Origin of the sequence: Cycloclasticus sp. P1 (genome assembly GCF_000299965.1) — a bacterium.
Classification (GTDB): Bacteria; Pseudomonadota; Gammaproteobacteria; order Methylococcales; family Cycloclasticaceae; genus Cycloclasticus; species Cycloclasticus pugetii.
The window spans coordinates 2306063-2363215 of record NC_018697.1; the positions used below are offsets into that span (position 1 = coordinate 2306063).

The 57153-nt window shown below is 40.6% G+C and carries 57 protein-coding genes (1 of these 57 running past the window's edge); 16 read left to right on the top strand and 41 right to left on the bottom strand.

The annotated features are described in order from the left end of the window. From Q91_RS11110 to mnmG, 16 genes are all read right to left on the bottom strand, one after another. Positions 1–64, bottom strand: the 5' portion of a protein-coding gene (locus Q91_RS11110) for a DUF1302 domain-containing protein (protein ID WP_015007002.1). The gene continues 1637 nt to the left of window position 1, outside the view; only the first 64 of its 1701 coding nucleotides appear in the window; the start codon lies at positions 62–64; its stop codon lies beyond the left edge, outside the window. A 150-nt stretch (positions 65–214) separates the two neighbouring features. Beyond that, positions 215–2044 (bottom strand): glutamine--fructose-6-phosphate transaminase (isomerizing), encoded by a 1830-nt coding sequence (gene glmS, locus Q91_RS11115; protein WP_015007003.1) that lies wholly within the window; start codon positions 2042–2044, stop codon positions 215–217. Between the two features lie 10 nt (positions 2045–2054). Further along, positions 2055–3413 (bottom strand): bifunctional UDP-N-acetylglucosamine diphosphorylase/glucosamine-1-phosphate N-acetyltransferase GlmU, encoded by a 1359-nt coding sequence (glmU, locus tag Q91_RS11120; RefSeq protein ID WP_015007004.1) that lies wholly within the window; start codon positions 3411–3413, stop codon positions 2055–2057. 133 nt (positions 3414–3546) lie between these two features. Beyond that, entirely contained in the window at positions 3547–3963 is a 417-nt protein-coding gene (locus Q91_RS11125) for a F0F1 ATP synthase subunit epsilon (protein WP_015007005.1), read from the bottom strand. 14 nt (positions 3964–3977) lie between these two features. After that, positions 3978–5360, bottom strand: a complete 1383-nt coding sequence (gene atpD, locus Q91_RS11130) for a F0F1 ATP synthase subunit beta (protein ID WP_015007006.1) — start codon at positions 5358–5360, stop codon at positions 3978–3980. Between the two features lie 33 nt (positions 5361–5393). Beyond that, positions 5394–6257, bottom strand: a complete 864-nt coding sequence (gene atpG, locus Q91_RS11135) for a F0F1 ATP synthase subunit gamma (protein ID WP_015007007.1) — start codon at positions 6255–6257, stop codon at positions 5394–5396. A 12-nt stretch (positions 6258–6269) separates the two neighbouring features. Beyond that, positions 6270–7811, bottom strand: coding sequence for a F0F1 ATP synthase subunit alpha (gene atpA / locus Q91_RS11140; protein ID WP_015007008.1), 1542 nt, complete (start codon positions 7809–7811; stop codon positions 6270–6272). A gap of 14 nt (positions 7812–7825) precedes the next feature. After that, on the bottom strand, positions 7826–8359 hold the full coding sequence (locus Q91_RS11145) for a F0F1 ATP synthase subunit delta (RefSeq protein ID WP_015007009.1): 534 nt from the start codon (positions 8357–8359) through the stop codon (positions 7826–7828). Beyond that, a complete protein-coding gene (locus Q91_RS11150) occupies positions 8359–8838 on the bottom strand; it encodes a F0F1 ATP synthase subunit B (RefSeq protein ID WP_015007010.1) in 480 nt (159 codons plus the stop codon). The genes Q91_RS11145 and Q91_RS11150 overlap by 1 nt, the downstream gene beginning before the upstream one ends. 36 nt (positions 8839–8874) lie before the next feature. Then, complete coding sequence (atpE, locus tag Q91_RS11155; protein ID WP_015007011.1) at positions 8875–9111, bottom strand: F0F1 ATP synthase subunit C; 237 nt, start codon at positions 9109–9111, stop codon at positions 8875–8877. Between the two features lie 38 nt (positions 9112–9149). After that, positions 9150–9974, bottom strand: coding sequence for a F0F1 ATP synthase subunit A (atpB, locus tag Q91_RS11160; protein ID WP_015007012.1), 825 nt, complete (start codon positions 9972–9974; stop codon positions 9150–9152). Between the two features lie 10 nt (positions 9975–9984). Beyond that, positions 9985–10347 carry an ATP synthase subunit I gene (locus Q91_RS11165; protein WP_015007013.1) on the bottom strand — a complete coding sequence of 121 codons (363 nt, stop codon included), beginning with the start codon at positions 10345–10347 and terminating at the stop codon, positions 9985–9987. Between the two features lie 61 nt (positions 10348–10408). Next, positions 10409–11257, bottom strand: a complete 849-nt coding sequence (locus Q91_RS11170; RefSeq protein WP_015007014.1) for a ParB/RepB/Spo0J family partition protein — start codon at positions 11255–11257, stop codon at positions 10409–10411. Between the two features lie 9 nt (positions 11258–11266). Next, positions 11267–12031 carry a ParA family protein gene (locus Q91_RS11175; protein ID WP_015007015.1) on the bottom strand — a complete coding sequence of 255 codons (765 nt, stop codon included), beginning with the start codon at positions 12029–12031 and terminating at the stop codon, positions 11267–11269. Between the two features lie 33 nt (positions 12032–12064). Next, complete coding sequence (gene rsmG / locus Q91_RS11180; RefSeq protein ID WP_015007016.1) at positions 12065–12688, bottom strand: 16S rRNA (guanine(527)-N(7))-methyltransferase RsmG; 624 nt, start codon at positions 12686–12688, stop codon at positions 12065–12067. A gap of 5 nt (positions 12689–12693) precedes the next feature. Beyond that, a complete protein-coding gene (gene mnmG / locus Q91_RS11185; protein ID WP_015007017.1) occupies positions 12694–14568 on the bottom strand; it encodes a tRNA uridine-5-carboxymethylaminomethyl(34) synthesis enzyme MnmG in 1875 nt (624 codons plus the stop codon). A gap of 136 nt (positions 14569–14704) precedes the next feature. Here mnmG and Q91_RS11190 point away from each other — a divergent pair, with 136 nt between their 5' ends. Together Q91_RS11190 and Q91_RS11195 are read left to right on the top strand one after the other, a co-directional pair. Beyond that, positions 14705–15616 carry a MoxR family ATPase gene (locus tag Q91_RS11190; RefSeq protein ID WP_015007018.1) on the top strand — a complete coding sequence of 304 codons (912 nt, stop codon included), beginning with the start codon at positions 14705–14707 and terminating at the stop codon, positions 15614–15616. Between the two features lie 8 nt (positions 15617–15624). Further along, positions 15625–16044 carry a GNAT family N-acetyltransferase gene (locus tag Q91_RS11195; protein WP_015007019.1) on the top strand — a complete coding sequence of 140 codons (420 nt, stop codon included), beginning with the start codon at positions 15625–15627 and terminating at the stop codon, positions 16042–16044. Here Q91_RS11195 and Q91_RS11200 read toward each other — a convergent pair. The 3 genes from Q91_RS11200 to Q91_RS11210 all read right to left on the bottom strand — a co-directional run bounded on the left by Q91_RS11200 (position 16041) and on the right by Q91_RS11210 (position 18084). Next, on the bottom strand, positions 16041–16637 hold the full coding sequence (locus tag Q91_RS11200; protein ID WP_015007020.1) for a 2-hydroxychromene-2-carboxylate isomerase: 597 nt from the start codon (positions 16635–16637) through the stop codon (positions 16041–16043). The two genes, Q91_RS11195 and Q91_RS11200, sit on opposite strands and share 4 nt — an antisense overlap. A 14-nt stretch (positions 16638–16651) precedes the next feature. Beyond that, positions 16652–16966, bottom strand: a complete 315-nt coding sequence (locus tag Q91_RS11205) for a non-heme iron oxygenase ferredoxin subunit (protein WP_015007021.1) — start codon at positions 16964–16966, stop codon at positions 16652–16654. 95 nt (positions 16967–17061) lie between these two features. Further along, positions 17062–18084: a 2Fe-2S iron-sulfur cluster-binding protein gene (locus tag Q91_RS11210; RefSeq protein WP_015007022.1), complete on the bottom strand. Its 1023-nt coding sequence runs from the start codon at positions 18082–18084 to the stop codon at positions 17062–17064. 101 nt (positions 18085–18185) lie between these two features. Here Q91_RS11210 and Q91_RS11215 point away from each other — a divergent pair, with 101 nt between their 5' ends. Then, on the top strand, positions 18186–18872 hold the full coding sequence (locus tag Q91_RS11215) for a DUF2461 domain-containing protein (RefSeq protein WP_015007023.1): 687 nt from the start codon (positions 18186–18188) through the stop codon (positions 18870–18872). Between the two features lie 146 nt (positions 18873–19018). Here Q91_RS11215 and trpB read toward each other — a convergent pair whose 3' ends face one another. Further along, positions 19019–20197, bottom strand: coding sequence for a tryptophan synthase subunit beta (trpB, locus tag Q91_RS11220; RefSeq protein WP_015007024.1), 1179 nt, complete (start codon positions 20195–20197; stop codon positions 19019–19021). A 193-nt stretch (positions 20198–20390) separates the two neighbouring features. On the opposite strand from trpB, the gene Q91_RS11225 reads away from it, so the two are divergent. Then, positions 20391–20798, top strand: coding sequence for a group II truncated hemoglobin (locus Q91_RS11225; protein ID WP_015007025.1), 408 nt, complete (start codon positions 20391–20393; stop codon positions 20796–20798). A gap of 97 nt (positions 20799–20895) precedes the next feature. Here the strand turns inward: Q91_RS11225 and bphC are convergent, their stop codons facing one another. The 5 genes from bphC to Q91_RS11250 form a co-directional block, all read right to left on the bottom strand. Beyond that, entirely contained in the window at positions 20896–21792 is an 897-nt protein-coding gene (gene bphC, locus Q91_RS11230) for a biphenyl-2,3-diol 1,2-dioxygenase (protein WP_015007026.1), read from the bottom strand. A 45-nt stretch (positions 21793–21837) separates the two neighbouring features. Beyond that, positions 21838–22371, bottom strand: coding sequence for a 3-phenylpropionate/cinnamic acid dioxygenase subunit beta (locus Q91_RS11235; RefSeq protein ID WP_015007027.1), 534 nt, complete (start codon positions 22369–22371; stop codon positions 21838–21840). A gap of 1 nt (position 22372) precedes the next feature. Then, positions 22373–23755 carry an SRPBCC family protein gene (locus Q91_RS11240; RefSeq protein WP_015007028.1) on the bottom strand — a complete coding sequence of 461 codons (1383 nt, stop codon included), beginning with the start codon at positions 23753–23755 and terminating at the stop codon, positions 22373–22375. A gap of 21 nt (positions 23756–23776) precedes the next feature. After that, positions 23777–25030 (bottom strand): Rieske 2Fe-2S domain-containing protein, encoded by a 1254-nt coding sequence (locus Q91_RS11245; protein WP_015007029.1) that lies wholly within the window; start codon positions 25028–25030, stop codon positions 23777–23779. Positions 25031–25188: 158 nt separating this feature from the next. Next, positions 25189–26166, bottom strand: a complete 978-nt coding sequence (locus Q91_RS11250) for a PdxA family protein (RefSeq protein ID WP_015007030.1) — start codon at positions 26164–26166, stop codon at positions 25189–25191. Between the two features lie 256 nt (positions 26167–26422). Between Q91_RS11250 and Q91_RS11255 the strand changes: the two genes are divergently transcribed. From Q91_RS11255 to Q91_RS11280, 6 genes are all read left to right on the top strand, one after another. After that, positions 26423–26809, top strand: coding sequence for a hypothetical protein (locus tag Q91_RS11255; RefSeq protein ID WP_015007031.1), 387 nt, complete (start codon positions 26423–26425; stop codon positions 26807–26809). A 142-nt stretch (positions 26810–26951) separates the two neighbouring features. Next, positions 26952–27437 (top strand): aromatic-ring-hydroxylating dioxygenase subunit beta, encoded by a 486-nt coding sequence (locus Q91_RS11260; RefSeq protein ID WP_015007032.1) that lies wholly within the window; start codon positions 26952–26954, stop codon positions 27435–27437. Positions 27438–27448: 11 nt separating this feature from the next. Beyond that, positions 27449–28702 (top strand): aromatic ring-hydroxylating dioxygenase subunit alpha, encoded by a 1254-nt coding sequence (locus Q91_RS11265; protein WP_015007033.1) that lies wholly within the window; start codon positions 27449–27451, stop codon positions 28700–28702. A 133-nt stretch (positions 28703–28835) separates the two neighbouring features. Next, the gene (locus Q91_RS11270; RefSeq protein ID WP_015007034.1) at positions 28836–29552 is read left to right on the top strand and encodes a Crp/Fnr family transcriptional regulator; all 717 of its coding nucleotides are present in this window, start codon (positions 28836–28838) and stop codon (positions 29550–29552) included. Positions 29553–29651: 99 nt separating this feature from the next. Further along, entirely contained in the window at positions 29652–30842 is a 1191-nt protein-coding gene (locus Q91_RS11275) for an aromatic ring-hydroxylating dioxygenase subunit alpha (protein WP_015007035.1), read from the top strand. Continuing rightward, positions 30839–31324 carry an aromatic-ring-hydroxylating dioxygenase subunit beta gene (locus Q91_RS11280; protein WP_015007036.1) on the top strand — a complete coding sequence of 162 codons (486 nt, stop codon included), beginning with the start codon at positions 30839–30841 and terminating at the stop codon, positions 31322–31324. The genes Q91_RS11275 and Q91_RS11280 overlap by 4 nt, the downstream gene beginning before the upstream one ends. A gap of 62 nt (positions 31325–31386) precedes the next feature. Here the strand turns inward: Q91_RS11280 and hcaB are convergent, their stop codons facing one another. The 6 genes from hcaB to Q91_RS11310 form a co-directional block, all read right to left on the bottom strand. Beyond that, entirely contained in the window at positions 31387–32178 is a 792-nt protein-coding gene (gene hcaB, locus Q91_RS11285) for a 3-(cis-5,6-dihydroxycyclohexa-1,3-dien-1-yl)propanoate dehydrogenase (RefSeq protein ID WP_015007037.1), read from the bottom strand. Between the two features lie 339 nt (positions 32179–32517). After that, entirely contained in the window at positions 32518–34548 is a 2031-nt protein-coding gene (locus Q91_RS11290) for a PQQ-dependent dehydrogenase, methanol/ethanol family (RefSeq protein WP_015007038.1), read from the bottom strand. A 148-nt stretch (positions 34549–34696) separates the two neighbouring features. Next, the gene (locus Q91_RS11295) at positions 34697–36139 is read right to left on the bottom strand and encodes an outer membrane lipoprotein-sorting protein (RefSeq protein ID WP_015007039.1); all 1443 of its coding nucleotides are present in this window, start codon (positions 36137–36139) and stop codon (positions 34697–34699) included. A gap of 98 nt (positions 36140–36237) precedes the next feature. Continuing rightward, complete coding sequence (locus Q91_RS11300) at positions 36238–38193, bottom strand: hypothetical protein (RefSeq protein ID WP_015007040.1); 1956 nt, start codon at positions 38191–38193, stop codon at positions 36238–36240. Positions 38194–38303: 110 nt separating this feature from the next. Then, positions 38304–40634 (bottom strand): RND family transporter, encoded by a 2331-nt coding sequence (locus Q91_RS11305; RefSeq protein WP_015007041.1) that lies wholly within the window; start codon positions 40632–40634, stop codon positions 38304–38306. Further along, positions 40634–41905 (bottom strand): YCF48-related protein, encoded by a 1272-nt coding sequence (locus Q91_RS11310; protein WP_050999778.1) that lies wholly within the window; start codon positions 41903–41905, stop codon positions 40634–40636. The genes Q91_RS11305 and Q91_RS11310 overlap by 1 nt, the downstream gene beginning before the upstream one ends. A 294-nt stretch (positions 41906–42199) precedes the next feature. On the opposite strand from Q91_RS11310, the gene Q91_RS11315 reads away from it, so the two are divergent. Next, a complete protein-coding gene (locus Q91_RS11315; protein ID WP_015007043.1) occupies positions 42200–43177 on the top strand; it encodes a quinone oxidoreductase in 978 nt (325 codons plus the stop codon). Here the strand turns inward: Q91_RS11315 and Q91_RS11320 are convergent. The 4 genes from Q91_RS11320 to Q91_RS11335 form a co-directional block, all read right to left on the bottom strand. After that, positions 43166–44074: a DMT family transporter gene (locus tag Q91_RS11320; RefSeq protein WP_015007044.1), complete on the bottom strand. Its 909-nt coding sequence runs from the start codon at positions 44072–44074 to the stop codon at positions 43166–43168. The genes Q91_RS11315 and Q91_RS11320 overlap by 12 nt on opposite strands. A 91-nt stretch (positions 44075–44165) precedes the next feature. Further along, positions 44166–44699, bottom strand: coding sequence for a 3-phenylpropionate/cinnamic acid dioxygenase subunit beta (locus Q91_RS11325; RefSeq protein ID WP_015007045.1), 534 nt, complete (start codon positions 44697–44699; stop codon positions 44166–44168). A 12-nt stretch (positions 44700–44711) separates the two neighbouring features. Continuing rightward, positions 44712–46043, bottom strand: coding sequence for an aromatic ring-hydroxylating dioxygenase subunit alpha (locus Q91_RS11330; RefSeq protein WP_015007046.1), 1332 nt, complete (start codon positions 46041–46043; stop codon positions 44712–44714). A gap of 229 nt (positions 46044–46272) precedes the next feature. Further along, positions 46273–47055: a 1,6-dihydroxycyclohexa-2,4-diene-1-carboxylate dehydrogenase gene (locus tag Q91_RS11335; protein WP_015007047.1), complete on the bottom strand. Its 783-nt coding sequence runs from the start codon at positions 47053–47055 to the stop codon at positions 46273–46275. An 84-nt stretch (positions 47056–47139) separates the two neighbouring features. Between Q91_RS11335 and Q91_RS11340 the strand changes: the two genes are divergently transcribed. The 3 genes from Q91_RS11340 to Q91_RS11350 all read left to right on the top strand — a co-directional run bounded on the left by Q91_RS11340 (position 47140) and on the right by Q91_RS11350 (position 50753). Then, positions 47140–47748 (top strand): glutathione S-transferase family protein, encoded by a 609-nt coding sequence (locus tag Q91_RS11340; protein ID WP_015007048.1) that lies wholly within the window; start codon positions 47140–47142, stop codon positions 47746–47748. A gap of 68 nt (positions 47749–47816) precedes the next feature. After that, positions 47817–48812 carry a DUF58 domain-containing protein gene (locus Q91_RS11345; RefSeq protein ID WP_020933229.1) on the top strand — a complete coding sequence of 332 codons (996 nt, stop codon included), beginning with the start codon at positions 47817–47819 and terminating at the stop codon, positions 48810–48812. Between the two features lie 6 nt (positions 48813–48818). Further along, complete coding sequence (locus Q91_RS11350; protein WP_015007050.1) at positions 48819–50753, top strand: DUF3488 and transglutaminase-like domain-containing protein; 1935 nt, start codon at positions 48819–48821, stop codon at positions 50751–50753. Between the two features lie 132 nt (positions 50754–50885). Here the strand turns inward: Q91_RS11350 and Q91_RS11355 are convergent, their stop codons facing one another. Next, positions 50886–51542, bottom strand: coding sequence for a nitroreductase family protein (locus Q91_RS11355; protein ID WP_015007051.1), 657 nt, complete (start codon positions 51540–51542; stop codon positions 50886–50888). Between the two features lie 373 nt (positions 51543–51915). Here Q91_RS11355 and Q91_RS11810 point away from each other — a divergent pair, with 373 nt between their 5' ends. Together Q91_RS11810 and Q91_RS11815 are read left to right on the top strand one after the other, a co-directional pair. Then, positions 51916–52566, top strand: a complete 651-nt coding sequence (locus Q91_RS11810; RefSeq protein WP_015007052.1) for an outer membrane protein transport protein — start codon at positions 51916–51918, stop codon at positions 52564–52566. Then, positions 52533–53138 (top strand): OmpP1/FadL family transporter, encoded by a 606-nt coding sequence (locus tag Q91_RS11815; RefSeq protein WP_015007053.1) that lies wholly within the window; start codon positions 52533–52535, stop codon positions 53136–53138. The genes Q91_RS11810 and Q91_RS11815 overlap by 34 nt, the downstream gene beginning before the upstream one ends. A gap of 75 nt (positions 53139–53213) precedes the next feature. Here Q91_RS11815 and mnmE read toward each other — a convergent pair whose 3' ends face one another. The 5 genes from mnmE to rpmH are packed head-to-tail and all read right to left on the bottom strand — an operon-like array spanning position 53214 to position 56917. Beyond that, positions 53214–54566, bottom strand: coding sequence for a tRNA uridine-5-carboxymethylaminomethyl(34) synthesis GTPase MnmE (gene mnmE / locus Q91_RS11370; RefSeq protein WP_015007054.1), 1353 nt, complete (start codon positions 54564–54566; stop codon positions 53214–53216). 7 nt (positions 54567–54573) lie between these two features. After that, positions 54574–56211 carry a membrane protein insertase YidC gene (gene yidC, locus Q91_RS11375; protein WP_015007055.1) on the bottom strand — a complete coding sequence of 546 codons (1638 nt, stop codon included), beginning with the start codon at positions 56209–56211 and terminating at the stop codon, positions 54574–54576. Next, positions 56204–56434, bottom strand: a complete 231-nt coding sequence (yidD, locus tag Q91_RS11540; protein ID WP_015007056.1) for a membrane protein insertion efficiency factor YidD — start codon at positions 56432–56434, stop codon at positions 56204–56206. The genes yidC and yidD overlap by 8 nt, the downstream gene beginning before the upstream one ends. Next, positions 56427–56792 (bottom strand): ribonuclease P protein component, encoded by a 366-nt coding sequence (rnpA, locus tag Q91_RS11380; RefSeq protein ID WP_330216881.1) that lies wholly within the window; start codon positions 56790–56792, stop codon positions 56427–56429. The genes yidD and rnpA overlap by 8 nt, the downstream gene beginning before the upstream one ends. Continuing rightward, positions 56783–56917, bottom strand: a complete 135-nt coding sequence (gene rpmH / locus Q91_RS11385; RefSeq protein ID WP_015007058.1) for a 50S ribosomal protein L34 — start codon at positions 56915–56917, stop codon at positions 56783–56785. Before rpmH ends, rnpA begins: the two co-directional genes overlap by 10 nt. Positions 56918–57153: the final 236 nt, after the last annotated feature.

The following is a 57153-nucleotide window of genomic DNA, read 5'->3' on the forward strand; positions in this document are numbered from 1 at the left end:
GAGACAATAATAACGCCGAGCTTAGCGCAACACCTGCACTCGATTTTATAATCGATTTCTTCATGAAACTCCCCCTGTTTAATTTTTACTACACCTTTATATGTTGGTGTTGTAAAAAGCATACAGGCTTGAACGAGCAGCTGTTAGAAATTTTTCTCAAAAAATTGACGCTGATCAATTTTATTTTTTCTAACTACATGATTTTATTTACTCCTTATTCAACCGTTACTGATTTGGCAAGGTTACGCGGTTGGTCGACATCGGTTCCTTTAATAACCGCGACATGGTAGGCCAATAATTGCAGCGGTACCGTATAAATAATGGGAGCAACTATTTCATTGATCTCTGATACTCGAATAATTTTTAACCCCTTTACCTCTTCAAATATTGCATGTGTATCAGCAAAAACAAACAACTCGCCCCCTCTAGCCTGCACTTCTTGCAGGTTGGACTTCAGCTTTTCTAATAAATCATTGTTTGGCGCCACAGCAACAACCGGCATTTGGTCATCAACAAGTGCTAAAGGCCCATGCTTTAACTCACCTGCTGGGTAAGCTTCTGCATGGATATAAGAAATCTCTTTAAGCTTCAAGGCACCTTCCATTGCAACGGGGTATTGCTCGCCACGACCCAAAAATAATGCATGGTGTTTATTACTAAACTGCTTTGCAAACTCAATAATGTCTGGCTCAAGACGAAGTACTTCCGCCACTTGTTCTGGTAATACTTCTAATTGCCTGACGATTTCTATCTCTTTTTTATCATCAATTTTATGGTGCTTACCTAAGGCAATCACCAGCAACAGTAGGGCTGTTAATTGTGTGGTAAATGCTTTTGTTGATGCCACACCTATTTCTGGCCCTGCTTTCGTCATCAATGCCCATTCCGATTCTCTAACTAATGAACTTTCAGGAACATTACAAATCGTTAATGTATGTGCATAACCAATGTCTGAGGAGGCTTGGAGAGCAGCCAGAGTATCCGCTGTTTCTCCTGATTGTGAAATCGTAACAAACAATGTTTTCCTAATAACAATATGCGGCCTGTATCTAAACTCACTCGCCACTTCGATATGACAAGGTAGGCCAGCCACTGATTCAAACCAGTACTTTGCTACCAGCCCTGCATGAAAACTAGTTCCACAGGCCACAATTTGGACTTCTTCAATGCTTCTGAACGCCTCCTCAGCATCTTTGCCAAAACAATCTGATAATAATCGCCCATTTGCGATACGTCCTTCAAGGGTTTGTTTAAGTACCGCTGCCTGCTCAAAAATTTCTTTTTGCATGTAGTGGTCATACTCCCCTATACCAGCATCATTAACTTGTAATTTTGTTTTATTAATTTTGCGCTTAACCTGCCGGCCCTCGGCATCGTATATCGTCACACCCTTATAAGTAATGTCTGCCACATCACCATCTTCTAAATAAATAAAGTGCTCTGCTTCTCCCAACAAAGCAAAAACATCAGAGGCAATAAAATGTTCGTTATTGCCAATACCAATCACCAAGGGACTGCCTTTTCTTACTGCTATTAAATGATCATTATTACCTTTTTCAACAACGCCCAATGCATAGGCGCCCTCTAATGACTTAACCGTTTTTTGAACTGAAGCCAGCAAATCATTGGTTTTTTTATATGCATCAGACACAGCATGAACAATCACTTCTGTATCCGTGTCTGAATCAAATTGGTGGCCTGTTTCTAATTGTTGCTTACGTAATACTTCATAATTTTCAATAATGCCATTATGCACCAGTGCAACGTCACCACACATATGCGGGTGTGCATTAGTTTCTGAAGGAACACCATGCGTTGCCCAGCGGGTATGAGCAATACCGCAAAAGCCCGATAAAGGCTGAGCCTCAATTAACTCTTCAAGGTTTTTTACCTTGCCTACGGTGCGGCGCCTTTCGAGTTCATCATTATCCGTAACGATACAAACGCCCGCCGAGTCATAGCCACGGTACTCCAGCCTTTGAAGGCCTTTTACTAAAATATTTGTGATATCTCGTTGTGATACCGCTCCTACTATTCCACACATACAAGCCCTTTTAATCCTTCATCGGCTTCTTCCAGCCATTTAATGTTATTTGTTTTGCACGAGTCACTGTTAGGGCATTAGCGGGAGCATCTTTTGACAATGTTGTTCCGGCACCTAAAGTAGCCCCTTCCTCTACTGTAATAGGGGCAACTAGTTGTGTGCCAGAGCCAATAAACGCACGATCTTTAATAGTGGTTTTATGTTTATTAACTCCGTCGTAATTACATGTAATGGTACCGGCGCCGACATTGACAAATTTACCAATTTCAGCATCACCAATATAACTTAAGTGGTTTACCTTTGAGCCCTCATCAATAGTTGATTTTTTCACTTCAACAAAGTTGCCGATATGCACACCTTTCGCCAGCTCTGCACCAGGGCGAAGTCGAGCAAAGGGGCCGATTGTACTATTTTCACCGACAACACAATTTTCTAATACAGAATTAGCTTTTATGACAACACTATCAGCAATAATTGCATTTTCAATCACGCAATTTGGTCCAATATGTACATTACTACCTAAGCTAATCTCCCCTATAAATACATTATTGATATCTATATAAACGTCATTACCAGTTAACGCCAACTCACCTCGGACATCGATCCTCGACTTATCTGCAAGTGTAGCACCTAAGTTCATTAACGCTTCTGCCTTACACAGTTGATAATATCTCTCAAGTTCATTGAGTTGTATTTTTGAATTAACACCTTGTACTTCAAATTCATCTAAAGCCTGTACCGTATTAACGCTAACACCTTCAGTAACCGCCATTTCAATAATATCTGTTAAGTAATATTCTCCTTGAGCATTACTATTATTTAATTTCCCCAACCAGTTTACTAAATGCTTCCCGTGAACCGCCATAATGCCGGTATTGACCTCAGTAATTTGTAATTGAATATCAGTCGCATCTTTCTGCTCAACTATCTTACAAACCTTATTACCCTCTCTAACGATTCGCCCGTAACCCATTGGGTTTTCAAGTGTTACCGTTAATAAAGACATAGACTTAGTATCAACGTGTGTAATCAACTTATGCAGTGTAGAGCTGTTAATTAATGGCACATCACCATATAAAATTAATACAATATCGTCTTCAGCTATGTTATTTGATGCCTGCTTGACTGCATGGCCTGTTCCCAATTGTTCGGTTTGTTCAACCCAATTAATATCAAACTGCGAATGTTTCTTTTTAACCTCTTCGCCATCATGACCATAAACAACAACAACCTCACTGCTCAATGGTCTAGCTGATTCAATAACGTGCTGTAACATTGGTTTTCCACCAATTTGATGCAACACTTTTGCTTTATTCGACTTCATCCGCGTGCCTTTGCCCGCGGCTAATACGATGGTTTTTATATTCATGTTAATAATATTTCCAGATCAAGCCCTAGTTTAACAGGTATAAAAAAACCCGCCTATGGACGGGTTTTATTTTTATATCCAACGATCTATTACACAAACGGCAACTTCGCTTAGAAACTCATTTAAACCAAGCTTAACGTGTTTTCCTTAACCGGCTTATCGCCTGTAACTGCGCTGCAGCTTCAGCTAACTCTGCTTGAGCCTTAGCAAAATCGATATCAGATGTTTTATTTGCTAATACCTCTTCAGCTTGTTTCTTAGCTGCCAACGCTTTTGCTTCATCTAAGTCATCCGCTCTAACAGCAGTATCAGCAAGAACCGTCACTAGATGAGGTTGAATCTCGAGAATACCACCTGAAATAAAGAAATCCAACTCAACTTTACCAGTATTCACACGAACCTCACCCGGTTTAAGTCGAGTAACAAGTGGTGCATGCCGTGGCGCAATACCCAGTTCACCCAATTCACCCGGAGCGAAAACCATTTCAGCCAATCCAGAAAAAATGGAAGCTTCTGCACTTACAATGTCGACATGAATTGTCATGCTCATTTTAGCCCCTTAATTTAAGCTGCCTGCTTAGCGTGTTTTTCAATCACTTCGTCAATCGTTCCTGACATATAGAATGCTTGCTCAGGAATATGATCGTAATCACCTGCAATAATACCTTTAAAACCTGCAATAGTATCTTTAAGTGAAACGTATTTACCAGGTGAACCTGTAAACACCTCAGCCACAAAGAATGGTTGTGATAAGAAACGTTGAATTTTACGTGCACGAGCAACCGATAATTTATCTTCTTCTGATAATTCATCCATACCCAGAATAGCAATAATATCTCTTAATTCTTTATAACGTTGCAGCGTACCTTGAACATCACGAGCCACTTGATAATGCTCTTCACCAATCACTAGTGGGTCTAACTGACGACTTGTAGAATCTAATGGGTCAATAGCAGGGTAAATACCTAGTTCAGCAATTTGACGTGATAACACAACAGTCGCATCCAAGTGAGCAAATGTCGTTGCAGGTGATGGATCTGTTAAATCATCCGCAGGAACATAAACCGCTTGAATGGAGGTAATTGAACCTTCACGAGTTGATGTAATACGTTCTTGGAATACACCCATTTCTTCGGCAAGGTTAGGTTGATAACCCACCGCTGAAGGCATACGTCCCAATAGCGCAGACACTTCTGTTCCAGCTAATGTGTAACGATAAATGTTATCAATAAACAATAAAACATCACTGCCGTCTGCACGAAATTTCTCAGCCATCGTTAAGCCTGTTAAAGCAACACGTAATCTGTTTCCTGGGGGCTCATTCATCTGTCCGTAAACTAACGATACTTTATCAATAACGTTTGAATCGGTCATTTCATGATAGAAATCGTTTCCTTCACGAGTACGTTCACCCACACCAGCAAATACTGAATAGCCGCTATGTTCAATCGCGATGTTACGGATCAACTCCATCATATTAACGGTTTTACCAACACCAGCACCACCAAACAAACCAACTTTACCACCTTTTGCAAACGGGCAAACTAAGTCAATAACTTTAATACCTGTTTCTAAAATATCATTTGATGCTGCCTGTTCTTCATAAGAAGGCGCTGTACGGTGAATACCCCAGCGTTCTTCTTCACCAATTGGTCCTTTTTCATCAATCGGTTCACCTAGAACATTCATAATACGACCTAATGTTTTAGTTCCTACTGGTACTTGAATTGCTTCACCAGTATTCGTTACATCTAAGCCCCTTTTAACACCGTCTGTTGTACCCATAGCAATGGTACGAACAACACCGTCGCCAATCTGCTGTTGTACTTCTAGTGTTAAACCCACTTCCTTTACAAGGAGTGCGTCATATACTTTCGGTATAGCATCACGTGGAAATTCCACGTCAACAACCGCGCCAATAATTTGAACGATAACACCTGAGCTCATATCAGTTCCTCAATATTCTTAATTTAAAATTTTCTATACCGCTGCTGCACCAGCAACGATTTCCGATAGTTCTTGTGTAATTGCTGCTTGCCTTGCTTTGTTATAAATCAGCTGCAATTCATCAATTAATGTACCTGCGTTGTCGGATGCACTTTTCATAGCAACCATTCGAGCTGCTTGTTCACAAGCATTATTTTCTAATAGCCCTTGGTATACCAACGATTCGATGTATCTAACCAATAATTGATCCAATACTTCTTTTGCATCTGGTTCATAGATATAGTCCCAATGATGTGTAAGTTCATCATCTAACTCTTCTGTGTATACAGGCAGTAGCTGAGTGATTTCTGGTGTTTGAGTCATTGTGTTTACATAGTCATTATGCGCTATATAAAAACGATCAATATTACCTTCGTCATATTCATCTAACATGCTTTTAACAACACCAATGATGTCTTCTAACGATGGTGTCTCACCGATATGAGTCACAGAGCCAAGAACGTTACCACCTAACCGGCCTAAAAACCCTTCGCCTTTAGAGCCGATTGATGCCATAACAACATCAACACCTTCTTCATCCCAGGTTTTCAGCTGACCTACAAACTTACGAAATAAATTTGAGTTCAAACCACCACATAATCCACGATCACTGCTGATTAATATGATGCCAACGCGCTTACATTCTCTATCTGCCAAATAAGGGTGCTTATATTCGGTTCTAGCCTGAGCCAAATGACGTATAACCTGCCCTATTTTTTTAGCATATGGACGAGCCGCAAAAACACGCTCTTGTGTTTTACGCATTTTACTTGCGGCGACCATTTCCATTGCGCGTGTTATTTTTTGTGTACTTTGAACACTCGCAATCTTGGTCTTAATTTCTTTTCCAACTGCCATCGCTTTTCTCGCTTACCAGGTTTGTGTGTTTACAAACTCTTCGATAGAAGACTTCAAGTCAGCAATAATCTCATCGTTATAGTGACCTTCATCACCAATTGCTGCAACAAGATCAGCCTTTTCTCTTTCCATAAAACCATGAAGAGCTGCTTCAAAATCTAGTACTTTATCAACATCAACTGCGTCAATAAAACCTTCATTAGCTGCAAACAATGAAATCGACATTTGAGGCACACTTAATGGCGCATACTGATTTTGTTTCATCAATTCAGTCACACGAATTCCACGATCAATTTGCGCTTTAGTCGCCGCATCAAGATCTGATGCAAACTGTGCAAAGGCTGCCAATTCACGATACTGAGCCAAATCAAGACGTGTACCACCGCCTAGCTTCTTAACTGATTTAGTTTGCGCTGCGCCGCCCACACGAGAGACAGACAAGCCAGCATTAACCGCTGGTCTAATACCCGCATTAAATAAATCTGTTTCTAAGAAAATTTGACCATCAGTAATAGAAATAACGTTGGTAGGAACAAATGCAGAAACGTCACCAGCTTGAGTTTCAATAATAGGTAAGGCGGTTAATGAGCCTGTTTTACCTTTAACTTTACCATCTGTTAGTCTCTCAACTTCTTCAACATTAATTCTAGCTGCACGCTCTAATAGTCTAGAGTGAAGATAAAAGACATCTCCTGGGTATGCTTCACGTCCTGGTGGACGACGAAGTAATAATGAAATTTGACGATACGCCCATGCTTGTTTTGTTAAATCATCATAAATGATTAACGCATCTTCGCCCTTATCACGGAAATACTCGCCCATTGCACAACCAGCGTATGGTGCAATAAACTGTAGTGCTGGCGAATCAGCTGCACCCGCATTGACTACAATTGTGTGATCCATCGCGCCATGCTCTTCAAGTTTTCTAACAACATTTGCAATTGAAGACTGTTTTTGTCCAATCGCAACATAGATACACTTAATACCTGTGCCTTTTTGATTGATAATTGCATCAATAGCGATGGCTGTTTTTCCAGTTTGTCTGTCACCGATAATTAATTCACGTTGGCCACGACCTAATGGAATCATTGCATCAATTGATTTCAAACCTGTTTGCACTGGTTCGTCCACTGATTGACGGGCAATCACACCTGGTGCAATTCGCTCTACTGGTGATGATGACTCAGCATTAATGGCTCCTTTACCGTCAATTGGGCTACCTAATGCATCAACTACACGACCTAGCATTGCCTCACCAGTTGGAACTTCTAAAATTCGACCAGTACATTTTACACTGTCACCCTCTGAAAGGTGCAGGTATGAGCCCATGATAACAACCCCTACAGAGTCTCTTTCAAGGTTAAGTGCCATACCAAATGTATTGCCAGGAAACTCTAACATCTCACCTTGCATAGCATCTGATAAGCCATGTACTCGAGCAATGCCGTCTGTTAAAGAAACGATTGTGCCTTCTGTTTTAGCTTCTACGTCTGTATCGAAGTTTTCGATTTTTTTCTTGATAAGATCACTTATCTCGGATGGATTTAATTGCATCGTTTTTACCTTTGCTATTTTAGCTTATTAGCCAATTGTTTAATCTGACTATTTAAAGAGCCGTCAATCACTTTATCACCAGCACGAATTATCATGCCGCCTATTAAGCTTGAATCCTCTTCAACGTTAATCGTTACTTTTTTGCCGAACGAGTCCGATAAAGACACACTTAACTTAGCCTTATCTTCGTCAGTCATAGGAAAGGCTGATATTACTTTTACACCAAGCTCTCCGCATTTTTCAGCTTTTTTAATTTCGTACTGGCTGGTAATTTCGCTGGTTAATGACAAGCGATTGTTTCTAGTCAGTAGCTTAACGAAATTGAGCCCTCTAGCATCCATTTGACCTTCACAAATACCCGTCATGGCATTTTCTAGATCATTTTTGGATAATTTTGGGTTATCTATTAGCTTCTTGACTTGTTCGTCGCTCATGACTAGATTTAAAAAACCTAACATTTTTGACCACTGGTCAAGCTCACCTTTTTCATCAGCCATTAAGAACACAGCTTCAGCATAAGGTCTCGCAAGCGCTGCTAACTCAGCCATTAAACCGCACCTAATTTGCCACTGATATCGTCAATGATAGCTTGGTGCTTGGACGCATCGATTTCGCTTTTAATAATTTTCTCTGCTGCTGATACGGCTAAAACAGATACCTGCTGGCGAAGTGCTTCACGTGCACTAGCAATCTCTTGCTCAATCTCAGCTTCCGCGCCTTTTTTTACTTTTACGGCTTCTTCAACTGCTTTGCTTTTTGCCTCTTCAACCATTTCTCCAGCACGTACATTTGCTAAATTAATGATATCTGACGCTTCAGCGCGCGCTTCTTGCAACACTTCTTTAGCTCGTTTTTCAGCTAATTCATGTTCCTTTTTTCCACGTTCGCCCGCCGCTAGGCCTTCAGCAATTTTGCTTTTCCGCTCTTCCATAGCTGCCATTAAAGGCGGCCATACAAATTTCATGCAGAACCAAACGAACATAAAAAATGCTATCGTTTGGCCTATTAGGGTTGCATTAATATTCATTATTAAACCTTAGTTTAGGGTTAATCTTCGTTTAATTTAACCAACGACCGCAAACAGAATGTACATAGAAATACCAACAGCAATCATTGGAACCGCATCAATTAGACCTACAACAATAAAGAACTGCGTACGTAATAAAGGAATCAATTCAGGTTGGCGAGCCGCACCATCTATAAAACGACCACCCAACATGCTGATACCAATTGCAGCGCCGATCGCACCCATACCCATTAATAACGCACCTGCTAAATAAATCAAACCTACATCTTCCATTTTTCTCTCCTATTGAGTTTACTAAAATTAATAAAAAACTAATGACTTTCTTCGTGAGCCATACTCAGGTACACGATTGTAAGCGTCATAAATATAAACGCTTGTAATATAACAACTAAAATATGAAATATTGCCCACGGCAATGACAGCGTCCACTGTACACCCAGTGGTAATAAAGCAATAAGAATAAAGATCATCTCACCTGCATACATATTTCCAAATAAACGCAGTGCTAGTGAAATTGGCTTTGAAATCAATGCGATCAATTCTAAAAGCAAATTAAATGGCATCATATATTTAGGGAATGGGTGGAAGGCCAACTCAGCAAAGAACCCACCAGGGCCTTTAACTTTGATGCTGTAGTAAATTGTAAGAAAAAATACAGCTAACGCTAATGAGAAAGTTAAATTCGGGTCGGTTGTTGGTACCACTTTAAGGTAAGGAATACCGACAAGCTGTCCTAAATGTGGGATATAGTCAACAGGCACTAGATCCATCGTATTCATTAGCACAATCCATACAAAAATCGTTAATGCAAGTGGCGCAATAACGGGATTTCTACCGTTAAAACTATCTTTTACGCTACCATCAATAAACTCTAATACCATCTCAACAAAGTTTTGCCAGCCAGTTGGCACGCCTGTTGTTGGTGCAGAAGCTGCTTTTCTAAAGAGAAAAAGAAACAAACAACCTAAAATCACAGAGACACCTAGCGTATCTATATTGACCGCCCAAAAGCCCATCTCTTTCGCTGCTTCTTGTCCAGATGCTATACCCCAAGTCCCATCTGGGTGCTGCCCATATGTTAAATTGGTTAAGTGATGCTTAATATATTCTGATGACGTAAGGTTTTCGCCTGCCATAGTTTCTCTCTTATTCTTTCACTCTAAATCCGCCAAGTATAAACCCTACTTGACCCACAACCAGCCCTACCATTGTATAAACAGGACTCATTTCAAACCACATAAGCCCCGCACCAAAAAGCGCGATGGCAATCAATAATCGCTCTATCACGCCTAAATAAACATAAAATCCGCCGCGCTTACTGCCTTTTTGCGCACTTTTTACTGCTTGACTTAACCTAACCGCCATCACTATAGATGCCGTTACCGATATAAATCCACCGTACAACACTGCTTTTAAATCAAACTGTTCTGAATACAAGGCATACCCTGTAATTGCAACCACGAAAATCAAAGCTAACTGGTAAACAACAATTTTAGACTGAGCTTTCATTTTATAATGCCCATCGCATTCAGCCGCCCATTATAATTTTTGCTGCACCTCACAGTCAAGTTTATTTAAAATGACCTAACACACCCTCTAATTCATCCAATGATGAAAATTGAATTATTATCTTCCCATCCCCTTTACTAGAGTGACTAATCTTCACCTTAGCGCCTAGTTTTTCTGATATATCTTGCTCCAGCCTTTCAACGTCAGGGTCTTTCACTAGAGTATTTTTCTTTTCTTCGCCGCTTTTTAGCGCTCGCTTTACCATTGCTTCTGTTGCGCGCACCGACAAGCCACCAACCACTACTTTATTAACCATGGTTGATTGTTGCGATTCATTTAATGCTAATAACGCTCTTCCGTGCCCCATTTCGATTTTTCCAGCTCGAAGGCTTTCTTTTGCCTCCTGGCCTAATTCTAATAAACGCAATAAATTACTGACCGCTGCCCTTGATCTTCCTACTGCATCCGCTGCCTGCTGATGCGTCATCTCAAACTCATTGATTAGTCGCTGCAAAGCCTCTGACTCATCCAGAATATTTAAATTTTCTCGTTGAATATTTTCAATCAATGAAATGGCTATTGCAGCACGATCATCTACATCATTAATAACTACCTCAACATCTTGCAGACCGGCTAATTGCGCAGCACGCCAGCGTCGTTCGCCGGCCAAAATTTCATAATTATTACCACTAATAGGCCGCACAACAATTGGCTGAATAATGCCTTGCGCACTGATTGAATCGGCTAACTCTTGCAGTTGAACCGGATCAAACTCTGTTCTTGGTTGGTATTTACCACGCTGTAATAAATCTATTGGAAGTTTTTTAGTTTCCTTTGCATGACCACCTACCTTTGGATGACTCAACAATGCATCTAACCCGCGGCCCAACCCTCTTTTCTTTGTAGACATTCTTAAATCCTAGTAGTGTTTTTCGTCTAGTTCACGCGCCAGATCCATATAAGCCTGCGCCCCGCGGGAACTTTTATCGTAAAGAATAGCGGGCAAGCCAAAACTTGGCGCTTCGGCAAGTCGTACATTTCTTGGCACAATCGTTTCAAATAACCTATCTGAAAAGTGCGCTGTTAGCTGCTCACTGACTTCACGAGTCAGGCGGCTACGCCCATCAAACATCGTCCTTAAAAGCCCTTCTAGACTTAAATTTTTGTTAACGGTTTCCTGCACCTGTTTTAATGTATCCATTAAAGATGACAAGCCTTCTAGTGCAAAATACTCACACTGCATAGGCACCAATACGCTATCAGCCGCAACCAACGCATTAATAGTCAGCATGTTCATCGAGGGAGGACAGTCAATAAAAATATAATCGTAGTTATCGGCTAATATACCAATGGCTTTTTTTAAACGGCGATCACGGTCAACCGCCTCTAATAAATGAACTTCGGCGCCTGCAAGGTCCATATTGCTCGGTAGCACCTGATGTTTAATTGTTTGCGAACTGACTACTGCTTGGAATGGATCGCAATCCTCCAATAGCACATCATAACAAGACAGCTCGATATCTTGCTTATCAACACCACTGCCCATAGTCGCATTACCTTGCGGATCCATATCAACTAATAAAACACGCCGACCAAGTTCTGCCATAGATGCAGCCAAGTTAATGCTTGTCGTTGTTTTGCCCACACCACCTTTTTGATTAGCAACCGCTATTATTCTTGCCACTAATAGACACCTTTCTTTATCATATTGATACCACTATACAGCTGTATAAATAACAAGATTTCGCGTCACTTCGAGTTCAGGTATTACTAGAGATTCTACACAACTGAACTGAAACCCTTTACTATCTACCGCCTTCGTTTCTTTTGATTTCATCGCTAGCAATCTACCCCCTAGCGCTAATAGATGACGTGTCTTTACTAATAAATTTGGCATTGAGGTAAATGCCCGTGCGGTTACCGTATCAAATTTTTGTTCTGGCTGATACTCTTCAATACGCTCGTTTAGAACCGACACATGATCCAACCCTAACTCAATACATGCTTGCTGAATAAAACGCGTTTTCTTTGAGTTGCTATCAAGTAGTGCAAACTGCATATCTGGCCTTGCAATCGCTAGCGGGATACCAGGTAATCCAGCCCCAGTGCCTACATCAATACAACGTTTTCCGTGTAAGAAAGGTAACACTGCTAAACTATCCAATAAATGCATATTCACCATTTGCTCGGGCTCTCTAATTGCAGATAGGTTATATACCTTATTCCACTTCACCATCATACGGAGAAAATCAATCATTTTAGCAATGCTTTGCGAAGGTAACTCTATCTTCATTTCTGCAAGCCCTTTTTCTAATTGGAGCCTATGCGCTTCATTAAACATCTACGTTACCCACTTTTCTTCTTCAAGTGCACCAACAACAACGAAATAGCTGCCGGCGTTACCCCTTGTATTCGACTCGCTTGACCCAATGTCTCTGGCCTGTGCCGATCGAGCTTTTCAACGACCTCAGACGATAACCCGGGAACCTGTCGATAGTCAGCCTCCGCTGATAAAATAAGCTCCTCATAACGTAACGTCCGCGCAATTTCTGTTTGCTGACGGTCTATATAACCTGCGTACTTGGCTTGTATTTCTACTTGGTTGCGAACTGAGTCATCAGCCACAGTGCTCTCGATATCCGGCAGATTAGCGATATTCTCATACTTTACCTCTGGTCTACGAAGCAAATCCAATAAGTTAGCCTCGCGTTGCAATGGCGTTTTCAAGAATTCGTTTGCATCTTTAGATGCCGCAGTGTTCGGCTGAACCCAAGTCGCCTTTAAACGCGCCTGCTCCAACTCAATTGCCTCTCTTTTAACATTAAATTTCTGCCACTGCGCCTCACTAACCAAGCCCATCTGATAACCTAATTCGGTTAGCCTTAAATCGGCATTATCCTCACGTAGCAACAGCCTGTATTCTGCTCGGCTAGTAAACATACGATAAGGCTCAAGCGTGCCATTGGTGACCAAATCATCAATCATCACGCCGATATAAGCCTCATCTCGACGAGGACACCAAGGTGCCAACCCTCTTGCTTGGCGCGCTGCGTTTAAACCAGCAATCAACCCTTGAGCTGCCGCTTCTTCATAACCCGTTGTACCATTAATTTGTCCCGCAAAAAACAAGCCTGGCATATGCTTTGTTTCAAGCGATGATTTAAGATCCCTTGGGTCAAAAAAATCATATTCAATCGCATACCCGGGGCGCACAATATGCGCATTCTCAAACCCTGCAATCGTTTTAATAAATGCCTCTTGAATATCAAATGGCAAACTAGTTGAAATACCATTAGGGTACACTTCTGTTGTAGTTAAACCTTCCGGCTCAACAAATATCTGGTGTGAATCTTTATCTGCAAAACGCATCACCTTATCTTCGATTGAAGGGCAATACCTTGGCCCAACACCCTCAATTACCCCTGTGTACATCGGTGACCGGTCCAGTCCTGAACGGATAATATCGTGACCTTTCTCATTCGTCCTGGTGATATAACAAGATATTTGTTTCGGGTGATCTTTTACCGACCCCATAAATGAAAAGACTGGCAATGGTGTATCACCCGGCTGCTCCTGCATAACACTAAAATCAATGCTTCGGCCATCTATCCTTGGTGGCGTACCTGTTTTTAATCGATCAACATTAAAGGGCAAGGCGCGTAATCGTTTGGACAACGCATTTGATGGCGCATCACCAGCACGACCACCTTCATAATTCTCTAAACCAATATGAATTCTACCACCCAAAAATGTACCCGCCGTTAACACCACGGTTGCCGCTTTAAATTTTAGTCCCATTTGCGTTACAACGCCTTGCACACGGTCATTCTCAACAATAAGGTCCGACACCGTTTGCTGAAACAAGCTCAAGTTTTCTTGATTTTCTAGGGTCTCTCTAACGGCATTTTTATATAACAAACGGTCTGCTTGTGCCCGTGTTGCGCGTACCGCAGGACCTTTACTTGAATTCAATGTGCGAAACTGAATCCCTGCTTTATCCGTTGCTTTTGCCATCACACCGCCAAGCGCATCCACTTCTTTAACCAAGTGCCCCTTACCGATGCCACCAATCGCTGGGTTACAACTCATCTGCCCCAGAGTCTCGATATTCTGTGTTAGCAACAATGTTTTTGCACCTGTACGTGCGGCTGCCAATGCTGCTTCTGTGCCGGCGTGACCACCGCCAATAACGATAACGTCAAATCTATTTGGATGTAACATAACTCTAACTATGTGGGTATAAGCTGTTGATTTTAACATCATTCAACTCATTTAGTGGTCTCGTTAAAAACACATAAAGATTCTATTTGCTAGAATAAACCTATACAACGTTAACCAGCACCCTTGCCAACGCCTTATGAACCAACTTATTCAAGCTTTTTTAGAGCAAACAAATTCAATCATTTTAGGTAAAGATAAAACAATTAAATTAGCGTTAGCCTGTATTTTGGCAAAAGGGCATCTGTTGATAGAAGATATTCCCGGCGTTGGCAAAACCACCCTGGCTCATAGCTTTGCCATCCTACTTGGATTAAATTTTCAACGTATTCAATTTACCAGCGATTTACTACCTGCCGATATTATTGGCTCAAGTATTTTTGACCGTGACAATAGTAATTTTGAATTTCACCCTGGGCCTATTTTTTCCAATTTTATTTTGGCCGATGAAATTAACCGTGCTACCCCAAAAACACAAAGCGCTCTGCTTGAGGCCATGGAAGAACGCCAGATCACTATTGAAAAAAAGACTTACCCAATGAGCAACCCTTTTATTGTAGTTGCCACTCAGAATCCTGGACATCAAATTGGCACCTTTGCTTTACCTGAGTCTCAGCTAGACCGGTTCTTAATGCGACTCTCTATTGGATACCCGGACTCAGCATCCGAAAAACAGCTGCTCACTGGCACCAGCACTCGTTTAAAACTCGAGTCGTGTCAGCCTATTATTAGCGCTGACCAGCTGATTGCGCTTCAACAACAGGTCCAAACCGTCCATGTTGCCGAACCGTTGATCGCTTACGTTCAAGCCTTATTAGCCTTTTCTCGAACCTCTCCTTTGTTTAGCCAAGGCCTATCCCCAAGGGCCGGCATCGCGTTAATTCAAGCAGCAAAATCATGGGCGCTGATTGATAATCGCGATAACGTATACCCCGAAGATATTCAAGCCATTACACCATCAATCATCGAGCATCGGCTAGCACTTCAAGATAACAGCACCTCAAGCAAGGCCGCCTCTACAGCACTGCTCACAGAAGTAGCTATACCTTAATATTGAGCATGCTTATTAGAACAGGCTCTTGGTCTGATTTAGAACCCTATTGTCGGACTGTTCGGTTATCTGTATTTGTTGAAGAACAAGGGATTCCCCAGCAACTAGAACTAGATAAACAAGATAATCACTTTTTACATGTTGTTATTTTTAATGGCGACAATACACCTATCGCCACAGCTCGACTTGCTGATAATGGTCAGTTTGGAAGAATGGCCGTTCTAAAGAGTTACCGCACACAAGGACTGGGCAATCAATTACTAAAGCAGATCACTAAGCAAGCAAGACTTCAAGGACTCCAACAATTAACTTGCCACGCACAACAAAGCGCTGTTGGTTTTTATAAAAAAAATGGCTTCCATATTACAGGGAAGCCATTTCAAGAAGCTAGGTTCACACATATTAAAATGCTGAAGAGCTTAACTTAATTTTTCCGATCTTTAAGATACTCTTCCATAAACATGAAGCGATCATTACCCCACCAGGCTTGGTCATCTAACATCATAATAGGGGCACCAAAGACACCCTCTTTATGTGCCTCTACACAAGCTTTACGAAAACGAGTCTGCCCTTCATTTGACTGCACATAGGCAATAAACTCATCCGCATTCCAACCCAGTTGATCTGCTACTTGCGATAGCTCGGCCATGTCTGTTGGGTCACAACCATCTGCCCAGATCTTTGCATAAGCTGCATTGACATAGGCTTCTGCTTGATCTTTATCATTGGCATATAAAACACCAATATTCCAAGGCTCTATTTCAAGGTTTTTAGGAAACGTAAACGGCACATCATAATGTGCTGCCCAGCGTTTAATGTCTTGCAACATCACTTTAATTTTGGCAGGCACCTCTCTATTTGAAGGCCCGTAATTACCCGCAGCAATTTTTGCTACTGGGATACTCATCGGCAAATACTTAACAGTTAAACCATACTTTCTCGCCAAATCGGGTAACTGAGTATGAGCCAAATAACTAAATGGGCTCATCATGTCAAAATAAAAGTCTATTGATTCTTGCATAATCTTAGCTAACCTTATTCAGCGGCTGGAATACAAATATTGCCATCTTCAACTGTAACAGGGTACGTTTTAATCGGTATCTGGCAAGGGAATGAAGTTGGATCACCTGTCTTAATGGAGAACGCGCCGCCATGGAATGGGCATTCAACTTCATCACCGTCTTGATAACCATCTGTCAGCATCGCCATTCCATGCGTACACAAATTGTCCGTAACATAGTATTCACCTTCAAATACATAGACTGCTAATGCTGGAAAACCTTCAGGCGTTACAGCAACAGGCGCTTCGTCTTTAACCTCATCTGTTTTACATAATACTATATTGCTCATAATTTTAGCTCTTTGTTAGTGTTATTAGTTTTTCTTACAATTTCTGGCTATCATACCGAATACCAGTAGAAATTCGCAGACCCTTTAATATTATTTTAATAAAAACGATCGTAATGAATTTGATCAAATGGCACTTTGTATTCAGTCATCAGCATACGTGTTAAAGCATCTGTCATAGGAGGAGGGCCACAGAAATAAAATTCGTGCTCTGGAAGTTTTTCTCCCAATGTTTTTCCTAACAACTCATGGATAAACCCAACATCACCATTCCATCCTGCTGCTTCGGCTGCTTCAACGTCTGATACGGCATTGAAATTCTTCACTCGGCCACGTAAATCATCATCTGCTTCAATAAGCTTAGGCGGACAAATATCACTTGGTGTACGACCTCCGTAGAACAAATAAATATTTCTATCACTTAGCTGAGGATCTCTGGCAGCTGCCTTAATGATCGACATCTCGGGTGACAAGCCTGAACCACCACCCACACAAACGATATCTCTTGGAATTTCTGGTTTCAAATATGCCAAACCATAAGGCCCGTCGATTACAATCTCCGCACCCACTTCATAATCTTCAAATAAAGTTGTGGTGGCACTACCGTCTGGCATTTTCTTAATAATAAAACGCCACTCACCTTCCTCATTTGGCAGGTTACACATTGAATAACCACGTGAGCCTGTAATGCCCGGGAAATCTAATAAGGCAAATTGCCCTGCTTTAAAATGAGCAGGATGCTCCGTTTTAAAGCAAAACTCTGCCATATCTTCTGTTAGTTTATTTATTTCAAATAAAACGGCCTTACCCTTAATTGGCTTATGTAACGGCATCGCTTCGGGGTTTAAGCGAACCTTAATCTCAAGGTCTTCAGTTGGAATACATTGACAGCTCAATTTGCGACCTTTTTTAATATCACGAGGTGACAGGCCCGGCGCATCTTCCCAAATATTCTCCACTTCACCGTTTAACACTTCAACTTTACAGGCACCACAACCACCTGAATTACATTCGTAAGGCATGCCTACACCTGCGCGTAGTGCTGCACGCAAAATAGTATCTCCTTCCTCACAAGCAAACTCCAGTTCCTGTCCGCTGATTTTTACGTTATAACTTGTCATGCCTCTCCTCTTAATTCAAACATTGTTAACCTATAAAGAATATTATATTCACACTAAACAAACAAGCCGTGTTTTAAATCAACTTTAGATCGACTAATCCAATGAATACTTCCTTTTTCAACCATCAAACACTTTCTTTCCTTCAACAATTATCAAATAACAATAATCGCCCTTGGTTTAATGAAAGAAAATCGCTTTATGAACAAAGTGTCCGTGAACCGTCTTTAGCTTTTATTGAGGCCATGGAGCCTAGTATAAAATCACTCTCTCCTAATTTTACTGCAGTGGCCAAAAAAACAGGTGGCTCATTAATGCGCATTTATCGAGATGCGCGTTTCAGTAACGATAAAACACCGTATAAAACAAATATAGGCATCCAGTTTAGACATACTGCTGGCAAGGATGTCCACGCCCCTGGGTTCTATCTACATATCTCACCTGACACTTGCTTTGTTGGTGCCGGTATTTGGCGGCCCAACAGTAAAGCGTTAAGCAATATTAGAGAGATGATTAGTGACAGCCCTAATGCTTGGAAAAACATTACACGCCACAATACTTTCAAACGATATTATACATTGTCAGGTGACTCATTAAAAACCTACCCGCGAGGTTACGCAAAAGATCACCCTATGATTAATGATTTAAAACGTAAGGACTTTATTGCTATCCACCCTTTAACTCATGAAGAAATTTTAAGCCCTAATGTAACTAAAACAATCCATCACCGCTTTAAAGTCGCCAGCGATTTGATGGACTACCTGTGCAATGCGCTGGAACTGCCCTACTAAATTTAACCTGCCCAGTCTTTTTTGTTGCTAAGGTCGTGCCAATTATCTTCTTTTCAATAACCCATCAAAGACTCTAAGTTGATTAACTAGTTTAAGCTCGTCGAGGCCTTAACAATTGCGCTGCTTTTCTCCAGACAACGGGCCGCCTACAACCCTAACTTATCTGCTATAAAGTAAGCATCCTTATCACCACGACCAGATAGATTGACTAAAATCGTCTCATTTGAGCTCATTTTTTTTGCTATTTTCATCGCGTACGCCACAGCATGTGCGCTTTCTAGTGCTGGGATAATGCCCTCTACCCTTGATAAGGTCATAAAGGCATCAATACACTCTTCATCATCTATAGCAACATATTTCGCTCGACCCAAATCTTTTAACAAACAGTGCTGAGGTCCAACCCCTGGATAATCCAACCCTGATGCAATCGAATAGACAGGTAGCGGCTCACCTGATTGATCTTGTAAGTTGTAGCACTCAAATCCATGCAAAGCTCCTTTAACCCCTTTACTCATGGTTGCCGCATGCTCACCTGTTTCTAAGCCTCTCCCTGCTGGCTCCACCCCAACAATATCAACCAATTCGTCGTCCAAAAAAGCTGTAAATAGTCCTATTGCATTTGAACCACCACCAACACATACAGTAATAACATCAGGCAAACGCCCCTGCTCCTCAAGAAACTGCGCGCGCGCTTCTTTACCTATAATGCTTTGGAAGTCTCTTACCATCATGGGGAAAGGGTGCGGCCCAACAACCGAGCCAATCGCATAAATAAAATTAACTGGGTCTTTTAAGTATTCTTCAAACGCACTATCTACAGCGTCCTTCAATGTTCTCGTCCCACGACTGACCGGTACTAAAGTACAACCCAATATTTTCATCTTCGTCACATTAGGGCGTTCTTTTTCAATATCCACCTCACCCATGTGAATTTCGCAATCGATACCCACTAAGGCACAAGCCGTTGCTAACGCCACCCCATGCTGACCCGCTCCTGTTTCAGCGATCACCTTAGTTTTACCCATGTGTCGTGCTAATAATGCCTCGCCAAGGCAATGATTTATCTTATGCGCACCCGTATGGTTTAGATCCTCTCTTTTTAGAAAAATTTTAGCACCACCTAACTTTTCCGTTAATCGTTTCGCATAAAAAATAGGACTTGGACGTCCCACATAATGGGTGTACAAATCATTTAACTCATCTTTAAAAGACGGTGTCTTTGAAATGTCTTGGTAAGCTCTGTTAATGTCATTCATGATGGCAATAAGATCAGGCGGTATAACCTGTCCACCGTACTCACCAAAGTAACCCTTCTCGTCCGGCATGGGAATTGTATTATGCTTCAAGTGCTGTTCCTTTTATTAAGGTTGATATCTAAGCTACTTTAGTATTAATCACCTTACTTGACAATACGCTCAGCGGACTTGAAAAATTACTGTAATTTGATTTGGATCATGGTTGATATTTCTGCATCATGCGACAGTAAACATTTACGCTAAAATTAATGCAGGATAGACCATGAGCGAAGCAAACCAAACAAGCGAACAACAAACAACAATGTATGACTGGATTGGCGGCGAAGAAGGCGTCCGTAAGCTAGTTAATCGGTTTTACGACATTATGGACTCGGACGAAGAGGCAAAAACTATTCGAGCCATGCATAAAGATGACTTAACCAATATTCGAGATGGTCTATTTGAGTACCTTTCTGGTTGGTTAGGTGGCCCACCGCTATATGTTGCGAAACATGGCAGCCCCTGCATTACTAAACAACATAAGCCCTTTAAGATTGATCAGCAAGCATCCAATGCTTGGATGCACTGCATGCAACAAGCCATGAAAGATGTTGATATTGATAAAAAATATCGTGACATGTTAACACCTGCTTTTCAGCGCATCTGCGATACCCTAATGAATCATCATTAACACTCAATCATCTTGCTCTAGCTAATCATGTCATTGATTGCTATCTGCACAATAAAAAGGGCGCCAAAGGCGCCCTTTTTTTGATACTAAATATTACTTAAATATCAACATTCATTCCATAACCGGTAGCTTCTGGCTTGTGACCAAAAATATCACCAGTGTAATGCTCTTGCTCTCTCACTGCTTCACGTGCGCCATGGCCTAATTCTAACAACCATCCAGATGGTGTAGCAAAGTAGAACGTATAGGCTTGGTCATTCGAATGCTTTCCAAGCTGCATCGCCACATCAATACCTTCTCTACGCGCTGTATCGTGGGCTATGCCCAAATCATCCAGCTCTGTGTACTCTAACATTAAATGATTGATTCTTTTTTCCATTGGGCCAAGTCCAAATGCCAATGAGTGCTGACGATCGTTACAGTGCATAAAAACAGGTTTTGCAATCATGCCATTAGGTAACTTAATTTTATATTCAACAGATCCTTCAAGGCCTAACATTGAATAAAACGCATATGTGGCATCATCATCTAGTGAACGAATAATGAAATGCCCAATACCTTGGTTACCAGTTAGAAACTTGCCATACATTGGTCGACCTGGGTGAAAAGGCTTCATTACATCCATTTGAGGGCTGTAGAAAATTTCTGTCGGGTTGCCTGATGGGTCCTCTAATTTAAGCAGGCCTAAAACGAAACGCTCTTCACATTCTTCTTCAGACGCTACACGAAAATCAACGCCATTAGCTGTTAAGTGTTGCTGCATCGCTTTGAATTCTTCAAAGCCTTTTACTCTCCAACCTGCATATGCCAAATCGTCTTCATCTGATTGATGAACTGTAAAGCGGTGATGCTGACCATCCATTCTTAGGTAAAAGCGATCATCGCGATCACCTTCTTCAATTTCCAAACCAACACATTTCGTTGCGTACTCACGCCATGCGTCCATATCTGTGACGTTAAACCCCATATAGCCTAACTCTATTACTTTTACCATTTGTTAAATCCTCTTATTTTAGTTTTAAAACTTACCGCTTATCGATCAGAAGAATATATATAAATTTTTATCTTCCGTTACTCTAGCATCTAGAGACACCTTACGCCGTGCTAACTGAAAGCCATTACCCACTTTTCGTATTAAATCTTGGCGGCAGCCTACATGCTCGGAGTGTTCTAACTGTCCTCTATGGCGATACACGACAAAATTACTGCGCACAACAAACTCATCGTCTTTATCAGTATGAAACGCCTCAATATTGGTAATAAGATAACGAACCGTTGAGCGTGGATCTTCCATCCACACCGCCCCTGTTAGCAAGCGCGCCACCCGATCCTTTACCTCATCATAATCGTCATTATATATTGCCATGTCATATGGCGTAGGTTCAGGGCGCTTATCTTTAGCGTAACGGCGCTCTGTCACAGGCATCCAGTAATGCAAATCTTTGGCAACAAAGGTCTCAATCCATGTATTAAACTCTCCATTTTGAAGCAACGTCGCTTCTTGATAATAATGTTGAGATAACTCGTAATGTAGCTCTGAAGATACACGTTCTTTCGCTTCAGTATTATGCATCTTATTCGCCCTCTGCCTCTGCCGCCTTAGCCGCTATTCGGTCTTTCCAATAATTTTTATTTGGGAAACAATCAGCCCAATGTTCATCGTTTGCACGTATATCATCCCAGCTATCAGCCGACATCATTTCTTGATAAAAGCGATAAAACCCTCGATACGATGTTTCTCCAATAAAACTTGAACCCACAATACCCGGGTAATCTGGGTGCTCACCTTCATACCCTTGCCCCATCGTTGAGTTCATCGTACCCTCACGCGTATAATTGCCTCTATTAACGTGCGTTGATTGCACCATATTATCACCGTCATCACTTTCCAATGTACCCGCCGTACCGAAACTTCTAACTGCTTGTTTAACAACTTCTCTTTTGCCTTCGTCACTCATATCTTTGTGCACAATGACCCAAGACCATACTTCAATTTCATGTGGCCCACGTGGGTGCCATACCTTAAAGATATTGGTTCCATATAAAAAAGAACAATTTGGGAAGGTTGAGCAGTTCCAATGGCCATTAAATAACTTTGCTCTTGGTTCTCCAAGGTTCTCTGCCACCTTGGGTATGGTCTCTTCCATATATTTAGCATACTCATCTCTTTTCGCATGAATAGCGATGGCTGCATTATCAATAACACCAAAACCATGCCCATGGCGCGTTGTGACTTGAATCCCTAACTCATCAAATGGCATCTCAGCTTGGTTTCCAGCTAGTCCACCCAACTCTCCACCCAATACATGTAGAGCAGATGCATGTGTCCACCCAACATGGTAGCCATCACCCACAAAGTTTTCAGTGGGTACTTTCCAGTTACATTTGAGAATAGATTTCATCGGCGGACCAACCAATTCAGCCCCTTCGCCAGCACCTACCATCCATGTATCTAAGTACCAACCCCAGTCGCCTAAAAAGTCTTCTAAGCTAGGTGCTGTTTCATCAAAACAGCCAAAAACAAAACCTCGATAGCTCTCAACTCTGATGGTTTTTAAGCTTAACGACTCTCTATCCAACTCATCGTGGTAGCATTTTTCTCTTAATGGCACATCCACCAACTTTCCATCGGTCGAAAACACCCAGCCATGATAGTTACATACAAATGACTTGGTATTACCACTGTCTGCCGAACAAATGCTATTACCTCTATGCGTACATGAGTTAACAAATGCCTTTAATGAACCATCAGTATGGCGAGTAACGATCACTGAATCTTCAGCCATTTTGGTGGTAATAAAGTCACCCTTCTTTTCCAGCATACATTCATGCGTTAGGAACAACCAACTCCGCCCAAAAATATTTTTTATTTCCCGATCATAAACCTCTTGATCCCAAAAAACTTCTTTTGACTGTGTCGATGCCTTCGTATCAACCAGTTTATTAATATCTACCATTTCATACCCCCTTAATTAAATTTAGTCTCTAGCCATTACTGCTCGATAACCTTTCCAAAACCCTCGCACAGCATTTTCATCCATGCCCATTGGGCTGGTGTAATCTTCAACATCATTACCACCCATTTCAATAAATGAACGCAATTCTCCATCACGGTGGACGCCGTTTTGAACCAATTCGACAGCCTCGCCATCTTCCATTGATATTAAACCAGCAGGCCCAACTAGATTGATATTACGCAACCGATGCTCATCCATAGCCGCATCATCATCCTCATAACCAAAAAATGTCCAAACTAGTTCTGTTTCATTTGTACTTTTAGGCAGCACTTGACGAGCTGCTAATGTATTTTGAATTTGCTGCAGGACGACACTTGGAAAAAGCGACTGAATACTTAAGGCAACATTATCATCCCGCTCAGGAATAAAGTTTAAAACCCGTGTGTCCTGTAACTGATGTGGGCCTTGCATTTCTCTATTCGCTTCCCCAGAATAATCTTTATAATCAATATCTTCTTTAGGCGGCGCTGAAACATTAAAGTAGTTATGACAACCTACTTTATCTGTTATTCCTTCACTAATTTGCCCTTGTCGATAAATCCCAAATGTTGGGTAAAATAAATGCAACAAACCACCATGGTAGCTATCACGGCTATTTTCAGCATAGGCTTTCCAATTGCCTTTCATAAACTGGCGAGTATGCCCAATTATTTTTAGCGGCTTATGCATAATACGCTTAATATTGGCACACATTTTTTCACCCAAAAACTCTTCTAAATCAGGTGTTTCAGGGTCAAAAGTTGCAAAAACCATTTGTGCGATGGTCTGAACACGCAGGGTTTGCAAACCATAGTCTTTCATATCAAAGTCTTTTGCATACCCACCCTGACCTTTCATACCCCGTCTAAAAGGAACACCTTTTAAATTACCTTTAGCATCATAAGCCCATTGATGATAAACACAGGTAAACGCGCCATCTTCAGAGTGCCCATGGCGCTCGCGGCAAACAACCGCACCCTTATGAGCACAGCGATTGACCCAAGCATTAAGGCTACCGTCTTCACCTCGAGTAAGCACAATTGGCGTATCCCCCACAAAGGTCGTTTTATAGTCGCCTGCATTCGGCACTTCAGCATCTAAGCCGATATACGACCACACCTTTCCACGGTATAAATTTTCCTGCTCCAACTTAAATACATCTTCATCTAAATACACAGCAAAAGGTGCATGATTACCATTTACATCTATCTTATTAATTATTTCTTGCGCATTCATATAACTGTTCTCCTATTATTAATTCAAGAAGCCCTCCCATTGAATATACCCTTCAATTTAGGAGTAGCCTTAAGATTAGTTGCTTTAAAATACCTATCTATCGAGCATGTCTACATGAGACAATAGACAGAGCATACTGTTCCAGCAACCCTACAACTTTATTCGCTAAAAAAGCCGTTACCTGCAGCTAAATTACCCGTCAACTTAATCGCTTCTAGCATCATTGTATGGTCTGCCTTACCTGTTCCAACGAGGTCATAAGCCGTACCATGTGCCACAGACATATGAAGGTATGGAGGCCCCATGATCAAGGCGCAATTACCTGAAAACCCCCATGTTTTAATTGCAATGTGCCCTTGGTCATGAAACATTGCCAACACAACATCATATTTATCTTCTATACATTGTCTGAAAACGGAGTCTGGTGGCATCGGCCCTTCGACGTTGATACCCAATGCTTTTGCTTGCTCAACACCTGGTCTAATTTCATTGTCTTCTTCTGCACCACTCGCATGCGGATTAAGTCCTGCCACAACTATTCGCGGATCACTAATACCCCACTCTATTAGCGAGTCATTGAGTTTTTCAATAGCACCCGCCACAAGGTCTTTACTAATCAGTTCACATACATCACGCAAAGGAATATGGTCCGTTAAATGCATCACTCTTAAGGGGCCGCTAATTAGAAATAAATAACTATGTCCTGGCTCAATTTCAATAATCTTATCAAGCACATTGGCCATTTTCATTGATACTGAGCTAATTGGCGCCATAACCGTTGCATCTACTGCTCCAGACAACGCTAGCTGATCCATTTCTTCAAGCCAATCAGCGCTAATTTGACCACAAGACACGTTATCTTGCCCCTTGGTGTAACTTCCCATGTCAAATTTCCCTGAATCCAAAATATCTATAACAGCAGGGTCATTTGTCTTCTCATCAACCGATTGAATCATATTAATCGTTAATGACAATTGATTCTCATCAACAACATCTTGCATCACGTCTGCACTACCCACTAAAACAGGTTCACAGTATTCATGAATTTCACCGCTGGCCCATGCCTTAGCAACGACCTCTGGTCCTATACCCGCTGGATCGCCTATCATTGTTGCTACAATTGGCTTTTTGTTCATTATTTAGGCTCTCCTAGTTAAAACATTAACGCTAATAATTATTTTTATAAAAAATTTAGTAAATATTAGCATAACATTATTTTTTAAAAAACATATGTTGTTATTGATCTACATCAATTCCATTTCAACCCCATTATAAATTATGTAATAAAAACAGAATAATAAGTTGCCATTCTCCTAACTCCTGCGCTAACCTCTATAGCAACATTACTATAAAAAACAGATAATCAATATAGAAAAACCTTAGGAGAATTTTATGTCTACACCCGTTCCTTTTGAGTCCCTATTAGATATTGAAGGCATTGTTGGCGCTGTGCGCTGGCGTGAAACTGTTGCAGGGAAAGGCGCCATCACTCCTCCTTTTTTAACAGAGTATATCGGCAACATTACCGAAGATCGCGCTGAACGACTTATGGCTCACGCTGAAGCAGCTGGCCTTGCTATTATGGGCATCAGCCAACTTAGTCACCTACGCGCATCACACGACCCTTCCGTTGTTTACCCATTAGATTCTTATTATGTACATAGCATGCGAGGGTCAGTTGTCTGTACCATTAATCGCGTGGCCGCGTTAATTGATAATGATGTTAACGTCGATATCCAAAAACTTATTGCTAAAATGAATTTAATAGATAACTCTTAAAAACTCATTAACTATTATCATGCCAAAAAGCCTCTTTAGCTGATAAAGAGGCTTTTTTTGATCATAGTCATTTTCTTATAAAAAGACCCCCGTATACTCAACGGTTAAATTTATCCAAAAAAAAACAAAAAGAGGAGGCCATATGCCAAACAATGCTATAACCCTTGAACTAAAAAGCGAAATAGAAGACCTACTTAACAGCTATGTTCAATGCATCGATGATGATGATTTAGAAAACTGGCCAAATTTTTTTACTGACCAGTGCTTATATCAAATCATTCCAAGAGAAAACCATGAAATAGGCTTACCAACTGCTGTGATGTGGTGTGATAGCCGCGGCATGCTAGAGGACCGCATTACCGCGTTACGTCATGCTAATGTCTACCAAGTTCAATGGTATCGTCATATTATTAGCAACCCTGTTATTACAACTGATGACGGTGAAACATTTCACGTACAATCAAATTATGCTGTATTTAAAACCTGTAATGACGGAGAAAGTACAGTTTATAACGTGGGTCGTTATGTTGATGAGATTGTCCGCGATAAAGGCGTTCTTAAATTTAAAAAACGAAGCGCTATTTACGACACTCATCGAATCACTACCCTATTGGTGATCCCTGTTTAAGGAGAAAAAAAATGAATGCAATAACACCTCCACATTTAAAATGGTCTGCTGACGAAAGCCACACTTCAGTACCGTATTCCGTTTTTAATGATCAGGAAGTCTACGATCTGGAGCAAGCCAGAATCTACAATGGCCCAACGTGGAATTTTTTAGCCGCTGATGCAGAACTGCCAGAAAAAGGTAGCTTCAAATCAACCTATATTGGTGATACCCCTGTTGTCGTTACCCGTGGTCAAGATGATGAAATCTATGCTTGGGTTAACCGTTGTGCTCACCGTGGCGCTGAGATTTGTCGAGAGCGTCACGGTAAGTCTGAAGATGGTGCTTACACATGTGTATATCACCAATGGGCTTATGATGCGAAGGGTGACCTTCATGGGGTCCCCTTCCAGCGTGGACTCGCTGGCAAAGGTGGCATGCCAAAAGACTTTGATAAGAAAAAGCACGGTCTACGTAAGGTCCGTGTGGTTAATTACCATGGTGCGATTTTTGGTACCTTTAGTGATGATACGCCGGATATTGAAGAATATATGGGCGATGATGTTAGCTACCATATGCGTCGACTTTTAAATAAGCCGATAGAAATACTCGGTACAACTCGGCAGTATATTAAAGGGAACTGGAAGTTCTACTCAGAAAACACCAAAGACCCTTATCATGCAAGTTTATTGCATCTCTTCCATGCAACCTTTGGGCTATATAGATCTTCACAAAAAGGTGAGTGCATCGCCAACAACGACTATCACTCGGTCCTATGGGCAAGTGGTGGCACTGAAGATGAGACCGCTCTTGATGACATGAAGAAAGATAAGCTTAGAACGCTTCAAACTGGCGAATACGAGCTTAAAGATGCCTCTATATTAGCTGGCAAACAAGAATTCGAAGATGGCGTGACGTTAGTTATCTTGTCACTTTTTCCTTCGTTAGTTGTACAGCAAATTCAAAATACCCTCGCTTTTCGTCAGATCTTACCGAAAGGTAAGGATGAATTTGAGTTAGTCTGGACTTACTTTGGTTATAAAGATGACACCGAAGAACTTAGAAATATTCGTTTAAAGCAATTTAATCTTATTGGACCTGCTGGACTTATCTCAATGGAAGATGGCGAGTCAACAGAATTGTGCCAAAATGCCATTATCAGGGATGGTGAGTTTACAAACGTTATCCGTATGGCTGGTGATGAAGCGAAGGGAGACGACCACCTTGTTACTGAAGGTTTGATCCGAGGCTTATGGAAAGGTTACCGAGAAATAATGGACTTCTAAATCCTACTCTAGCAGTAAAACAAAAGCCTCTAATGCCTTGCATTAGGGGCTTTTTTTCATCGCTTTAAAAAGTTTTGAATCTATCTAATTATAGTTTACAGTAGGGCTTATAATAAAAACGGCGTTGCCTGCTATGCAAAAAAACAAAGCCGCTTCCAACTGTGTCAAATGTGTGCTCGCAAAACAATGCGTCCCTTCTGGAATGCCGGCCAACAAGCTATTTCGCTTTGAAAATATAGTCCAAACTAATATCCCATACAAAATGGGCGAGGCATTATTTCAACAGCACACTGAAACAAGCTTTTTATATGTTGTTAAGACAGGTTCATTTAAAACAAAAATGATTTCACCTCATGGCACCGAACATGTACACAACTTTTTTCTGCCCGGTGAAGTCATCGGTCTGGACAGTGTAGGGCTTGGAATGACACTAAACAGTGCTGATGCCCTTGAAGCCAGTTTAGCTTGTAAAATAGACTACCCCTCGCTGCGTATGTTGCGTAAGGAGTTTCCAACCTTGTCTGACTTCTCAGTGAAGCTGTATAGCACCGCCTTAGCTTCCATGAGTCGCGTGCAAAACATCATATCCCTACAGTCCGCCTCGTCTCGATTAGCAGCCTTTTTGATTTTATATCATAGTCGTATTTCATCCTCTAATTTACAGTCATCCTCATTTCAACTACCGATGACTCGCCAAGATATTGCCAGCCACCTTGGACTGGCTGTTGAGACAGTCAGCCGGTCTTTTTCCAAACTCATTGATACCGGCTGCATTAATAAGGATGGACGCAAAATTCAAATTTTAGAACTTAAAAAATTGGAGCAACTTGCAAACTCATCTGCCCGCTAAGAGGCCTTAGTGACATATATCAAATTCAAAGACAAAAACAATAGGTCACTTTTAAAAAACTATATATATTCTTTTTACGATTAACCAATAGGAGAGAACATGACGCAAATACCTAATAACAGTGCCACACTAGAATGGCCGGCTAAATATAATGAAGTACCTAAAGAGGTTTTCGAACGGGCTGATTTATGGCCAAAAGAACTTGAAAATATCTTTTATGGTGCCGAATGGCACCCAATCGTTCATCAAAGTGAAATCCCAAATATCGGCGATTATAAGGCTGCTGATTTGGGTGAAATCCCTGTTTTCGCTGTGCGCGGTGAAGACAATAAGATTCGTATCTTTCAAAACGCCTGTACTCATCGAGGCACAACCCTTGTTACCGAAAGTTTAGGCAACAAAACAGAATTTGAATGCCCTTACCATCGTTGGCTATTCAGCCCTGAAGGTGAGTTAGTCGGTTGCCCAAATAGCCGTGAATTTACACCCGATTTTGACAAGAAAAACTTTAGTTTACCCACCTTCCGAACAGAAGAATTCTGTGGCTTATATTTTATTACTATGAGCGAGACAGTTGCTCCTCTTAAGGAATATCTCGGTGAAAACTTCTACGAACCTCTTAGTCGTATTCTTGGTGGTGACGGGCGTTTAAAGTTCATTGGCTATCAAAAAGTTCATTATGACTGTAACTGGAAAGCATACTGCGATAACGATGGTTATCACGCTCCACTCCTTCACCTAGCTTTTAAAATGCTTAACTGGCAAGGTGGCAAAGGTGTTCAAAATGTATCTGAAAATGGTCATTTATCGTTCGAGTCTGAGCTCAAAATCCCAGATGACATTACAGCCTTACAAGATGCCTCTATACTTGATTTTAAAGGCACCGAAACCAGTACAGGCTCCATTGTACAAATGCAATTCCCTCTTACTGTTTATTCCAAACATATGGATATGCTAAATATTCGTTATGCTTTTCCTAAAGGCCCTAAAGGCATTGAAGTCCATTACGCATATTTCACTCATGAAGATGATGACGATGAAATGATTGCGCATAGAATTCGCCAATCTAGTAACTTGCTTGGCCCTAGTGGTTTAATCAGCATGGAAGATGCCTCTGTTTTTTCCCGCATTGATAAGGGTAATAAAACACCTGGCATGGCAATATTCCAGAAAGGTGTTAAAGACGAATACCAACTTGAACTTCAGGTTGGGCAAAATGATGAATCTGGAAACCTACCACGTTGGGAACACTATAGAAAATTAATGGGCTTTAAGAGGGCAGAAGCATGAGCGAGATTGAACCTAACGTAATTTTTAGTATTGAGAACTTAAATAGAGACTATATTTGTGCGCTCGACAATTTAGATATGGAAAAATGGTTAGCCTGTTTTAATAAACAAGGCAGCTATACTTTGATTTCAAATGAAAATGAATCTAAGGGTTTTCCTATTGCCTTTATGCTCGATGATAAATATGAACGTCTGCAAGACAGAGTCACACAGGTCACGGTCATTCAAAATGATTCAACTGAACATTATCAAATGAGACACATGACTCAGCTGACTTCTATTAAAGATTTAGGCAATAATCGTTACCAAGCTAACTATAATTTTTCTATTTTCTACACCCAAAATCTTGTTGAGAAAAGTGAACTTTTATGTGTTGGCCGATATGAAGATATCGTATTAGTTGAAAATGGCGCCAGCTTTATTCAACGTAAAGCCGTTGTTGATACTAACGTATTACCTCGTTATGTTCCTTACCCTATCTAAAATATAACGAGCACAAAAAAAGCCTCAATATTTAAAATATTGAGGCTTTTTTTTCTGCTTTTTTACTCTGGTCGTTTCCCAACACCAATACCGCCATCAGAATTGATGACCGTTGCGGTAATATATTTAGATAGTTCTGATGCTAATAATAAATAAGCCCCTACATGATCCTCGGGTTCAGCTATGAAACCCATCGGCGTCATATCAGCAATGATTTTATCAATGCCCGGTACTTCGTTTAGCTTATTCTCTGCCTGACCTGCTGCATTACTACCACCTAAGTTTGTTACCGTACCACCTGGCGCAACACCATTAACTCTAATATCTGGTGCCACTTCATAGGCAAGTTGCTTTATCATGCCAATAACTGCATGTTTAGAGGCAACATAGATTGGTCCGCCACCACCGGTATAATAGCTTGATGTGGATGCTGTAAAGATCATATTACCTTTTGTTTTTCTAAGCTCAGGTAACGCCGCTTTTGCACCTAATAAATATCCCTTAACGTTAACCGAAAAAATTTCATCGGCAATTTCTTCAACCTTATCTTCAGGTTGTGCTTCTAGGGGTACCATATAATCCCAAATGCCTGCATTACCAACAAATACATCCAATTTTCCGAAAGTAGAAACTGCTTTTTCAACTGCTACTTTGTTTGACGCTAATGACCGGACATCTCCGACTATACCCACAACAGAACCAGCGTGTGTTTTTTCTAGTGCATCAATACCTTCCTGTGATCGATCCATCACACATAATTTTGCACCTTCTTCAACAAATCGTTCAACTATTGCCAAACCAATGCCTGAGGCTCCCCCTGTAATCAATACTACTTTATTATCTAACCATCCCATTGCTTATACCTTTTTATTAAAATTAAAGAAATTCATATTATCATCGAGTACAACACGACTACCGTTCGTCATTAAGCACTCAAGCTCTCGATCGCCTTTTTTAATTTTACCTAAATAACTTTATACCTAACAGTAAAATTCTTTTATCTACAAAATCGAGAAGGAATCAAATTGTGAGGTTAAACCCACTCCAACCTTAACGATACTTATTTATAGTCGACCGACTACTTCTATCTTACTAGCAATATATCAACACATACACCTAAGATCTTAACCAACAATTGTTTTTTACTGTGCGGCCTAACTCTTAGATCCTACTGAGTTCATGCAATATTCACATTAATTAATAACATATTCGTGTATTGCCTCAATTTCTTCCTTTGATAGCTTATTGCCCCAGGCTGGCATAGAACCCTTGCCATTAATCACTGAATTAATAAACCTTGCCTTATCATTCTTCGGAAATGTACGAAGGTCAAATGTCGTTCCCGACGTTTTCATTTCCACACCATGACAATGAGAGCAGGCTTGCTCGTATAGCTCAGCGCCTTTTTTAACCGTGCTTGACCATGACTTTAGCTTTTTACTTACTGCCTGTGCATCAGGGGCTTTGGGTGGCTGAATCGTTTCAGCATGGACTGTACTCGTATCCCCACCATTTCCTAATTCAAAGACCCAAACAGATCCACCTGGGTTAATGTTTTTTAGGTTTATATCATTTGATAAGCTGTTGTAAACACCACCAATACCACTGGCAATAGCAATATATTGCTTACCTTCTAATTGATAAGTAATTGGCGGTGCGATAATCCCAGACCCTGTACGGAACTCCCACAGTTTTTCTCCAGTCTGTGCATTTAATGCATATAATTCTCCAGTTTGTGCACCCGAAAAAACAAGGTTACCTTCCGTGACTAAGGTCCCACCATTCATAGGAATAGCTGTTGGGAATTGCCATTTTGCTTTACCCGTTAATGGATCAATCGCCCTTAAATACCCCTTGGGCCCTTCTGGAAAAGCCCATTCAAACCGTGCTCCAATATAAAAAACACCTTTTTTATAGGGCTGCTCAACGGGGGTATATTTCCAGCCGATATTAAAGGTATTAGCATATGCTAACCCTGTTGTTGGGCTATAAGACATCGGCGCTAAGTTTTTACCACCAAAAGCCGAGGGCCATATCTCGGTTGTTTCTCCTGTCTTAATCATGTTTTTAACGCGCTCAGATATGATTGGTCGCCCTGTCTCCATATCAATTCCATCAGCCCATGTCACTTTATCAACAAACTTATTCGCCCTTAATAACTTACCAGTGCTACGGTCAAGTACATAAAAGAACCCATTCCTATTGGCTTGTATCAAGACCTTCCGTTGTTTTCCATCAACCTCAATCTCAGTAAGTATTGGGTCATTAACAGCGTCATAATCAAAGCCATCATTTGGGGTAAATTGATAATGCCAGATCAACTCACCCGTTTTAGGTCTAATAGCCAACATACTTTGCGTATATAAATTATCTTTTGCTCCTTCTCTCATATTCCAAGGCGACTTATTACCCACTCCCCAATAAACAAGGTCTAGTTCTTTATCATACGAGCCTATCAACCATGTCGGCCCTCCACCATGCTCCCACTCATCACCTTGCCAACTCTCACTCCCCTTTTCTCCCGGCTTGGGTATAGTATGGAAGCGCCATAAATGTTCACCTGTTTTTGGATCCCAGCCATCTAAAAACCCCCTAGCACCAAATTCTCCTCCTGCCACGCCAGTAATCACTACGTTATTGGCAACAAGCGGGGCACTGGTCATTGAATAACCAAACTCAATCTCTGCTGTTCGTTTTTCCCAAATGGTTTTTCCATTTTTTGGATTAAGGGCTAGCAACCTATTATCCGGCGTGGCGCGATACAACACATCGTTATACCAAGTTGCCCCTCTGTTCGTAACACCACAGCAAGTTAGTGTTTCTGCAGGGTATTGAATGATGCTTTTCCATATTTGACGACCAGATCTTGCATCGACTGCATATGTCGCGTTATGGCTTGTAATATACATAACCCCATTAATAACTAACGGTTGTGTTTGCTGTCCTCTATTATCACCAAGGGATAACACCCAAGATGGTTTCAATTGATGCACATTGCCATCATTAATTTGTGTTAGAGGTGAATAACGCTGTAAATTTTGTTCAAGACCATAATAGTGAACACCGACATCTTCTGGTACTTCATTTATTTGTCTGTTTATTTGTTCAATAGCGCTTTTTGGTACTAATTCTTCTTCTTTATTGGTCGTTTTATTTTGTTCATCACAAGCACTTAAGATCAATAACATAAAACAGAACAGTAAATTTTTAATTATTGTATTCATTCCTCTCCTTTTTTTGTAAATATACTATTTAATTCCTATCTTATCGCCTAGCAATATTTCATGTCTTAATGACATAAGGCATAAAAAAAAGCAGTGAAACTTTCGTTCCACTGCTTTGATTATTAATGCTTAATATTAAGTGTTTCTATTACTGATAATCTCTTAGTTGATCCACATCAAACATAGATTCATCTACAATTTCATCTAAATTTTCCCATGTTGAATTCATCCACATGGTTGATGTTCTATGACTAACACTGTTTCTAATAATTAAGGCACCCCAGACACTAACACCTGTTGCTGGTAAAAAGTCGCGTGCATCAACATAAGATCTGAAAAGATTACCTCTTGGATCCCAAGTTTTCCTTGTAGCGATTGAGTAGTCTTCTTTGTCATAGTAATAACGTAATTTTGAATACTGGTATTTACCGGTTTTGTCAACTTGTTCTAAAATATAGGTAGGACGTAATTCCATCTCTACATAATCAACTCCACAACGCTCTTCATCAATAGTAAATGCCTCTAAACCACCTGTTGAATGCATTGTATTAGTTGGAGATAAAATAAGTGCTTCTCCAACTAGGTTATATTCAAAGTTTTCAATATTTGTTTTAATCCAATTGCCACGCCAATCATCCCAAGATAATTCAAGACCAGATGCTAATGGATCTTGCGAGTCAGTACCTGTTAATAAACGTGTGCGTCTTAAACTTGGTAGGAAAATTTTGAAATCATCTTCTTTTGTTCCAGAAGCATAACGTTGACGTACACCTGCCAATCCACGAACATCATTCGGCTCAAACATAAATAATGCGCCACCTTCAACCATGTCCCCTTTGCCTTCAATATCACCAAATGGTGCGGTGTTGTGTCTCTCATGATAATGCCACCACCAAAAATTCGCTCTATATTGTCTATCTGCCTTACTGTCAGGTGTACAAGAATTCAGGTAAGCACTGTCAAACTCTAATGTATCTGTTGCAACTGAAGCTGCAACATTGTTCCAGTGCAATTCAAGCCCATTTTTAGGGTTAACTAAGAAAGGTAATGCCGTTGCAGCAGGACCAGATAATAATGCATATGAACCATCTTCATAAATTGGTTGTCCAGTTTCGTCAAATGTGAGCTTGGTATTTTGCTCTGCCATTGCTTTATTACCTTTTAGATACCCTTTATGTAAATAATAGGTATTTGAAGGAACAATTTTAATTTTTCGGATGTTACCCCACGGAGCACCAATTGCATCATATGTCTCCTGTGTTAAATACTTAGGTAACCAAGGAAAATCAGCTTTATTTTCCGCTGTAATAATCAAGCCCGGTTTTAGTTCAGCAGGAATTTCTTCTTTATCAAATAGATCGTAAGCATCATAACCACGTAATGCTTTCCATTCTTTAGCTAACTTAATTGCTTCTGGGTCTGAAAGTAATTCAACCCATTTATCATATCGAGGGTTATTTTCTTCAGCTGCAAAAGCTTTCCAAGCTTCTAATGCACGATTGGTTTCTGCCATTGCAGGTGCAGTTGACATGCCAAGCCCAAGCGCTATGCCGGCAGCTGCCAGTTTTATTTGTAATCTTTTATTTTTCATTTATATCTCCATTACCCTTATTTCTTAATTTAATTCACTTACATTATTAATAACTACCTACCACTTTTCAATAAGTGATAGGTAGTTATTCTAATTACTTAGAACTGGTACGTTAAAGATACTTCAACATAATCTGAATTATTAAAAGTACCAATCGGTGCACTTTCTTTACTTCCAGAGAAGTGCATAATTTCTACACGTGGGCGCCATGAGTCACCAAAGTAGTTGAAGTCAATACGTTGACGATAGAAGTCACCAGAGCCTTGGAAATCACGTATGTACAAACCATCCAACACCAAACGTTGGTTGTCTAACGGTGCATTCCAGCCAAACGTTAGGAAATTTTGATGATCTTGTATTTCAGTAAAGGCATAAGGTGACTGCTGTATTAAGCCTTGGTCTGAATTATGCGTGTAGATATCAAAGAGCTGTAAGCTGGTAAAGATTGATTTTTGTTGTGAATCCCAACCCGGTACCCATAGAGGGAAATCAAAACCAATCATTGTTGATGTGATGTCCTCTTTCACAATATTACGGCTAGCTTCTACAGCTAGTACACCTGAACCAGTTACTTCACCCGCAAAACTACCATCAAATGGTCCGAATGTTGCGCCTGGATTAACTCTAGAACGATTAAATGGACGATCAAACTCATGTGACATTTCTAAACGTACAGTTGGTGCAGAGCTTTTGCGTCCAATTCTGATAAAGTCACTTAAATCACGAGCAAAGGTAAACCCAACCATCAACTGGCGATAGTCATAGTCTAATTCAACTTCACCGTTAATTGAACAAGCAGGTCCAGGTATACCGTTAAAAGGATCACCACAGCCAAACCCTGCAAGTGGGCTTACAATTGGAGCTGGACCTCCTTTTGCAAACGCATCTACTGATTGCACCCAATTTAGGTAACCACCTGCTCCAAATATAACAGCTTCTGTAGTTGCTGCATTAAATGATGCACCCACTGAATTACCATTACCGGGAATTGATGGTATTTGTGTTCCAACACTTGGATCATTGAATCCATCTCCGACAATTAATGAAGAGCCAATTAGCTTAGATACTGGTAGATCTTGTTGTCCGTAAAACGCATTTATGGTTGCAGAACCACCCAGTGCTCCAAACTTTAAGCGCATTGACCATTCTGCATCCGATAAGCTGAGGCGGTTTGGTTTATTGTCATATAAATTAAAACCAAGTCCAGGTAACCCCGGTCCATTTTCTGTTGTGTCATTCACGTCAGCCCAATCTAAACCAAAAATACCACCTGAGGTCTGATCTCCTGGTGTTGGGTTGTTAATGATAAAGTTCGATGTTTGAACTTCTGGTACAAAGTTAATTTCCAAAGATGGGTTTTTCATACCAATGGCTTTAAACGGCCCGTCTATACCAAGCTTTCTGAAGTTAAAATCAGCTGACACCATTAAAGCTGGTAAGCGAAGCTCATCAGAGTCTGTAAATGTAAAACGTTGACGCAAGTCTTGAGCATGCAATACATCCATTAATCGTAAACCATCTGACTGACCCCAACCTCGTTGGAAACGACCTGCTTTTATGGAGAAACGGTTTTTCTTATCGCGATATTTAACTGATAATTCACGAACAATATCTTCCCAATCTTTTAATACTTCTAATTCATCGTCCATCTCAGCACAATATGCGTTGCCTGAGCAATTACTTGAGTTTAGATTGAAGTTAGCATTTTGCGTAAAAGCGCCAGTACCTGGCACGATTGCACCATTGACTTGATCGGGTAAACCACCATTTGGTGAGTCATAGCTGGTGAACTGTGAAGACATGTCACCTCGTAGCCAGAAATTCCCAATGAAACTCCACTGTCTATTCGGGCGGTACGTTGTTTTAGATTCTATAATCCAGTTTGCAGGGCCTGCTTTATTGCCTTGATCTGGTAGATCGTATAGTACAGACGCTCCCAACTTAATTCGACCACTTTGAGTTAGGCCTTTAATGCCTGTATCTATCGCCATAGCAGGTGCCACCATGGAGACACCCAGTATAGCCGCTAGACTTATTTTTGTTATTTTCTTCATCTTTTCCCCTTTATTATTTACAGTAATACATTTCTAACACTTTTTTTATACGTCATTTCACACAGATAAACAACGTTTTTTGTCATTTTTACAACAACGTTGCTTTATTGCTACGCAGCATTTTCTTTTATTTTAAACAATGCCTTAGGATGAAAAGCGGCAATGGCTGCAGGTACGAATAGTAACGAACCTAACATGTTCATAAATAATACAAGTGCTAGCAACATACCCATTTCTGCCTGGAACCTTAATGGTGATGCAACAGCCCAAGGAATTAATGGCGCAATCATGGTAACCGCTGTAATAAATATCGCGTTACCCGATGTTAAGAAAGCCTGATGTATTGCTTCATGAACATCTTTTATCCCTAGGTTTTTATATTCTTCTTTAATTCTATCAATCATATAAATACCGTAGTCCACACCTAAACCTACACCGAGTGCAGCAAGTGGTAATGTACTAACGTTTAAGCCCACTTCTTTCCAAGCCATAAAAGCGTATGTCAATGAGTTAGCAGTAGCCAAACTAAACAATAGAATTAAACCCGTTGTTACAGAACGATAGTACAAGACAATACAAAAGAAAATTACAAATGCAATTGCAACCATCGTCTTCACATTTGAATTAACAATTTCCTCATTGAGTGCCTCAACAATACCAACTTGTCCACCCATATAAAGGAACTTTGCATCACTAACAACTTCTTTCTCATTAGCAAAGAAAGCATCCAGATTATCTCTTAGCTTTTGGATTGTTGGACGACTATGGTCTTCTAAGAAAAAGGAGATGTTACCTATTTCCCACTCTTTATTTGTATAAGCCGCAAAGTCTCCAGGCTCACCTTTTGAACGGAACATATAAATATCAAAACCAACTTCTTCTGCCGTGTCCGGTATGATCGCGTATGAAGGATCCCCTTCAAAAAGAACAGAGTTAATCAATTTAATGATTGGTACCAAGCTAATAGCAGGACGTACTTCTGACATATGCTCATACACATAACGATCTAACGCTTCTGTTTGATGATAAACAGATGGGTCAAGCATGGTGTCTTTTTCACCCTCTACATACACCTGCATAATATCGGTACCTAAGAAGGAAAACCTTGTATTAATTGACTCTACATCTTTATTAAAACGAGCTTCAGGCCACAGAATTGCACTACCTTTTGTATCACCTACAGTTAGATTTTGTGAGTACCAACCACCCATTACTAACAATAAAGCAGTAGCACCAACCATCGTCCAGGAATGATCTTCCATATTGATGACTGTACTCCAAATTTTATTCAGAATAACAGAGCCTGTTTTATGTGACTTTGGCGGTTTAATTAAACACATCACTGAGGCTGCGAAGATAAGCGCAGGCACAACTGACAGCAACCAAAGACTACATATAACGGCTAGCGACTCAATACTTGGAATAGCAACAAGGGCCAACACACCAAAACCTGCTGCATCTGTAATAATGGCAGCGGTACTTGGTACCAATAACAATGCCAAGCCGTCTCTAGTAACCTCGCGACAATGTGAAGGACGCTCTTCACAAGCAGCAATATTGTCTAAAATACGCGTTGTAAACTGTACCCCATGCGACAATACAATAGCGAAAATAAATGCAGGAAGTAGGATAAGCAACGGATCTAAATTATAAGAAACCGCACCCATTGCACCTAATCCCCAGATGGTAGCAACTGTTGCAGTAAACATTGGAATAAACACCCCAACCCACGTTCTAAAATACATGAACAAAATTACTGCAATAATCAATAGTGATGCTGCCAAAATATTGAAAACTGAGTCAAGTGACTGATAAATATACCCAAGAAGAATTGGACGGCCAACAAAGTTGATTTCTAAGTCTTCCCCTTCATACTGCTCGCGCAAATCTAAGAAAAAGTTCAAAATCTCTAACTTATCAGCTTCGTCTCTAAAGTCTGCAATAACTATCGCTGAAGTCTCATCGTTAGATACTTGTAGGCCACGATATTGCTTATTAACAAACTGACGCATCCTCGTCATTTCTTGTTCAGTTTTAGGTAAGTCTGGCCATAAAAGCGCATCCACGCCCACACGACCCCCACCACCAGAAATGGCTTTGGTTTTCCTTAATACTAAAGACTGACTTAAGTGACGGTAAGTATGTTTATTGTAATAAACGTCTTCGGCTATTTGTTTGTACTTCGTTAAATAATCTAGGTTATAAATATTCCCTTTTTTATTTTTTACTTCAATTAAGGTTGTATTTGCACCACCAAATTGTTCACCAAACCGTAAAAATAATTCTACATTATTAGAGTTTGCGGGTAGCATTTCTTCAAGGATCACATTAAGTGACAAACCCTTATACGCATAATAGCCAGGAATAATAGTTAGCACCGTCAATATTGATGCAACTAGCACCGGCCTTCTTGAGATAAAGCTAGACAACTTATTAATCATTATTTTTCTCCCCAACGACTAGATATCAGCTTTACGTTCTCTGACTCAGCTATATTTAGTTTTTGTCCAAAGGACATATCATTCAAATTACCTTTTACGATCATTCCACGTAAACCCGCAGCCCAGATTGTGCCCGACTCAGTCACATCCACACCGCCAATCCAAGTATAAGGCAGTGGGAAGCCTTCCTCAGGCATCAAGTTTGTTACTGTATATGTAGGCTCTGTAACGACTTCTACCGTAGCATCATCGCTTTCTATTGCAGCTGCGACTTCCTTTTCAGCTTCTGAGACTTTAAACATAACCGAAGCACCTACCACAACAACTTCATTGTTCGCTGTTGCTGATACATCATATAAATGATTGGTAAGACCACTGTCTATTTTTGTTATGTAGTAGTTGGTATCCACTTTTGGTAATGGCTCTACATGCTCAGGTACATACTCTCTTTTTTTACGGGCTGCTTTCTTTCTTGCTTTTTCTTCTTTTTTTGCTTGCAGCGCTTGCTCAATCGCTTCTACTTCAGCCCATTGTTCATCTGTTGCCAAAGCAATACTAACCACACCCCCATCTAGACCTACTGCAATTGCCCCATCACCATGTGATGCTACTGAAAGCAATGTAGCTCTACTTGGGTTATAGCTAACCAACCATAGATCACCTTTATTTTCAGTATGGGCAATCATGCCAAACTCACCAACTAAAATGGCACTATCTGCATCTTTAGCCACAACACCATGTAACCTTGGTAAGTCTCTACCATCAAAGCCTGTTAAAGTTTGCTTTTCCCAGTTTTTACCGCCATCTGAGGTATGCCAAATAGCCGCGCCATGTCCAACAGCCCAGCCATTATTTACGTCTGCAAATGAAATATCTCTTAAATAATTTCCTTCGTCTTGTTTCTGAACAACCCATGTAAAGCCACCATCTGCTGTGTGTAGAATGGAGCCTCGATGGCCTACCGCCCATCCATTGTTAGCATCTACAAAAGATAAGTGACGAATTAACTCATTGACACCGATATAAATAGCAGACCATGTTTCACCACCGTCTTCTGTTTTAAAGACAGAACCCGAATATCCCGCTATAAAACCAATATTCTCGTTTACAAACTCAACCGCATAAAGGTTATCCGGCCAAAATCGTTGAAACTCACCTTGTTCACTTGACGTTCCGTTTTCTGCCGTTGCAATTCCTGTCACCAGAAATGCCAAGGCAAGCACACACAAAAGGCGTGCGCCTTTTATTCTTTTAAGATTTATCGATTTCACTATTTCCCCTCATCAGCTGAATCTATTAATTATTTAACTTCACTACCAATCAAACAAGCGTTCAAAACTATAATAATCCAGATATATTTGTCAATGGTTTTTAACTAGAATTAGGCTAATAAAAGCCGCGCCAATTTTTACATTAGCCATATTTCGCTTATTTCTATACAGTATATAGTTGCTTTACTCATGTTTGCATCAACTTTTTTCATTAAACAAAGTTTTTAAATTTCGATTTTACTTGCAAACTATACTTTGCTAATTTCTGCAAACCATTAACCTCTTGGAACTTATATGCATACAAACTTGTCTGCCAATATTTATCAAACTGGTGATTCCAGTGTTTTCAAACTCGACACGACCCTTATCGAAGAGCCTAAAGCACAGCAAGTACTGCTTAAACAAACTGCAATTGGCGTTAATTATATAGACACCTATTTCCGCTCTGGTCTCTACCCAATTGATTTACCCGCCACCTTAGGCGATGAAGCCGTTGGGGTCATTGAACAGGTGGGAGAGGGCGTTACCGAGTTTTCAGTTGGTCAACGTGTGGCTTATTCTGCCGCTAAGGGTGCCTACACACAATATAGGGTCATTGATATTAATGAACTAGTTCCTATCCCCGATAATATTGATGATAAGTCGGTCGCCACCAGCTTGCTACGTGGTATGACGGTTGAATACTTATTTTGCAGACTACATGAATTAAAACCGAGCGATGTCATCCTCATTCATGCTGCCGCGGGCGGTGTTGGCCAAATTGCCTGTCAATGGGCCCGAGCTGTTGGAGCAACCGTTATTGGCACTGTTAGTTCTGCTGAAAAAGCCCGTATAGCGAAACGTAATGGTTGTGATTTTGTTATTAATTATACTGAACAGAATTTCGTTAAGGCTGTGGATGAAATTACCAACGGTCAAAAAGTAGATGTTGTTTATGATGGCGTCGGTAAAGACACCTTTACCCAATCACTTGATTGTTTGCGTGTGCGAGGACTGATGGTTAGTTTTGGAAATGCATCAGGTAAGCCCGACCCATTTGATGTCCTAGAGCTTTCAAAAAAAGGCTCGCTTTATTTAACTCGCCCAACTTTATATCATTACACTAGAAACCGACAAGAGATACTTGACAGTGCGGCCCGCTATTTAGCAATGCTTGAAAAAGGCCACATCAATATTCAAGTAGGGGAGAGCTTTGCCTTGTCTGATGTGGCCAAGGCTCACGACTATCTAGTTCAACGCAATAGAATTGGCAGCCCTGTGTTAATCCCTTAGCTTTGGTTTATGCGCTTTTAAACCCGCATAAAAACTGCCCATAAAAATTAAAACCATCCCAATTATTTGGTATTGATAAGGCATTTCTTCCAAAAACACGGCATTGATAATAATAATATAAACAGGCACCGTATTTAAAAACAATGAAGCCCGCGATGGGCCGATAACCTTCATACCCTTATTCCAAAATAACAATGACAACACCGTTGGCCCTACACTAATAAACATTAAGGCCCAGAATGCATTAACTGTTAAATGAGGTGTTTGTATGACCTTTGCCTCATATATTCCTAATGGGATCACCACAACAAGAGAGAGCAGCACACCTAAAGCCGTCAGGAGTAGGGGAGACATGCCTATCATCGCGTTTTTAGCAATAAGACTATAAATCACCCAACTGATGACAGCACCTAATACTAATAAATCACCAACATTAAAATTAAGCAGCAATAAATTGGTTAAATCCCCTTCGCCCAGTATAAACAACAAGCCAAAAATAGTGACGGCCGCTGCAACCCAATGATGATAATTTAATTTTTCTTTTAAGAAAGCCGCCGCCATAAATGCAGTCAGTAGTGGTGTTAAGGAGTTAATCAAGCCGGCATTGGTTGAAGTTGTCAGCCTTAAACCATAGTAGAGCAGGGACTGAAAAAATATAACGCCGAAAATTGCTAACGCGATAAACGTCCACCAGTTTGTAATATGCTTAATTTTTTTAAGCTCCCCTGTTTGTATCAGCAGTAATATAAAAATAAAGCCCCCAATCACCAAGCGTGTACTAACAATCGACCAGGGGCCTAAAAAATCGGCCAAATACCGACCCAAAATCATATTCCCGCCCCATAGCAACCCCGCAATATTTAACAGCACCACGGCTTTAAGTGTTTCATTTTTCACTGATTTAACTCCATTAAAAAACCCTGCTCTCGCAGGGTCTAATATACGGTATTAATAGAGCACTAACGGTGCTTTATTAATCTATTTATTTTTAAAGGTAAACGTTTAGACTTTTATTTTTGAAGATATTTTGATCGAGAATGATTTTACGTTTAGCTAACTTCAACACACCGTCTACGCGTCTAATTAAATCTGTTCGGTGGCCTAACATCGTGTGCTCCTCGTCTTCATTAATATTTCTGTGCACAGTTACCAACGAATAAACCCTAAATTCATCTGGATTATCCGTTAACTCAACTTCGATATTCGTCACCACATGGGCACTTCGAGTTGCTGGGTCTTCGGACCAACACGTACCTGTTTCTGTTCGTATGATGCGTTTTACCAAACATTCCATATCATCGTTGTAATAAGCCGTGTCGTAAATCGTCGGCTCTTTCTCATTTTTACGATATCGTTGATAACGATATGGCATCCAATAATGAATATCTTCGGTTAACATCGTTAACCATTCTCTGAACTCTTCATTATCATGATGCCGTGCTTCACGATACAAAAACTGCTGTACTTCATTAATCAACTCTAAAGAAGCGACCTTGTTATTACTTGTTGTTTCGTTTGTCATCTTTAGCTCCCCCTAGACTGTTTTCTTGCCTGCATAGCGCGGCGTGTAGCGGGTAGGCACTTGATCCCAACTTTTCGCGTTCATCAAGTCAGCCCAACGTTCATAAAATTGACGTTGGTTAGCATCATTAAATTGACTAGCATAAACAATACCTGGCAGTTCTTCATGCTCAATTCTACGATTTATTCCACAACCGTAATGCAGCTTTCCTCTACGCGTTACCACACCCTTATTAACGGATGTATTACCTTCCCAGTTTTCACCATCGTCCATTTCCAGCACACCAGCTGGGTTAAACGTTTGCATACAACCAATATTAATGGCTTGTTTAATTTCATCCGGCATATTTTTATTCACGATAGTCCACATCCGCATTTCAAATTTATGTGGACCTCTTGGTAACCAAACACGGAATGTTTGAATACCTGGTAAAAATGAACAGTTAGGAAATAGCGATACCGATGCCAAGGAACCGAATATTTTTGATCTCATCTCACCCAAGCGCTCTGCCATTTTTGGGCGCATTTTTTCATAATATTCAAGCACTTTAGGTTGACCTAAAATCGCAATATCGGCCAGCCCTTCGGTGCCAAATTCCCAACCATGACCATTCATACTGGCGTGGTAGCTATCTGTTGGATCAGCTGGTGGAAAGCCTTCATTGTTATTCATCGCCTTAAAGCCTGAGTCATGCGTCCATAGGGCGTGATAGGCATCCCCTACGAAATTCTCAACACCGAATTTCCAGTTAGCATTAATATAGTTTTTGATACCACCACCGATAAACTCTGTACCGCCGTCATCTTGGTCAAGCATGATATCCAAATACCATCTAAAGTCACCTAAGAACTCTTCAAGTGAGGGAGCCTCTTCATCAAATGTAGCAAAGATTAAACCTTTGTAGCTATCTACCCGAGCTTGTTTTAAGCCCCATTTACTTTTATCGATGTCACCTTCATCGTACACGTGCTCATTTGATAGACCTTTTAATTCACCATCGGTTCCAAACGCCCAACCATGATAATTACACGTGAAGTTTCGAGTGTTTCCATCATCGGCATAGCAAATTTTATTACCTCTGTGTGTACAGGAGTTAAGAAACACTTTCACACTTCCATCTTTTTGACGGGCAGCAATAACACCATCTTCACCCATATAGGTGGTATAAAAATCATTAGGATTCGGCATCATCGAGTCATGCGCAATAAACTGCCAAGCCTTAGCAAATATCTGCTCTAACTCTTGTTCATAAATCTCTTGCTCCCAAAAAATACGACGATCAACCCAGCCTTCCTTTAAATCCATATAGCGGCTGTAATCACTCTCAAGTCTTCTATTGCTCATACCTATATCTCCTCACTAACTTACACACATTTTTATCGTTATTTAAAGGCCAGCTAAAGGGTGCTACACATCTTTTATTTCTCTAACTAACCCCATTAAAACGCCTTATTCAAAATGGTCTTTGACTCATCAGATCACAATGATACAGCAATACAATGGCAATTAAAATTTGATTTAAATCAAAATTACATTGAAAAAGTTTTTTTACATTTACTTTTGGGGTCAATTGCTAACCAATTCCACCGCCCGCTACATTCATCACTTCCCCTGTTATATACGACGCCTCATCAGCCGCTAAAAAGCAAATCGCTGCTGCTTCTTCTTCGGGCGTTCCAAAACGCTTCATTGGGGTGTCTCTAATCGTTTGATCATAAACGCCTTGCATACCGGCTTTATCTAACTCGGTTAGCGCATCGGTATTTCTTGGAATAGCTCGCTCTCCTTGATCAATTCCACCCGGGTTTACACAATTAACGCGAATGTTGTGCTCTGCCAACTCCATTGCCATACAAATGGTCGCTGCTTGAACACCGCCTTTTGCTGCGGAGTAGGGTACTCGGTTAATCCCACGCGTTGCTGCAGAACCAATATTAACAATAGCGCCTGACTGCTGCTCCATCATAAAAGGAATAACCGCACGGCAACACCATAGAGTAGGCCATAGTGATCGATTAATTTCTTTTTCAATTTGATCATCTGGGTACTCCCAAAATGGCTTTGCCCAAATAGTGCCACCAACATTGTGAACAGACACATCAATACGACCAAACTTTTCTATGGTTGTTTGCATAACGTGCTTGGCACCTTCACTGGTCTCTAGGTCTGCCATACATATTTCAGCAATACCCCCTTCCTGTTGTATTTGTTGCTGCACTAACAAAGCTTGATCTTCCACACGGTCGGCAATCATTACCTGACCACCTTCACGTGCAAACCGTAAAGCACAGGCTTTACCTATCCCTTGGGCCGCACCGGTTACCACAATAACTTTATTTTCGAAGCGTTGGCTCATTTTTCTCCCCTATATTGATATTTACAGTCTAACGACAATTACTTACTATACTTTCCATTTAATCAAAATAATAGGACAAATGAAATGAGCGACATTACTTTATATGGCTTTCCAATCAGTACATACGTAAGAACAGCCCGCATTGCCTTAGCTGAGAAAGGTGTTGCTTATGAACTATTACCTTTTGAACCCAATACTGAAGAAATGATCGCTGTTAACCCGACAGGCAAAGTGCCTGCTTTTAAACACGAGGACTTTGTTTTATATGAAACATTAGCGATCACCAAATACATTGATCAGGCCTTTGATGGCCCAGCACTTCAACCTGCTGATGCTAAAGAGCGCGCAATCATGAACCAATGGATTAGTTACATTAACGCTTATGTTTTTCAGGAACTAATTCATGAAATTGCCTTATTTAGATTTGAAATTATGCCTTTAGACCAGTCCGTTCTTGATGCTGCAATCCCTAAGGCGAAGGCACATCTAGCTCTATTGGATAAAACGCTTTCCACCAACAATTACCTCACCGGCTCTCAAGCTTCTTTAGCCGATTATTTTCTTTATCCTATTTTAGCTTTTTTTGGCATGATACCTGAGGGCTCTTTATTAGCAGATTACTCAGGAGTAAGCGCATGGATGACTCGCATGGAAGAAAAATCAAGCGTAAAAGAATCCGCTCCTACACTTTAAGACACGTTTTAAGCTAACAATAAAAAGCCGCAATAGCGGCTTTTTTCATCTTTATACAGCACAAACACGTGTTACAGTTAAGTGACTTAAGCATCGTACTTCGTATGGCCCTTACTCTTTCAAAACGCATGTCTTTAAGACGCTTCACCAAAGGCGAAGCCCCTCAGCACTCTTCTATTCAATTAAATTACCGGCGTATCTTCATCCTACCGAATAAAGGCGGCTTATCACTGCTCGTCGTTATTTTATTAATGCTGATCGCCTCCATTAATTACAATAATAGTATGGGATTTGTCTTTAGCTTTCTATTGGCTGCTAGTGCACAAATGTCTACGTTTTATAGCGTTAAAAATCTATATGGGTTGATTATTTCACCGAGCAAAACTCCCCCTTATTATGCTGGCTCTAGCGGCCAAATGAAAGTGCTTATTAAGGAAACAAAAGGGGTTGAACGTTGGGCCATTAAAGCTTCTTATTTGCACCAACAAACTTTTTTTGATGTTCAAAAAAATCAAACTTTATTAGTTACATTACCGATCAAGTTTAAGCAACGCGGATGGCACACACTCGATACCATTACACTGTCTACTACTTTCCCTTTTGGGTTTTTTCGAGCTTGGTCACCACTACTTTTTAACCAAGCCATCTTAGTTTACCCCCAACCAATTGATAGTGGCTTATCGCTAGAAATTAACCAACCCGGCGACGAACAAAACAAAGCTGCCAGCAACCAAGTTGGTACCGATGAATTTATTGGCTTAAAACCCTATCAACAAGGGCAAAGTTATCGACAAGTAAACTGGAAAGCCTTTGCCGCTGAAAAGGGTTTTTACAGTAATCAATTTAGTGCTGAAGAGTCCATTTCTGTCTGGCTAGATTGGCATTTTTGCCAGCCATTAGACACCGAAGCAAAACTATCTCAGCTGTGCTTCTGGCTATTAGACTGCGAAGCCCAAGGCCTTGAGTATGGTTTACGCCTACCCGGTGTTGAGCAGCCGCCAAACCATGGCCATGCACACCTGCATACATGTTTAAAAGCGCTAGCCTTATACGGACATTCATAAATAACCATGCCCCTTCAGCCCACCATTATCAAACTACTCATCAGCATTGGTGTACTGCTAATCATTCCACATATTGGTGAACTTCCTCTCCCCTTTATAGTGATCGGTTTTAGTCTGCTAGGGTGGCGAGCACTAACTCTCTGGTTTCCTAATACTTTACCGAGTAAATGGTTGTTATTACCGCTTTCAATCGGCCTAGCTTTTTTTGTATTAAAAACATACGGCATGTCTCTAGGTCGCGATGCCAGTAGTTCTTTATTAATTATACTGATGGGATTAAAACTTCTCGAAAGCCGCTCTAGCAGGGACACGCAAGCAGTGATTTATTTGAATTTTTTTATACTCATTACTCCTTTTTTATTCGAACAATACATTGAAATTGCTACATATGCCTTCTGTGTGTTTTTCTTGCTTTTATTTTCACTGACCATCAACAATACTCAATGTCATCGTTTAAAAAACCCAGGGTTATTACGCATCTCGGCTACCATCCTTTTTTTATCCGTTCCGTTAATGCTTATATTTTTCATTTTTTTCCCTCGTATGATTGGGCCTCTTTGGGCCATGCCAAATCAACAGTCTGCAATTAGTGGTTTAAGCGACACGATTAACCCTGGCAATGTTTCAAACTTAGCCCTCTCTGATAAAACAGCTTTTAGGGTACGTTTTGATGGTACAGCACCCAAACAAAAAGACTTATATTGGCGTGGCCCTGTTTTTTGGGAAACCGATGGACGTTCTTGGACACTAACGCCACCTAAATCAGACTCATTTAAACGTGCAAAAGCTATCAATAATGAAGGTTTAGATATTCAATACACCTTGATGATGGAACCTCATCATCAATATTGGCTTTTTGCACTTGATATCCCTGCAGCAGCACCAAAAAACGCCCGCTTAACGCATGACCACCAATTAATATTAAATAAAAAACTCAGTCGAAATATTTCGTTCAATATTCGTTCAACCTCGCAAAAAATCCAGGCAAAGCCGTCTGACAACGACCTGAATCGAGCACTCCACATACCCGATAACACAGACCCGAGGGTCTTCGACTTGGCAAATAAATGGCTTAAAGCCAATGCTGATAATCAAGGCGTTATTAAGCAAGCGCTTGAATTTTATAATAAAGAGTTTTATTACACACTTAAACCGCCTTCATTAGGCCAAGACCCTGTTTCAGAGTTTTTATTTGATACTAAACGCGGTTTTTGTGGCCACTTTGCCACCAGTTTTGCCACCTTAATGCGCGCAGCAGGTATTCCTTCTCGGCTTGTTGCCGGTTATCAAGGTGGCGTTTATAACAAAGTTGGAGACTTTTATAACATCCGCCAAGCAGATGCCCATGTCTGGGTTGAGGTTTGGTTAGAAGAAGCGGGCTGGGTTCGAATTGACCCTACTGCCGCCATCGCACCTAACCGTATTGAACACAGCATTGATCCTTCATCACAACAAGCTAATAGCGATATTAATTTTCTTATAACGCCCCCAGAGGGCTTCCAGCAATGGGCTCAACAGCTTAAATGGGCTCTCAATAGTTTAGATTATTATTGGCAAAACGCTGTTCTCGCCTATGGTCCAGAAAAACAACTCAATTTTCTCTCTAATCTTGGTATTTTTGACTGGAGAGGCATGGTGAAGTGGTTAGCGGTGCTAAGCGGGCTAGTGCTCATTGGCTCAATTGGTGCTGTGCTATTACTGCAAAAAAAATCTCATGATGCCGTTCAAACCGCATATTTAGTACTGTGTAAGTCATTAGCAAAAAGAATAGGGCAGCGCCAACCACACGAAACCACAACTGACTACTTTAACCGGGCCATTAAACAATACCCACAAAGGGCAGGTGACCTAACGACATTAAAAACACTGTATCTAAACACTCGTTATGGAAAAGAAGCCGAACATTCTTTTATTCAACAGGTAAAACACTTTCACTTTTAACTTGCTCAGCCTTTTCATCACCGTACTGATTATTTCGTTATGCCCCAAAAGCAAAGATCGATCAACACACTATTTAAAATAGAAACTAAAAATTCGCCTATTTAATGTTGTTTTAAACCTGTACTTATCGTCTTATATGCGCACTAAAACACTGTTTAAGCTGTGTCGTGATTTTGGAAGTTTTGCATTATAGTCTTCATCAGGGTGATGGTAACCAATCGCTAGCGCCACTTCACAACGGTAGTCGCCCAACTCTTTTTTAAATTCTTCGTTTACCAAATCCGCATCAATACCTTCCAAAGCCGTAGAGTCAATCTTAAGCCGGGCCAATGTATGTAAAGTATTCCCTAAAGCAAGGTAGGTCTGTGCTTTTGTCCAGTTGCTAGTATCCCCTGTTTCATCCGTATTGCTTTCAGCAAATCCAAAAATAGCAAAGGCTTTGTCGCGGTCTTCTTGCTTTATACGCTTATCTGCAATCCCTCTATCAACCACTTTTGCAAAATCATCACGAGTGTAACGTGGTTTGTGAGCAAACAGAATAATTTGAGAGCTATCGAAAACATGCGCTTGGTTAAACTGATATTTATGAGCAAATGTCCGACTCATACGTTGTCTTGCTTCATCGCTCTCAATAACAACAAACCGCCAAGGCTGTGAATTAATAGAGGAGGGTGATAAGCGCATTGCTTCAAAAAGCACCTTTAATTCCTCTTCGGGTATTTTTTTTGAAGCATCGTACTTTTTAGTGGTATGCCTCCACAACAGGCTTTCAATTATTGGGTGGGTCATCTTTTTACTTATACCATTATTAGAATAAATTTCTTTTCCCTTTTAGGGCAAACCATCAATATACCAAAGTATGAATGAACAAAGTGCCTTTGATTTGGTTTTATCTAAAACAGAGTCCTGTTTAAACGCCCTTCATTCACGCCTTCGCGTTATATCATTTGTTTCACCGATATCATCTAATACTAATATTCTCTGATATAATGCGTTGATTATAAAAAATAAAATTAAGGGAAACGGTTACTATAATGAATTCACTCTCTCAACGGAAGAGCCTCTTTCAAAAAAAACCTGGTTTAGCAGTATTTTTCTCAGCCTCGCATTAATCTCACTGTCCTCAGTTCCAGCAACAAAAACTTACGCTAGTGGCGTAAATATGGAAGGCCTAGGCATTCGTGCCATGAGCATGGGTAGCGCATTTATTGGTTTGGCAGATGATGCTTCTGCTGTCTTTTGGAACCCTGCTGGTTTAAGTCAATTAAAAGGTGCTGGTTATACTTTTGGCGTGTACTCAATGACAGCTGACGTTGATGCTAAAAACGGTGTTTCAAATAACTCACTCCCTGGTGGTGATTACGACCCCAATAAGGGCGATTTATTTCCTGGCTTTTACCCATCCGAACCGACTAACTTTGATGATGATGAAGAGCTTTGGTTAGGTGCTGCTACCATGCCATCGTTTCTTATATTTAAAAATTTTGGTCGCTATACACTGGCCGGTGGTGCCTTTGGTGTAGGCGGGGCATATTCAAGTTACAACGATAAAATATTTGATCCTGCTAATGATGCAGAAATCGAAGCCGATGTTTTTGCCGTTCTTGGCTTGATGAGTATCAACGGCTCTATCGGTTATCAAGTAACGCAGAAGTTAAGTGTCGGTTTTGGCGTGGCGATGTTAAGAAAGATTATATCTCTGCCTCTGGCTCCGACTGGAACTATAACTACGATGCAAAAATACGTAAATGGGGTTATGGTTTTCAAGGAAACATTGGTGTGCTTTATAAGTTTAATGAGCAGTGGAGTGTAGGCGCAATATATCGCACTGGCAGTGACATAAAACTAGAAGGTGATACAAAGATTAGGCTTAAAGGCGGCAGCAACATTGACCCATTTAAAACCAATGAAAAAAGTGATGGGCATACTGATTTTGAATACGGTGCTTCATGGGGTGTAGGTGTTGCATATAAACCTACAAAAAAACTTACCTTTACTTATGATTATCGAGAAAATGACTGGAGTGATTTCAACTGGCCTGGCTCTAATGCTACCTTTGATGAACCCGGAAAATTCTTACAAAATGTTGATGGTGACCCTGGCTGGAATCGTGCCCATGGTTATAGTGTTGGTACCGAGTACCTTCTAAATAACAAGATAACTTTACGAGCTGGTTATACCAATGAGTCTTCAGGTGTTCCTTCTGAGTTTGAGAACCCTGCAACCATTACCCTAGGTGATATACAAATCGCTAACGTAGGGATGGGATTTCAATACGACACCTGGAAAGTCGACGTCTTAGTGGGTACTATGTGGGGCGGCACTGGGTATGGTGTTGACCACCGTTGTTATGACTTTGGTATTAGCTTTATGCGTATGCTCTAAAGAGTCTATATTTACCCCTAAATAAAACGTATAAAGTAGACTAACTACGTCGATAGTTAACTCACCCAGATTTCTTTATTTTCCTATACAGAATGAAGAGAAAATCTCCCCTAAAAGATCATCCGGTGTCATTTTTCCAGTAATTTCAGATAACGCATTTTGTGCCAATCGCAAGTCTTCTGCAAACATCTCCCCAGCTTGATAATGAAGTAACTGGACAATACCATCATTTAAAAAAGCATGAGATCGAGTCAATGCATCTAAATGCCTACGACGAGCTAAAAATACATTTTTTTCTTCTGAATTAAACCCCATTCTTTCTTTCAGGTGTTGAGTTAAAAGATTTAACCCATCTTTATGTTTTGCTGAAAGCCTTATTATCGTTCGCCCATCTTTCGACGTTGTTTCTCCTACCTGCGTACCGGTAATATCCACTTTATTAAAAACTATCGTTACTGGAACTGAGGCGGGTATATCATTTAATAAAGACAAATAATCATCAGCGCTTGATTCTTGATCATCCACCACTAACAACACTTGATCTGCTTGTGAAATGGCATGTTTTGCTCTTTTAACGCCTTCTTGTTCAATAATATCGCTGGTTTCACGTAGACCTGCCGTATCAATAATATGTACTGGCATACCATCTAATTGAATTTGCTCTTTGAGCACGTCACGAGTCGTTCCAGCGACTGCTGTCACAATCGCCGCATCACGTTGTGAAAGTGCATTTAATAAACTTGATTTACCAGCATTCGGTTTACCAGCCAATACCACGGTCATCCCATCACGCAATAAACTTCCTTGCTTTGCCGTTTCTGTAATCGTTTTAAAGGCTTGTTGTAGGTTTGAGATTATTTTTTGTAGCTCTTCACCAGCTAAAAAATCAATATCTTCATCACTAAAGTCAATCGCCGACTCTACATATAAACGCAAGTGTGTTAATTGCCTTTGTAGATCATTAATTCGCTCTGAAAAAGCCCCTTGCAACGATCGTTGCGCTGATGAGGCTGCTGCCGCTGTCCCTGCATCAATAATATCAGCAACTGCCTCAGCTTGAGCTAGGTCTAATTTATTATTTAAAAATGCCCTTTGGGTGAATTCACCCGGTTCAGCAAGGCGTGCACCTAGGGCTAACACTCTTTTTAAAAGCATATCTAAAACAACTGGGCCACCATGCCCTTGAAGCTCTAAAGTATCTTCACCTGTATAAGAGGCTGGAGACTTAAAGTACAACGCAAGCCCACTATCAATAGTGCTATTATCGTTTGCTTTAAATAACTTGAAGCAAGCTTGTCTGGCGGGTATTTCACTGCCCAGTAGCTGCTGGCTAATTTGTTTTGTGTTTGTACCGCTAATCCTAATAATGCCAATTCCACCACGACCACTGGCTGTGGCAACAGCAGCAATAGTGTCGTTATTAGCCATCAATAAATTACTTTTCTTTTCCCGACTCTATACGTTTCATAATCACTGTCTGTTGAGCAATCGTTAATAGATTATTCACGATCCAGTACAGCACTAAGCCTGCTGGGAAAAAGGCAAAAAAACCAGTAAACATAATCGGTAGCATTTGCATCACTTTCTTTTGCATAGGATCGACCGGAGCAGGGTTTAAACGCTGCTGGAAGAACATAGTGATCCCATAAATAACGGGTAAAATAAAGTACGGGTCGGCAGCAGATAAGTTATCAATCCACAGTGCAAAAGGAGCCTGTCTTAGCTCAACACTTTCTAGTAAGGTCCAATACAAAGCGATAAAAACAGGAATTTGAATCAGAATCGGTAAACAACCACTCAATGGGTTTATTTTTTCTGTTTTATACAGCTCCATCATCGCTTTATTCAGCTGCTGTTTATCGTCCCCATACCGTTCTTTTAATGCAACGATTCTTGGCTGCACCAATTTCATATGCGCCATTGATTTATAGCTTTTTTCAGATAGCTTAAAGAACAGTGCTTTGATGGTAAACGTTACCATAATGATAGCAACACCCCAGTTTCCTACAAAATCATAGAAGAAACTTAACAGCCAAAAAATCGGTTCTGCAATAATCGTAAGCTTACCGTAATCAACCATTAACTCTAGGCCCGGTGCAATTTCCTTAAGCTGCTCTTGTAATTTTGGCCCTGCAAATAATACCGAATTAATTGTTTTTCTCTGTCCTGGCTCGACAACTGTCATCGGTGAATAAGCGCCAATTACATACTTTCCAGCACTTAATGCTTTTGTATAGTATGTGTAGTTATTCTCTTTTTCCGGCACCCAAGCAACGCCGAAGTAATGTTGAATCATCCCTGCCCAGCCACCTGTGGCTTCTTGGCTAAGGTTTTCATCCTCCATATCATCAAAATCAATTTTTTGATACTTGTCCTCATCTGTATACAAAACACCACCAGTATACGTATAGATCATTGAGTTTGCTTTCTTATCAGCATAATCATTACGCTTTATTTGCAAATACTCTCTAGCAGACCAGCTATTAGAGCCGTTATTTTCTATACTTGTTTCAACATCAACTTTATAGCTACCTTTGCTAAACACATAGGTTTTAGTAACTTCTATACCGTTTTCATTTTTCCAAGTTAACGGCACCCGCAACTCATCACCTGTCATTACATATTGACTGTCAGATGCACTCCAAAGCGCGTGATGATTAGGGCTTTCACCATTTTGGACAATTAAGCCAGACTCAACAACGAATGTTTTGGACGGTGTGTTATTTAACAGTTGAACTGTTTCTTCTAAACCTTTCGTATCCGGATACTGAGTTAAATAAAGGTTAACTATATTGCCACCAACTTTATCAATTTTCAGCTCATATACGTCTGTAATAACCTCTATAACACCGCCGTTAAGCGCCAAATCCTTTGATTCTGTCTCTTGATTAACACCGGTTGGTAACGGCTCACTTTTAGCAACATTAGGTACATCCGCTGATGAATTAACGCCCTCACTTTGCACTTGCTGTTGTATTTGTTGTGGTAAGACATAGTCTTTTTGCCAAGCTTGCCAAATAAGCACTGCTATAAATGCTAGCGCTGCAAAAAGTAATGTTCTTTGATTATCCATGAGTTTTATCTGACGTTGGTAACGGGTCTACACCACCCTTACAAAAAGGCTGGCAACGTAAAAGCCTTTTTAGTGTAAGGCTTATTGCTTTTATTGTTCTGTATTGTTGAAAAGCTTCAAGCGCGTACTGTGAGCATGTAGGGTAGAAACGGCAACGACTACCTAGCAATGGGCTAACAAAATATCGATAAAATTTAATCAAATAAATAAAGAGTTTATTCACTTTTCATAAACCTAATCCAATGTCTATTAATGGATGTTGCCAATTCTTTTTTACTTGCCGAAGCAGCCTTGTGGCGACATAAAATAACAAAGTCGTAGCCAGATAAGTGTTCTTTTTGCTGTCTAAACGACTCTCTAACTACTCGTTTAATAGCGTTTCTTTTTACAGCTCTTTTAACATTTTTCTTAGCGATTGCGAGGCCAAGCCTTGCTCCAGATAAGTTTTTTTTTCGCGCTAAGACAGTCAGCAAGTCATCCGTGCTTCTTTCAGCTCCCTTAAAAACGTTAGCGTATTCCGACGGGCTGTTCAGCTTGTGTGTTTTTGTAAACGCGTGCTTTTTTTCTTTTATTACGCTGATAAACGAGCTCGACCTTTCGCACGTCTAGCATTGATAATTTTACGGCCTGATTTAGTTGCCATTCTTGCTCTAAAACCGTGTGTTCTCGCTCTTTTTAAGTTGCTTGGTTGAAACGTTCTTTTCATGTTGAAATGTCCTATGAATGACTAATTAATAATATGACGAAAGATAGCTTTTTGGAGCTTGATTTTCTTTCGAGAAAAAGACTGGGAAGGTTAGTTTTATTTCTCTAAAAAGTCAATATTTAAATAAAGATTCCCGCCGTAGTGTCGTTCTCTAATGAATCTTTTTTACTGTGGATAACTTTCCCTTTAAGGGGTATTCTTATAAGCCATTCGTTTCAATTTTATCAAGGATTAAT

What these genes read in the sequence shown, in the direction of transcription:
- glmS (WP_015007003.1), bottom strand. Translation starts at nt 2,044, where the DNA reads ATGTGTGGAATAGTAGGAGCGGTATCACAACGAGATATCACAAATATT.
- glmU (WP_015007004.1), bottom strand. Translation starts at nt 3,413, where the DNA reads ATGAATATAAAAACCATCGTATTAGCCGCGGGCAAAGGCACGCGGATG.
- Q91_RS11125 (WP_015007005.1), bottom strand. Translation starts at nt 3,963, where the DNA reads ATGAGCATGACAATTCATGTCGACATTGTAAGTGCAGAAGCTTCCATT.
- atpD (WP_015007006.1), bottom strand. Translation starts at nt 5,360, where the DNA reads ATGAGCTCAGGTGTTATCGTTCAAATTATTGGCGCGGTTGTTGACGTG.
- atpG (WP_015007007.1), bottom strand. Translation starts at nt 6,257, where the DNA reads ATGGCAGTTGGAAAAGAAATTAAGACCAAGATTGCGAGTGTTCAAAGT.
- atpA (WP_015007008.1), bottom strand. Translation starts at nt 7,811, where the DNA reads ATGCAATTAAATCCATCCGAGATAAGTGATCTTATCAAGAAAAAAATC.
- Q91_RS11145 (WP_015007009.1), bottom strand. Translation starts at nt 8,359, where the DNA reads ATGGCTGAGTTAGCAGCGCTTGCGAGACCTTATGCTGAAGCTGTGTTC.
- Q91_RS11150 (WP_015007010.1), bottom strand. Translation starts at nt 8,838, where the DNA reads ATGAATATTAATGCAACCCTAATAGGCCAAACGATAGCATTTTTTATG.
- atpE (WP_015007011.1), bottom strand. Translation starts at nt 9,111, where the DNA reads ATGGAAGATGTAGGTTTGATTTATTTAGCAGGTGCGTTATTAATGGGT.
- atpB (WP_015007012.1), bottom strand. Translation starts at nt 9,974, where the DNA reads ATGGCAGGCGAAAACCTTACGTCATCAGAATATATTAAGCATCACTTA.
- Q91_RS11165 (WP_015007013.1), bottom strand. Translation starts at nt 10,347, where the DNA reads ATGAAAGCTCAGTCTAAAATTGTTGTTTACCAGTTAGCTTTGATTTTC.
- Q91_RS11170 (WP_015007014.1), bottom strand. Translation starts at nt 11,257, where the DNA reads ATGTCTACAAAGAAAAGAGGGTTGGGCCGCGGGTTAGATGCATTGTTG.
- rsmG (WP_015007016.1), bottom strand. Translation starts at nt 12,688, where the DNA reads ATGTTTAATGAAGCGCATAGGCTCCAATTAGAAAAAGGGCTTGCAGAA.
- mnmG (WP_015007017.1), bottom strand. Translation starts at nt 14,568, where the DNA reads ATGTTACATCCAAATAGATTTGACGTTATCGTTATTGGCGGTGGTCAC.
- Q91_RS11190 (WP_015007018.1), top strand. Translation starts at nt 14,705, where the DNA reads ATGAACCAACTTATTCAAGCTTTTTTAGAGCAAACAAATTCAATCATT.
- Q91_RS11195 (WP_015007019.1), top strand. Translation starts at nt 15,625, where the DNA reads ATGCTTATTAGAACAGGCTCTTGGTCTGATTTAGAACCCTATTGTCGG.
- Q91_RS11200 (WP_015007020.1), bottom strand. Translation starts at nt 16,637, where the DNA reads ATGCAAGAATCAATAGACTTTTATTTTGACATGATGAGCCCATTTAGT.
- Q91_RS11205 (WP_015007021.1), bottom strand. Translation starts at nt 16,966, where the DNA reads ATGAGCAATATAGTATTATGTAAAACAGATGAGGTTAAAGACGAAGCG.
- Q91_RS11210 (WP_015007022.1), bottom strand. Translation starts at nt 18,084, where the DNA reads ATGACAAGTTATAACGTAAAAATCAGCGGACAGGAACTGGAGTTTGCT.
- Q91_RS11215 (WP_015007023.1), top strand. Translation starts at nt 18,186, where the DNA reads ATGAATACTTCCTTTTTCAACCATCAAACACTTTCTTTCCTTCAACAA.
- trpB (WP_015007024.1), bottom strand. Translation starts at nt 20,197, where the DNA reads ATGCCGGACGAGAAGGGTTACTTTGGTGAGTACGGTGGACAGGTTATA.
- Q91_RS11225 (WP_015007025.1), top strand. Translation starts at nt 20,391, where the DNA reads ATGAGCGAAGCAAACCAAACAAGCGAACAACAAACAACAATGTATGAC.
- bphC (WP_015007026.1), bottom strand. Translation starts at nt 21,792, where the DNA reads ATGGTAAAAGTAATAGAGTTAGGCTATATGGGGTTTAACGTCACAGAT.
- Q91_RS11235 (WP_015007027.1), bottom strand. Translation starts at nt 22,371, where the DNA reads ATGCATAATACTGAAGCGAAAGAACGTGTATCTTCAGAGCTACATTAC.
- Q91_RS11240 (WP_015007028.1), bottom strand. Translation starts at nt 23,755, where the DNA reads ATGGTAGATATTAATAAACTGGTTGATACGAAGGCATCGACACAGTCA.
- Q91_RS11245 (WP_015007029.1), bottom strand. Translation starts at nt 25,030, where the DNA reads ATGAATGCGCAAGAAATAATTAATAAGATAGATGTAAATGGTAATCAT.
- Q91_RS11250 (WP_015007030.1), bottom strand. Translation starts at nt 26,166, where the DNA reads ATGAACAAAAAGCCAATTGTAGCAACAATGATAGGCGATCCAGCGGGT.
- Q91_RS11255 (WP_015007031.1), top strand. Translation starts at nt 26,423, where the DNA reads ATGTCTACACCCGTTCCTTTTGAGTCCCTATTAGATATTGAAGGCATT.
- Q91_RS11260 (WP_015007032.1), top strand. Translation starts at nt 26,952, where the DNA reads ATGCCAAACAATGCTATAACCCTTGAACTAAAAAGCGAAATAGAAGAC.
- Q91_RS11265 (WP_015007033.1), top strand. Translation starts at nt 27,449, where the DNA reads ATGAATGCAATAACACCTCCACATTTAAAATGGTCTGCTGACGAAAGC.
- Q91_RS11270 (WP_015007034.1), top strand. Translation starts at nt 28,836, where the DNA reads ATGCAAAAAAACAAAGCCGCTTCCAACTGTGTCAAATGTGTGCTCGCA.
- Q91_RS11275 (WP_015007035.1), top strand. Translation starts at nt 29,652, where the DNA reads ATGACGCAAATACCTAATAACAGTGCCACACTAGAATGGCCGGCTAAA.
- Q91_RS11280 (WP_015007036.1), top strand. Translation starts at nt 30,839, where the DNA reads ATGAGCGAGATTGAACCTAACGTAATTTTTAGTATTGAGAACTTAAAT.
- hcaB (WP_015007037.1), bottom strand. Translation starts at nt 32,178, where the DNA reads ATGGGATGGTTAGATAATAAAGTAGTATTGATTACAGGGGGAGCCTCA.
- Q91_RS11290 (WP_015007038.1), bottom strand. Translation starts at nt 34,548, where the DNA reads ATGAATACAATAATTAAAAATTTACTGTTCTGTTTTATGTTATTGATC.
- Q91_RS11295 (WP_015007039.1), bottom strand. Translation starts at nt 36,139, where the DNA reads ATGAAAAATAAAAGATTACAAATAAAACTGGCAGCTGCCGGCATAGCG.
- Q91_RS11300 (WP_015007040.1), bottom strand. Translation starts at nt 38,193, where the DNA reads ATGAAGAAAATAACAAAAATAAGTCTAGCGGCTATACTGGGTGTCTCC.
- Q91_RS11305 (WP_015007041.1), bottom strand. Translation starts at nt 40,634, where the DNA reads ATGATTAATAAGTTGTCTAGCTTTATCTCAAGAAGGCCGGTGCTAGTT.
- Q91_RS11315 (WP_015007043.1), top strand. Translation starts at nt 42,200, where the DNA reads ATGCATACAAACTTGTCTGCCAATATTTATCAAACTGGTGATTCCAGT.
- Q91_RS11325 (WP_015007045.1), bottom strand. Translation starts at nt 44,699, where the DNA reads ATGACAAACGAAACAACAAGTAATAACAAGGTCGCTTCTTTAGAGTTG.
- Q91_RS11330 (WP_015007046.1), bottom strand. Translation starts at nt 46,043, where the DNA reads ATGAGCAATAGAAGACTTGAGAGTGATTACAGCCGCTATATGGATTTA.
- Q91_RS11335 (WP_015007047.1), bottom strand. Translation starts at nt 47,055, where the DNA reads ATGAGCCAACGCTTCGAAAATAAAGTTATTGTGGTAACCGGTGCGGCC.
- Q91_RS11340 (WP_015007048.1), top strand. Translation starts at nt 47,140, where the DNA reads ATGAGCGACATTACTTTATATGGCTTTCCAATCAGTACATACGTAAGA.
- Q91_RS11350 (WP_015007050.1), top strand. Translation starts at nt 48,819, where the DNA reads ATGCCCCTTCAGCCCACCATTATCAAACTACTCATCAGCATTGGTGTA.
- Q91_RS11355 (WP_015007051.1), bottom strand. Translation starts at nt 51,542, where the DNA reads ATGACCCACCCAATAATTGAAAGCCTGTTGTGGAGGCATACCACTAAA.
- Q91_RS11810 (WP_015007052.1), top strand. Translation starts at nt 51,916, where the DNA reads ATGGAAGGCCTAGGCATTCGTGCCATGAGCATGGGTAGCGCATTTATT.
- mnmE (WP_015007054.1), bottom strand. Translation starts at nt 54,566, where the DNA reads ATGGCTAATAACGACACTATTGCTGCTGTTGCCACAGCCAGTGGTCGT.
- yidC (WP_015007055.1), bottom strand. Translation starts at nt 56,211, where the DNA reads ATGGATAATCAAAGAACATTACTTTTTGCAGCGCTAGCATTTATAGCA.
- rpmH (WP_015007058.1), bottom strand. Translation starts at nt 56,917, where the DNA reads ATGAAAAGAACGTTTCAACCAAGCAACTTAAAAAGAGCGAGAACACAC.